The sequence below is a fragment of the Streptomyces paromomycinus genome (assembly GCF_003865155.1).
In the GTDB taxonomy this organism is placed as follows: Bacteria; Actinomycetota; Actinomycetes; order Streptomycetales; family Streptomycetaceae; genus Streptomyces; species Streptomyces chrestomyceticus.
This window is the reverse complement of sequence record NZ_BHZD01000001.1, coordinates 9,303,004-9,359,947: the sequence shown is the minus strand read 5'-3', so window position 1 is coordinate 9,359,947 and position 56,944 is coordinate 9,303,004. Positions and strand designations below refer to the sequence as shown.

Annotated in this window: 50 protein-coding genes (1 of these 50 cut by a window edge); 23 read left to right on the top strand and 27 right to left on the bottom strand. The window is 71.0% G+C overall.

Annotation, left to right across the window (positions count from 1 at the left end; translation table 11 throughout):
* Positions 1-23 precede the first annotated feature (23 nt).
* Complete coding sequence (locus tag OEIGOIKO_RS39740) at positions 24-515, top strand: Gmad2 immunoglobulin-like domain-containing protein (RefSeq protein ID WP_125058127.1); 492 nt, start codon at positions 24-26, stop codon at positions 513-515.
* 165 nt (positions 516-680) lie between these two features.
* On the opposite strand, the gene OEIGOIKO_RS39735 is transcribed toward OEIGOIKO_RS39740, so the two are convergent.
* Positions 681-1,403 (bottom strand): dienelactone hydrolase family protein, encoded by a 723-nt coding sequence (locus OEIGOIKO_RS39735; RefSeq protein WP_125058126.1) that lies wholly within the window; start codon positions 1,401-1,403, stop codon positions 681-683.
* 379 nt (positions 1,404-1,782) lie between these two features.
* On the opposite strand from OEIGOIKO_RS39735, the gene OEIGOIKO_RS39730 reads away from it, so the two are divergent.
* Positions 1,783-2,253, top strand: coding sequence for a hypothetical protein (locus tag OEIGOIKO_RS39730; RefSeq protein WP_246177891.1), 471 nt, complete (start codon positions 1,783-1,785; stop codon positions 2,251-2,253).
* A gap of 386 nt (positions 2,254-2,639) precedes the next feature.
* Here OEIGOIKO_RS39730 and OEIGOIKO_RS39720 read toward each other — a convergent pair whose 3' ends face one another.
* Positions 2,640-3,014 carry a cupin domain-containing protein gene (locus tag OEIGOIKO_RS39720; protein ID WP_125058124.1) on the bottom strand — a complete coding sequence of 125 codons (375 nt, stop codon included), beginning with the start codon at positions 3,012-3,014 and terminating at the stop codon, positions 2,640-2,642.
* A gap of 70 nt (positions 3,015-3,084) precedes the next feature.
* On the opposite strand from OEIGOIKO_RS39720, the gene OEIGOIKO_RS39715 reads away from it, so the two are divergent.
* Positions 3,085-3,525, top strand: coding sequence for a MarR family winged helix-turn-helix transcriptional regulator (locus tag OEIGOIKO_RS39715; RefSeq protein WP_125058123.1), 441 nt, complete (start codon positions 3,085-3,087; stop codon positions 3,523-3,525).
* Positions 3,526-3,755: 230 nt separating this feature from the next.
* On the opposite strand, the gene OEIGOIKO_RS39710 is transcribed toward OEIGOIKO_RS39715, so the two are convergent.
* Complete coding sequence (locus OEIGOIKO_RS39710) at positions 3,756-4,079, bottom strand: hypothetical protein (protein WP_125058122.1); 324 nt, start codon at positions 4,077-4,079, stop codon at positions 3,756-3,758.
* A 544-nt stretch (positions 4,080-4,623) separates the two neighbouring features.
* Between OEIGOIKO_RS39710 and OEIGOIKO_RS39705 the strand changes: the two genes are divergently transcribed.
* Positions 4,624-5,865 (top strand): cation:proton antiporter, encoded by a 1,242-nt coding sequence (locus OEIGOIKO_RS39705; RefSeq protein ID WP_170251991.1) that lies wholly within the window; start codon positions 4,624-4,626, stop codon positions 5,863-5,865.
* Positions 5,866-5,994: 129 nt separating this feature from the next.
* Here OEIGOIKO_RS39705 and OEIGOIKO_RS39700 read toward each other — a convergent pair whose 3' ends face one another.
* The 13 genes from OEIGOIKO_RS39700 to OEIGOIKO_RS39640 all read right to left on the bottom strand — a co-directional run bounded on the left by OEIGOIKO_RS39700 (position 5,995) and on the right by OEIGOIKO_RS39640 (position 20,837).
* A complete protein-coding gene (locus tag OEIGOIKO_RS39700; RefSeq protein ID WP_125058120.1) occupies positions 5,995-7,419 on the bottom strand; it encodes a sulfatase-like hydrolase/transferase in 1,425 nt (474 codons plus the stop codon).
* A gap of 202 nt (positions 7,420-7,621) precedes the next feature.
* Positions 7,622-8,311 carry an HAD family hydrolase gene (locus OEIGOIKO_RS41985; protein ID WP_170251990.1) on the bottom strand — a complete coding sequence of 230 codons (690 nt, stop codon included), beginning with the start codon at positions 8,309-8,311 and terminating at the stop codon, positions 7,622-7,624.
* On the bottom strand, positions 8,308-9,657 hold the full coding sequence (locus tag OEIGOIKO_RS39690; protein ID WP_125058119.1) for a B12-binding domain-containing radical SAM protein: 1,350 nt from the start codon (positions 9,655-9,657) through the stop codon (positions 8,308-8,310). The genes OEIGOIKO_RS41985 and OEIGOIKO_RS39690 overlap by 4 nt, the downstream gene beginning before the upstream one ends.
* A 318-nt stretch (positions 9,658-9,975) precedes the next feature.
* Positions 9,976-10,824, bottom strand: a complete 849-nt coding sequence (locus OEIGOIKO_RS39685; RefSeq protein WP_125058118.1) for an aminoglycoside phosphotransferase family protein — start codon at positions 10,822-10,824, stop codon at positions 9,976-9,978.
* 206 nt (positions 10,825-11,030) lie between these two features.
* Positions 11,031-12,002: a sulfate adenylyltransferase subunit CysD gene (gene cysD, locus OEIGOIKO_RS39680; RefSeq protein ID WP_125058117.1), complete on the bottom strand. Its 972-nt coding sequence runs from the start codon at positions 12,000-12,002 to the stop codon at positions 11,031-11,033.
* Positions 12,003-12,013: 11 nt separating this feature from the next.
* Positions 12,014-12,553 carry an adenine phosphoribosyltransferase gene (locus tag OEIGOIKO_RS39675; protein WP_125059578.1) on the bottom strand — a complete coding sequence of 180 codons (540 nt, stop codon included), beginning with the start codon at positions 12,551-12,553 and terminating at the stop codon, positions 12,014-12,016.
* Entirely contained in the window at positions 12,550-13,884 is a 1,335-nt protein-coding gene (locus OEIGOIKO_RS39670; protein WP_246177888.1) for a sulfotransferase, read from the bottom strand. Before OEIGOIKO_RS39670 ends, OEIGOIKO_RS39675 begins: the two co-directional genes overlap by 4 nt.
* 22 nt (positions 13,885-13,906) lie before the next feature.
* Positions 13,907-15,877: a methyltransferase domain-containing protein gene (locus tag OEIGOIKO_RS39665; RefSeq protein ID WP_125058115.1), complete on the bottom strand. Its 1,971-nt coding sequence runs from the start codon at positions 15,875-15,877 to the stop codon at positions 13,907-13,909.
* Complete coding sequence (locus OEIGOIKO_RS39660; RefSeq protein ID WP_125058114.1) at positions 15,867-16,340, bottom strand: ferritin family protein; 474 nt, start codon at positions 16,338-16,340, stop codon at positions 15,867-15,869. The genes OEIGOIKO_RS39665 and OEIGOIKO_RS39660 overlap by 11 nt, the downstream gene beginning before the upstream one ends.
* Positions 16,324-17,118, bottom strand: coding sequence for a class I SAM-dependent methyltransferase (locus tag OEIGOIKO_RS39655; protein ID WP_246177886.1), 795 nt, complete (start codon positions 17,116-17,118; stop codon positions 16,324-16,326). The genes OEIGOIKO_RS39660 and OEIGOIKO_RS39655 overlap by 17 nt, the downstream gene beginning before the upstream one ends.
* Positions 17,119-17,198: 80 nt before the next feature.
* Entirely contained in the window at positions 17,199-18,278 is a 1,080-nt protein-coding gene (locus OEIGOIKO_RS39650) for a sulfotransferase family protein (RefSeq protein WP_125058113.1), read from the bottom strand.
* On the bottom strand, positions 18,275-19,951 hold the full coding sequence (locus tag OEIGOIKO_RS39645) for a B12-binding domain-containing radical SAM protein (protein ID WP_125058112.1): 1,677 nt from the start codon (positions 19,949-19,951) through the stop codon (positions 18,275-18,277). The genes OEIGOIKO_RS39650 and OEIGOIKO_RS39645 overlap by 4 nt, the downstream gene beginning before the upstream one ends.
* Positions 19,952-19,982: 31 nt before the next feature.
* Positions 19,983-20,837 carry a streptomycin biosynthesis protein gene (locus tag OEIGOIKO_RS39640; RefSeq protein WP_246177884.1) on the bottom strand — a complete coding sequence of 285 codons (855 nt, stop codon included), beginning with the start codon at positions 20,835-20,837 and terminating at the stop codon, positions 19,983-19,985.
* Positions 20,838-21,118: 281 nt separating this feature from the next.
* On the opposite strand from OEIGOIKO_RS39640, the gene OEIGOIKO_RS39635 reads away from it, so the two are divergent.
* Positions 21,119-22,300, top strand: coding sequence for a sulfatase (locus tag OEIGOIKO_RS39635; RefSeq protein ID WP_125058111.1), 1,182 nt, complete (start codon positions 21,119-21,121; stop codon positions 22,298-22,300).
* On the opposite strand, the gene OEIGOIKO_RS39630 is transcribed toward OEIGOIKO_RS39635, so the two are convergent.
* The 3 genes from OEIGOIKO_RS39630 to OEIGOIKO_RS39620 form a co-directional block, all read right to left on the bottom strand.
* On the bottom strand, positions 22,270-23,694 hold the full coding sequence (locus OEIGOIKO_RS39630) for an FAD/NAD(P)-binding protein (protein ID WP_170251989.1): 1,425 nt from the start codon (positions 23,692-23,694) through the stop codon (positions 22,270-22,272). The genes OEIGOIKO_RS39635 and OEIGOIKO_RS39630 overlap by 31 nt on opposite strands.
* A complete protein-coding gene (locus tag OEIGOIKO_RS39625) occupies positions 23,691-24,716 on the bottom strand; it encodes a dimethylarginine dimethylaminohydrolase family protein (protein ID WP_246177882.1) in 1,026 nt (341 codons plus the stop codon). The genes OEIGOIKO_RS39630 and OEIGOIKO_RS39625 overlap by 4 nt, the downstream gene beginning before the upstream one ends.
* A 75-nt stretch (positions 24,717-24,791) precedes the next feature.
* Positions 24,792-25,214, bottom strand: coding sequence for a DUF6027 family protein (locus OEIGOIKO_RS39620; protein WP_246177881.1), 423 nt, complete (start codon positions 25,212-25,214; stop codon positions 24,792-24,794).
* A 247-nt stretch (positions 25,215-25,461) separates the two neighbouring features.
* On the opposite strand from OEIGOIKO_RS39620, the gene OEIGOIKO_RS39615 reads away from it, so the two are divergent.
* Positions 25,462-26,766: an MFS transporter gene (locus tag OEIGOIKO_RS39615; RefSeq protein ID WP_170251988.1), complete on the top strand. Its 1,305-nt coding sequence runs from the start codon at positions 25,462-25,464 to the stop codon at positions 26,764-26,766.
* 92 nt (positions 26,767-26,858) lie between these two features.
* Here the strand turns inward: OEIGOIKO_RS39615 and OEIGOIKO_RS39610 are convergent, their stop codons facing one another.
* The 5 genes from OEIGOIKO_RS39610 to OEIGOIKO_RS39590 form a co-directional block, all read right to left on the bottom strand.
* Positions 26,859-29,417: an AfsR/SARP family transcriptional regulator gene (locus tag OEIGOIKO_RS39610; RefSeq protein ID WP_170251987.1), complete on the bottom strand. Its 2,559-nt coding sequence runs from the start codon at positions 29,415-29,417 to the stop codon at positions 26,859-26,861.
* Positions 29,418-29,872: 455 nt separating this feature from the next.
* Positions 29,873-31,018: an oxygenase MpaB family protein gene (locus OEIGOIKO_RS39605; RefSeq protein WP_246178271.1), complete on the bottom strand. Its 1,146-nt coding sequence runs from the start codon at positions 31,016-31,018 to the stop codon at positions 29,873-29,875.
* Between the two features lie 181 nt (positions 31,019-31,199).
* Complete coding sequence (locus tag OEIGOIKO_RS39600; protein WP_125058107.1) at positions 31,200-32,276, bottom strand: polyprenyl synthetase family protein; 1,077 nt, start codon at positions 32,274-32,276, stop codon at positions 31,200-31,202.
* Positions 32,269-32,640 carry a hypothetical protein gene (locus tag OEIGOIKO_RS39595; RefSeq protein WP_218040040.1) on the bottom strand — a complete coding sequence of 124 codons (372 nt, stop codon included), beginning with the start codon at positions 32,638-32,640 and terminating at the stop codon, positions 32,269-32,271. The genes OEIGOIKO_RS39600 and OEIGOIKO_RS39595 overlap by 8 nt, the downstream gene beginning before the upstream one ends.
* Positions 32,641-32,968: 328 nt before the next feature.
* On the bottom strand, positions 32,969-36,313 hold the full coding sequence (locus OEIGOIKO_RS39590; protein ID WP_125058106.1) for a BTAD domain-containing putative transcriptional regulator: 3,345 nt from the start codon (positions 36,311-36,313) through the stop codon (positions 32,969-32,971).
* 765 nt (positions 36,314-37,078) lie between these two features.
* On the opposite strand from OEIGOIKO_RS39590, the gene OEIGOIKO_RS39585 reads away from it, so the two are divergent.
* A complete protein-coding gene (locus OEIGOIKO_RS39585) occupies positions 37,079-37,810 on the top strand; it encodes a helix-turn-helix transcriptional regulator (RefSeq protein WP_125058105.1) in 732 nt (243 codons plus the stop codon).
* A 16-nt stretch (positions 37,811-37,826) separates the two neighbouring features.
* On the top strand, positions 37,827-38,372 hold the full coding sequence (locus tag OEIGOIKO_RS39580; RefSeq protein WP_246177880.1) for an NUDIX hydrolase: 546 nt from the start codon (positions 37,827-37,829) through the stop codon (positions 38,370-38,372).
* A 58-nt stretch (positions 38,373-38,430) separates the two neighbouring features.
* On the opposite strand, the gene OEIGOIKO_RS39575 is transcribed toward OEIGOIKO_RS39580, so the two are convergent.
* The gene (locus OEIGOIKO_RS39575) at positions 38,431-39,681 is read right to left on the bottom strand and encodes an ATP-grasp domain-containing protein (RefSeq protein ID WP_125058104.1); all 1,251 of its coding nucleotides are present in this window, start codon (positions 39,679-39,681) and stop codon (positions 38,431-38,433) included.
* Between the two features lie 587 nt (positions 39,682-40,268).
* Here OEIGOIKO_RS39575 and OEIGOIKO_RS39570 point away from each other — a divergent pair.
* The 13 genes from OEIGOIKO_RS39570 to OEIGOIKO_RS39510 all read left to right on the top strand — a co-directional run bounded on the left by OEIGOIKO_RS39570 (position 40,269) and on the right by OEIGOIKO_RS39510 (position 54,213).
* Positions 40,269-41,063, top strand: coding sequence for a YqcI/YcgG family protein (locus OEIGOIKO_RS39570; RefSeq protein ID WP_218040038.1), 795 nt, complete (start codon positions 40,269-40,271; stop codon positions 41,061-41,063).
* A complete protein-coding gene (locus OEIGOIKO_RS39565) occupies positions 41,060-41,935 on the top strand; it encodes a nucleoside-diphosphate kinase (RefSeq protein WP_125058102.1) in 876 nt (291 codons plus the stop codon). Before OEIGOIKO_RS39570 ends, OEIGOIKO_RS39565 begins: the two co-directional genes overlap by 4 nt.
* A complete protein-coding gene (locus OEIGOIKO_RS39560) occupies positions 41,932-42,960 on the top strand; it encodes a GNAT family N-acetyltransferase (protein WP_125058101.1) in 1,029 nt (342 codons plus the stop codon). Before OEIGOIKO_RS39565 ends, OEIGOIKO_RS39560 begins: the two co-directional genes overlap by 4 nt.
* Positions 42,961-43,044: 84 nt before the next feature.
* Entirely contained in the window at positions 43,045-44,412 is a 1,368-nt protein-coding gene (locus OEIGOIKO_RS39555) for a helix-turn-helix domain-containing protein (RefSeq protein WP_125058100.1), read from the top strand.
* A 1-nt stretch (position 44,413) separates the two neighbouring features.
* Positions 44,414-45,286 carry an isocitrate lyase/phosphoenolpyruvate mutase family protein gene (locus OEIGOIKO_RS39550; RefSeq protein ID WP_125058099.1) on the top strand — a complete coding sequence of 291 codons (873 nt, stop codon included), beginning with the start codon at positions 44,414-44,416 and terminating at the stop codon, positions 45,284-45,286.
* Positions 45,283-46,422: a phosphonopyruvate decarboxylase gene (gene aepY, locus OEIGOIKO_RS39545; protein ID WP_125058098.1), complete on the top strand. Its 1,140-nt coding sequence runs from the start codon at positions 45,283-45,285 to the stop codon at positions 46,420-46,422. Before OEIGOIKO_RS39550 ends, aepY begins: the two co-directional genes overlap by 4 nt.
* Positions 46,419-47,627: an iron-containing alcohol dehydrogenase gene (locus OEIGOIKO_RS39540; protein ID WP_125058097.1), complete on the top strand. Its 1,209-nt coding sequence runs from the start codon at positions 46,419-46,421 to the stop codon at positions 47,625-47,627. The genes aepY and OEIGOIKO_RS39540 overlap by 4 nt, the downstream gene beginning before the upstream one ends.
* On the top strand, positions 47,624-48,670 hold the full coding sequence (locus OEIGOIKO_RS39535) for a C-terminal binding protein (protein WP_125058096.1): 1,047 nt from the start codon (positions 47,624-47,626) through the stop codon (positions 48,668-48,670). Before OEIGOIKO_RS39540 ends, OEIGOIKO_RS39535 begins: the two co-directional genes overlap by 4 nt.
* Entirely contained in the window at positions 48,667-49,791 is a 1,125-nt protein-coding gene (locus tag OEIGOIKO_RS39530; RefSeq protein WP_125058095.1) for a pyridoxal phosphate-dependent aminotransferase, read from the top strand. The genes OEIGOIKO_RS39535 and OEIGOIKO_RS39530 overlap by 4 nt, the downstream gene beginning before the upstream one ends.
* A gap of 26 nt (positions 49,792-49,817) precedes the next feature.
* Entirely contained in the window at positions 49,818-50,693 is an 876-nt protein-coding gene (locus tag OEIGOIKO_RS39525) for a nucleotidyltransferase domain-containing protein (RefSeq protein WP_125058094.1), read from the top strand.
* Positions 50,694-50,740: 47 nt separating this feature from the next.
* Positions 50,741-52,057, top strand: a complete 1,317-nt coding sequence (locus OEIGOIKO_RS39520) for an MFS transporter (RefSeq protein ID WP_125058093.1) — start codon at positions 50,741-50,743, stop codon at positions 52,055-52,057.
* A 43-nt stretch (positions 52,058-52,100) separates the two neighbouring features.
* Positions 52,101-53,171: a GNAT family N-acetyltransferase gene (locus OEIGOIKO_RS39515; RefSeq protein WP_125058092.1), complete on the top strand. Its 1,071-nt coding sequence runs from the start codon at positions 52,101-52,103 to the stop codon at positions 53,169-53,171.
* 232 nt (positions 53,172-53,403) lie between these two features.
* Entirely contained in the window at positions 53,404-54,213 is an 810-nt protein-coding gene (locus tag OEIGOIKO_RS39510; protein ID WP_125058091.1) for a bestrophin-like domain, read from the top strand.
* 36 nt (positions 54,214-54,249) lie between these two features.
* On the opposite strand, the gene OEIGOIKO_RS39505 is transcribed toward OEIGOIKO_RS39510, so the two are convergent.
* Positions 54,250-54,831 carry a hypothetical protein gene (locus OEIGOIKO_RS39505; RefSeq protein ID WP_125058090.1) on the bottom strand — a complete coding sequence of 194 codons (582 nt, stop codon included), beginning with the start codon at positions 54,829-54,831 and terminating at the stop codon, positions 54,250-54,252.
* A gap of 284 nt (positions 54,832-55,115) precedes the next feature.
* Here OEIGOIKO_RS39505 and OEIGOIKO_RS39500 point away from each other — a divergent pair, with 284 nt between their 5' ends.
* Both OEIGOIKO_RS39500 and OEIGOIKO_RS43385 read left to right on the top strand, forming a co-directional pair.
* Positions 55,116-55,772 (top strand): helix-turn-helix transcriptional regulator, encoded by a 657-nt coding sequence (locus OEIGOIKO_RS39500; RefSeq protein ID WP_125058089.1) that lies wholly within the window; start codon positions 55,116-55,118, stop codon positions 55,770-55,772.
* A gap of 193 nt (positions 55,773-55,965) precedes the next feature.
* Positions 55,966-56,763, top strand: coding sequence for a Pvc16 family protein (locus OEIGOIKO_RS43385; RefSeq protein ID WP_246177879.1), 798 nt, complete (start codon positions 55,966-55,968; stop codon positions 56,761-56,763).
* Positions 56,764-56,799: 36 nt separating this feature from the next.
* Here the strand turns inward: OEIGOIKO_RS43385 and OEIGOIKO_RS39490 are convergent, their stop codons facing one another.
* Positions 56,800-56,944, bottom strand: partial view of an ATP-binding protein gene (locus OEIGOIKO_RS39490; protein ID WP_170251985.1) — the 3' end only. 2,540 nt of this gene lie beyond the right edge of the window; the window shows 145 of its 2,685 coding nt (coding positions 2,541-2,685); the start codon falls outside the window, past its right edge; it ends in the stop codon at positions 56,800-56,802.

The following is a 56,944-nucleotide window of genomic DNA, read 5'->3' as shown; positions in this document are numbered from 1 at the left end:
CAGCCTTCGGCCGAGGAGGTTCCATGACGAACCGCATCGATCAACCACGCAAGCTCGACCTGGTCGGCAACCCGGTACTGATCAGCGGTATCGGCACCGGCTTCGAGGCCACGCTGCAGTACCGCGTCGGCGACGGGCACGACGAGGTCAGCGGCCACTTCGATGTCGGGGGCGGCTCCGGGGAGCACGGGCAGTTCCAGGTCCAGGCCGATGTCGGGCAGGCCGCTTTCCGGCTCGACCGCCTGATCGTCCAGGTCTTCGAGGTCAGCCCGAAGGACGGCAGCGAGATCAACCTCGTGTCCGTGCCGGTGATTTACGGGCCGCGTATCGTCCGCGGCTATTACGGGTACCGCGAGCACAAGGTGGTGAAAGGTGACACCTTGTCGTCCATCTCCAAGGCGTTCTACGGAGACCCGTCCCAGTACCAGCGCATCGTCCGGGCGAACCCGGATCAGGTCACGGACCCCGACGTGATCGTGCCGGGCCAGGTGCTCCGCATTCCGATCAGCGCCTGACAACGGTACGCCGTGAGACGTCCGTTCGCGGACCGGCGACTCACGACAGCCCGGGCTCCTGCCGGGTCGGCAGGAGCCCGGGACGGTGAAAGCCAGGACCCGGCCTCGACGGACAGCCCCCGACCCGCACCGCTTACCGTCTGCTGTCGGTCTGACAGCCCGGCCTCACTTCAGGTGCCGGCCGAAGAACCGCCCCCCGTCCTCCACCTCGAACCACGGCGTGCCGGTGTGCCCGCCCATATTGGCGTGCAGCGTCTTCTCCTTGCTGCCGAAAGCGTCGAACAGATCCAGGGCCCGCTGCCGGGGGTTCCCTTCGTCGTCCCACTGCAGCAGGAACAGCAGCGGAATGGTGACCTGCCGGGCCTCCTCGCGCTGGGCGCGGGGCACGTAACCCCCGGCGAAGAAACCGGCGGCCGCGATGCGCGGCTCGACCGCCGCCAGCCGAATGCCGACGGCGGTCCACCCCGAGTACCCGACCGGGCCACCGATCTCCGGCAGCGCAAGCAGGGCGTCCAGGGTGGCCCGCCATTCCGGAACCGCCCTTTCCACCAGCGGGCCGATGAAGGACTCGAAGATGTCGTCAACCGGCTCTCCTGCCTGCATCGCCCGGCGCAGGTCGGCGCGAACCTGCTCGTCAGCGGCGGAACGGGGCCGGTCACCGCACCCGGGTGCGTCGACGGCGGCCACCGCGTAGCCGTACGCCGCGGTGTGCCGGGCCCGGGCCACCAGCCGGGCTGCCGCCCTGGGCAGGCCGTTGTTGTGGGCCATCAGGATCAGCGGAGCCGGTGCGGCGGACTCCGGCGTCCACAGGGTGCCGGGAATCTCGCCGAGGGTGAATTCGCGTTCGAGGACACCGTCGTCGAGACGCTGTGCGGAAGTGAAGTGCATGGCCGTACCTTTCGGGAGGGCTCGTGAACGGCGCTCCCGGACGACCTATCGCCCGACCGTGACCCCGGAGGGGAGCACCCATGTCGATACTGCGTTCACGGGTACCACCTCCTCGTTCTCTCGCACGGTCGACGGAAACGTAGCAGTGGCCGGGGTGGTCCGCCCAACGGTTTTTGCGGAGGCTCCGTGACCGGACACCACGGAGGCGGGGCGCTATGCCGAGTTACTAGAGTTACTCGGGGCTTCATCGTGGCTCTCCGAGGCGAAGTCCCCTCTGTATCCATGCGTTCATGGCCCGGCTGAGGGCCGCCGCTGAGCGGATCTCTCCTGATGTGCGAGGTGCTTGATGGGTAGGTTGCTGGATTCCTGCAATACGACGGTGACAGCGAGCTACCGACTGTTCGGGCTGGTCGACACGACCATGGGTGCGGAGACGTTCGATGACGAAGCGGACAGAGCGAAGTGGCTGCTTCCGGGGCCGGGCCTGGTGTATCTGCAGGTGCCCTCGGAGGTGGTCACGACGGTGATACGGCTGGAGTCGTGGACCACCGCACCGGCGCTGCCGCCCGGTCCGTGGGCGGGGTGTGAGGAGGTCGAGGTGGACCTTCCCGAGGGCGAGCTCGGGCTGCAGACCGTCGACGGCGGGCTGACGGAGATTCCGCTGGTGTTGCCGTCGCCGGGAACGTACCGGATGCGGTGGCAGTGGGTCTTCAACCCCGACGCGGGCCCTTTCACCTCTCCCCTGCGGGGGTGTTCCGACGTGCTGGCCACGCCGACCGGCCAGGAAGCCGCGCTGAGCGGGCAGGATCAGTTTTGCCTGGTACAGATCTGGCGCACCGCCACCGCCTGAACCGCGTCCAAGGGATCGCAGGGCAGCGCCTTCGACGGAAGGTCAGAAGGGATACGCGTCGCGATCCTTGCCCGCCGCCCGGGACACTGGGGAGTTGCCCTCCCGGGTAACCACGCCGTGCTTACGCGACGGCGAAGGACGGTGAGACGGCGGCACGGACGACGTCCAGCAGCATCCGGGCCCGGATTCCGAGCGGTCCGCCCCCCGTCCCCCGCAATGGCCGACGACCTCACGACGGTCGTCGTCACCTGTGCGCGCTTCGCGCCCGACCACCCGGCGATGTTCCGCGTGATGCTCGCGGAGCCGTGCGATCCGGGCAACGAGGAATGGGTTGCCGCTACCGCCGCCACCCAACAACCCGGCGAACCTACGCGGTCACGAGCACACTAGTGAGCCCAGGGCGGTGTGATGGTGTTGCCGTCAGCCAGCTTGGCGGTGAGCCCGACACGTGTGGTGACCCACATGTGAGCGGGCTGGTCGGTGGTGTTGGCGACCGCCAGTTCGGAACCTGCAGGTGCCACTGCCGCGTCACCTGCGCGGAGTTCGGCGCTCTCACCGTTGATGGTGAGTCGGAGGCGACCGGTGAGAACGTAGAAGGTCTCCTCATCGCTGATCGTGTGAGCCGGCCCCGCCATTGCGGCCGGGATCTCGACGCGCCAGGCGGCGAGGTCCCGGCTGCCGGTGTCCGGACGGACGTAGGAAACGAAACGGCCACCGTGGATCTCGTGTACGACGGCCTCGTCACTGCGGATGAACGGCATGCTCCGGCCTTCCTCTAGACAAGTTACTTGTCTAAGTAGACAAGCGTCTTGACGAGTTATAGTCAAGTCCATGGACGACGCTCTGGCCTTCTCCGCACTCGTGCTGGCACTCTCCGGACAGCTGGTGCAGGAGATCCACGCCAGCGTGTCCCAGCAGGGATTCGAGGACCTACGACCCGCACACGGCTTCGCCTTCGCCCGCATCTCTGTGGGCGGCGCCACCACGGCCGACCTGGCCGAGCATCTGGGGGTGACCAAGCAGGCCGCCGCCCAACTGGTCGAGGAGCTGGTCCGAAAGGGGTACGTGGAGCGGCATCCACACCCGCGCGATGCCCGCGCCCGCCTCCTGGGGCTGACCGATACCGGCTGGGCCGCTACGCGCGCCGCCGACCAGGCAGCCCGGGCTGCCGTCGCACCGTGGCGAGAAGTACTGGGCCAGGCGCGCTTCAGCGAACTCGTCGCCGACCTGACACTCCTTGCGCCGCCGGGACCGATCCGCCCTGCCCGGTGAGCCGATGGCCCACCGCCCTGGAGACCGCCGGCCGTGATCGAACCGTCCGCCAGGGCAACTGGTCCGGTGGAAGACGACACGCGGGTTGCCGTACGGAGCCCTCAGCGGACCGGTGAACCTTGCCGGTCAGAGCACTACCGGGCAGAAGAGGGGCTGAGTGGGCCGCGCGGCCGATGGGCGAGTGGGGCGGAGGGCAGAAGGCGGAGGCTGTCCATGTTGCGGGGAGACCCTCAGGCGCCCGCCACGAGCAGGGGCACCAGCGTAGCGCCGGGCCGTGCGATCCAGTACGCCTCGCGCCGTGCGGCGTGCACCGCGCGGCGGAGTGAGCACCGCTCGCCCGCCGGGACATGGCAGGTCGGACACTGCACGGAGTAGACGCCGTGGCGGAACCGGCGATGCGTCTCGTGCGCCGCCTCGTAGGCGGCGTCCGAAGCCGGGGAGGGAATGGTGGAGGTCAGCGTGGACGGCACACGGCGGCTTCCCCCGGCGGTCGCGGGGAGAAACGGTGCGGCGGCCTGCGCGGTGGCCGCGGGTACGGTGAAAGTGGCGCTCATGGAGGGGCGTCTCCTGGGTACGTGGGCGAAGGCCGAAGCCCTCACCGTCTCTTACGTCTGCTCGCCGAATCCGTTACACCTCTCCGTTTGCCCAGGTCAGGCAGGAAGATGTGCGGGGAACTCCACCTTGGCTGGGGGCCGGCGGGCGGCAACAATCAGATGAGGGGAAAGGGCGGGGCGTGCCCTGTCCGATTCGGGTCGGGTTCAGGCCGGTTTCGCGTCGGGGTGCTCCCGCCGACGACTCTGGCGTATATCCAGCGATGACCGTATAACGGTTCAAGAGCTCCTACGAAGCGTCACGCCTCTCATGAGGTGCGGTCGGTGGAGTGTGCGCGCAGCGCGCTGATGACCAATCGCCGGGCATCGTGAGCGTTCAGGTCGCGCCTCGCACCCTCGTCCGTCCATGGCTTCCGATGTTCCCTTTTCCTCGTGCCGGAGCCCCGGAGTCCCGGAGTGCCGGAGTCCCGGAGTATCGGACCGATCGCGCCGCACGGCCCTTTTCGCACTCTGCGCAAGCGCCCGTCACGGACCTGGAGTCGCTTATATGAGCGGAACCACCCTCTCGCAGTTCTTTCTGGCCCTGGCACTCGTTCTCGGCTGTGCGAAGCTTTTCGGTTGGCTGGCGCGTCTGGTCGGACAGCCGCGGGTGGTCGGGGAGATCTGCGCGGGCCTCTTGGCCAGTCCCATGGTCCTCTCTCCCGACCTGGTCGCGGTCGTGCTGCCCGGCGAAGTGAAGCCGCTGCTCAGTGCGGTGGCCGACATAGGCCTGGCGGCTTTCATGTTCGCCGCCGGTTACGAACTGGACCTGTCGATGCTGTACCGCCGGGCGACCGGGTCACTGGGGCTGCTCATCGGGTCGATCCTGTGTCCGCTCGCTCTGGGCGCGGCGGTGGCGCTTTTGCTCGCCGACCAGTACGCCCCTGCGAACCGTACGGCATTCGTCCTCTTCGTCGCCCTCGCCATGTCCGTGACGGCACTCCCCGTACTCGTCAGGATTCTTTCGGACCGCGGGCTGAACGGCCGGCCCGTCGGCAATCTCGCCCTGGGCGCGGCCGCCGTCGGCGATCTGACCGCCTGGGTATGCCTCGCGGGAGTGGTGGCTTACGCGGGGGGATCGGGTCAGGTACGGGTATTGCTGCTGCCGCTCTATCTCGTTCTGCTGGTCGTGGCCCGGCCGTTGCTGAGGTCGGCGGTACGTGCGAGCCTGCGGCGGGACCGGGCGGGTGCCGGACTCGTCTCCGCCGTGTTTCTGGGGCTCATGCTGTCGTGCGCGGTCACGGAGTGGCTGGGCATTCACTTCATCTTCGGCGCCTTGGCGTTCGGCGCCGTCATGCCGCGCAAGGAGATGGAGGAACTGCGGGGGTCGGTGCCCCGCAGCATGCGGCAGATCGGCCGGCTCATGCTGCCGCCGTACTTCGTCCTGGCCGGCATGAATGTCGACCTTTCGGCGGTCGGAGTGTCGGCCGTGGCCGTCATCGCGCTGGTCATCTGCACGGCGATGGTGTCCAAGATCGGCGGGGCGTATGCGGGCGCCCGGATCTCCGGAATCGGGCATGCGGAGGCGCTGCCCACGGCACTGCTGATGAATACGCGGGGACTCACCGAGATCGTGATCGTGGCTGTCGCTCTGGACGCCGGCATCATCGACCGGTCCTTCTATTCCGTGATGGTCATCATGGCGATCGCGACGACGGCCATGACCGGACCGCTGTTGACGTTGTGCACCAAGGCTCCGGAGGACAGTGCCCCGGCCCCGGTGGTCGGCGAGCGCGCGAAGAAGCATTGAGTACGAAGTGCGGAAAAGCCTTTGAGGGAATCAGGTGTCCCGGTCGACGGCAGGCGGCGTGCCGTCGTCGACCGGGAGGAGATTTCCGTCGATGGGGACCGCTCGTCGGTGGTGGACGTCGCGCGGGTGTCAGAGCGGATAACCGAGACTGCGCAGGCCCTCCCGTACCGATTCGGGCGGGGCGTTGTTCCGGGCCGGGCCCAGGGAACGGTTGTAGTCGTCCAGGACGGCGAGCAGTTTGGGATCGGGGGCGCCTGCCTGGACGTGCGGGATGGTGTTTTCGTCGAAACGTTCCGTCCGCACCCGCTCGTCGGGAGCCAGGCGGCTCATCTGGTCGGTGTAGCGGTAGTTCAGTCGGACCAGCCTGGTGCGGTCCAGGTAGGCACTCTCGCCCAGAAGTACGTGCGGCAGCGCGCCGGGGTCCTCGCCGGCGCGCTGGCGTTTTTGGTAATGCACGAATTGCCGGGCGTCAGAGGTGTACGCCTGGGCCAGTGCCGGTGCGTCCTCGGTGAGCGCGGTCGCGCCCCGTACCACGCCGGCGCGGGATTCCCCGTCGAAGAGCCCGCGCCAGGGAACGTCGATCCCGGCCAGTTCCATGACCGTGGGCGCTATGTCGGCGGAGCGAATGCGCCGGAGGTGCCGGCCCTGGGCGACACCGTCGCCCGCGATGATCAGCGGTATCCGGAGGACGCCTTCCTCCAGCGAGTTGAAGTTGCCGTACGAGTCGTCCTCGAACTGCTGGCCGTGGTCTCCGAACAGGACCAGCAGCAGCGTCTTGCCCGCTTGGCGTACCCGGTCGACGAGCTGGGTGAGGAACGGCTCGAAGCGGCTCTTGAGGAAGAACTCGATTCCGTCCAGGTACATCTGGAAGAGGGTGTCGTACTGTCCTGCGGCGTAGAGGTAGTTGACGGCCCGCTTGTACCGCAGGAACAGCGCCATGTCCGCCGGCGTGCGATAGGTCTCGTTCAGTTCGTCGACCTGGTGGGGAACCTCCTCGGGCAGCAGACTCTCCATCCAGGCGATCTTCTCCTGGTAGGCCGAGCCGCCGAAGCGGAGGTTGTGGAAGCCGTACGGCATGTGCATTCCGGCGAAGTGCGCCAGCGACAGGGACGTCTCCGTGGCGAGCACCGCGTCGATGAACTTCTGGTCCTCCTCGACGAGATAGGTGTCGATGTCCGCGGTGAATCCCAGCTGGTCGCCGAGAATGACGGGGAAGTCGACCTTCATGAGGGTCTGCCGGCCGGCGCGGCGGGCGTGGGTGAACACCGACGGGCTGCGCAGGAACCCTTCGTAGAAGGCGTGCAGGCCGTGGCGGGCCGGATATTGTCCGGTGAATACCGTGGCGTGGGCGGCGGAGGTGTACGGCGCGGAGGCGATGACGTTGGTGAAGAAGGCGCCGGAATGCGCCAGGTCGTCCAGTACGGGTGTGGCGGGGGCCCGCAGGCCGGGATAGCGCAGTGGCCAGAGTTTGTGCGGGTTGGCTCCGACGCCGTCGCTCCGCAGGCAGTCCAGGGATATGAACACGACATGGTCGTACGGCTGGGAAACGCTCATGGGCGTGATTCCTCTCGCTCAGGCGTGGTCGGACCACTCGTCACGACGCTGTCGGTGATACGGAGCCTCCCGCCCCCGGGGCGGGGGCGGGAGGGGTGGCGGGCGACGCGCTCCGGCCGCGGCGGCGGTGCTGCCGTCAGGCGCCGGCCGCAGGCCGTGCCATGTCAGCGGTCCGCGCACCGTGCACTGCCAGCGGCGGCCGTCACACGGGGCCCGGGCGGGCCGAGATCGCCCGCAGCCCCAGTTCGGCCGCGGCACTGAGGCCGGCGGCGACGGGTACGGCGGAGGCCGCCGCCTTCTCCGGGTCGTACGAGCCGTCGGCGAGCAGCACGCAGGAGGCGCCGACCGCGACGGCCGCTTCGTTGTCGTCCAGCGTGTCACCGATGAGCAGCACCCGGTCCACGCTCAGCTCGGCCGGGTGCCGCTCCCGTACGGCGTCCAGGTGCCGTGCCAGTACGGCCTGTTTGCTCTCGGTGCGCTGCTGCCGGGCCATTCCCTCGGCGACCAGGAAGCGGGACATCAGGCCCTCTCGTTCGAGCAGGGCGACCACCTCGTCGTGCTCCCCCATCGACAGCAGGGAATGGGTGACGCCGGTGCCCGCCAGGGCGTCCAGGATTTCGGCGACGCCTTCCCGCAGCCGGGCCCGGTCCAGCAGATCCCGGTACGTCCGGTGATAGCACTCGGCGATGGCTTTCCACTGGAGGTCGGTGAAGGGCCGTTCCAGCAGGCTCGCGTAGAAACTGCGCACCGGGCGGGTGAATGCCCGGCGGTACGCCTCGTGCGTGATGTCCCCGCCGCCGACGGTCCGGCAGGCGGCGCTGGCCGCGGCGACGCTGATGTCGATGTCGTCGAAGAGCGTGCCGTTCCAGTCCCAGACGATATGGGCCGTCACGCCCGTACTTTGCCGGAGGTCAGCAGGTGAATGCGCTTCTCCGGCGGCACCGGCGGAACCGGGCGGTGGCTCAGCCACATCGTCTCCTGCCGGTCCAGGATGTCCAGGTACTCGGCCCGGACCTCCTGGTAACGCTGAGCCGTCTCCGGAAACACCGACTCGTAGATCATGTCGCACAGGTGGAGATTCCTTTTCCAGTGATCTTCGTCTTGGGCCGTCACCGGCATCACGCCCCAGAAGCGGAACGGTATGTCCAGCAGCCGGTCGCGCGCGTCCGGGATGTACGGCGTGTAGATGTTCGACTGAATGTGGTAATTGGGGACGAGCCCCCGGCTGATGATGCTGCGGATGTAGTCGATCTGGCCGAGGTCGGCCTCGTAATCGATGTCGAGCAGACCGGAGATGAAGCTGGGCTTGATGGAGATGCCGCGCGCGGCGGCGTACTGGAGACGGTCCTCGAAACTCTCCACCTCCACCGGCTTGTCGATCTCCTTGCTGGTGAAGTTCTCGATTCCGACCAGGACGGAGTGGCAGCCCGTCTCGGCCATCCGGTCCAGGTTCTCGTCGGTGAGCGTCACCAGACACGTCTGCTGCGACCAGGCGATACCGGCCTCCGACAGCACGTCCATCATTTCGTCGGCGTGCTGCTGCCGCATGAAGAAGAACGGGTCGGCCACGGACACCGCGTCGGCGCCGTACTCCGTCTGGAGATAGCGGACCTCGTCCCGCAGGATCTCCGGATCCTTGTAATTGATCTTGTAGACCATGGGGTTCAGACAGAAGGTGCACTTGTACGTGCAGCCGATGCTGGTGACGACCGTGTAGCGGATCTTGTCCCGTACCTCGGGCGCGTAGGTGTCGCCGATCCAGGAGTTGTCCGGCCGGAACGTACGGAACTTCAGGTCGTCCGCCCGGCCGAACACCTGCTTCGCCCACGCGAAGATGTCGCGGTTGGTCACCACGAACTCGCAGTCGGCTTCCAGCTTGAGCAGGTCCGGCCGGAGGAAGTGGTTGGAGCTGACCGCCGGCCCGCCGACGAAGAGTTTCGCGGGCGAGCGCCGGGACATGTCGAGGGCGATCTGGCGCGTGCTGTCGTACGAGTTGACCGTCGAGGAAATCAGGACCGCGTCCGGACGGTGGTCCAGGACCCGCTGCATGTTCTCCTCGTACGTACCGAAGTTGAAGTCGACGACCCAGGCGTCCGGTGTGTAGTGCCGCGCGATGCTGTAGAGGTACGTCAGCGCCTGCGCGATGTGATAGGTCGAACCGTTCTTGACTTCCGTCGCCAAGTGCGGGCGCCATCCCGTGCAGTAGCCGACGTGCGGAAAGATGATGACAACCCGCATGGTTACCCTCTCTGTCGTCACCGCACCGATCACGCCCGGCCGGACGCGGGTCCGGCCGGAATCGGCGGCAGCGGTGCTGAAGAACAGAATTCGCCGGATCGACGGGCGAGCAGACGGGCAGGCCCTCCGACCGTCGTGCGACGGGAATGGCCGCGCGCTTCCCGCGCGTGCACCGAAGGTGGTCCCTGCTCGATTTCCCAGCAGGCTAACGACGCGCCTCTCGGAGCGTCAAGCGTCATACACACCGGCCGTCAGCACCTATTCCGCCGAGGGGCCGCACGGGAAATCCCGGGCCCCTCGGCGGTGGCGGTCGTTCATTCAGGCCGGCGCGGGCAGTCCCAGCGCCCGGGCCGCCCAGGGCAGCGCCACTTCGAGCTGGCGTCGCTGAATGTCACGCACCATCGGCGCTTGCGGAATCACCGGCAGGCCGGCCCGCGCGGCGAAGAAGCCGGCCACCAGCGCGGCCAGTTCCGGCGGTACGTCGGCCACCTCTTCCGGTTCCGGCCCGCCCTCCAGGCGGAGGCTCGGCAGCCAGAAGGCGACGTCGAACTGCGCGTTGCCGACCGCGGCGTGATTCCAGTCGAAGAGGAACGCCCGTCCCGCGCGGAAGCACAGGTTGTCGCTGCGGACATCCAGGTGCAGCAGGCTGTCACCGTCCAGCCGCTCCGGGCGCGCCGCTTCGAGCAGAACGGGGAGCGCGCGGTCCAGCCAGTCGGCGGAACACAGCCCCAGGGAGAGGAACAGCTTCGGATCGGCCGCCACCTCGGGCCAGTTGTCCTCGCCCATGTGCGTGGAGCGGGCCGTCGGCAGCCCGGGAGGCGCCGCGTGTCCGGCCACCGCCCGCAGGGTCGCGAGCACCGCGTCGATCTTCCCCCTCGACCAGGGGGGGCTCCAGTCGCCGTCGGAGAGGTCTTCCAGGACGAGCACCGGCAGTTCCCCGTCGTCGTGCCAGCCGAGCACGCGTGGCACCACGTCGAGACGGAGCGCGTCGTAGACTTCGTACTCCCTGCGCAGCCACTCGGCGGTGACGGCGTCGTCGGCGTGTTTGACGAACGCGGTCCGGTCGTGGGCCAGGCGGACGATCCAGCGGCGATTGTTCGTGTAGCCCCGCCCCTGGATTCGCTCCGCCGATTTCACTGCCTGCCCCAGCGCCCGTTCGATGCGCATGGTCTCATCTTCGTGCAAATACATCGGCACACATTAGCATTTCCGGTTCTGCCGCATTCCCTGCATCGCCGGGTACGGTGAATTCTCGCCACCCCGCTGTCCGGCGATCGACGATGCGTCACCGAAGCTCCTTTTGCCGGACACTCCGGCGATACCCCTCAGCACCTCCGATTCCGCCGGCGAAGGGCGGCCGGCGTGGCGTCACCTCAGAAGTAGCCCTCGCGCTTGCGGTCCTCCATCGCGGCCTCGGACATCCGGTCGTCGGCCCGGGTGGCGCCCCGCTCGGTCAGGCGTGACGCCGCGATCTCGGCGATGACCTGCTCGACCGTCCGGGCGTCGGAGTCCACCGCCCCGGTGCACGACATGTCGCCGACGGTCCGGAAGCGCACCGTGCGCCGCTCCATCGCCTCTCCGTCCTTCGGCCCGCCCCACTCCCCCGGTGACAGCCACATGCCGTCGCGGCGGAACACCGTGCGGTCGTGGGCGAAATAGATGTCCGGAAGCTCGACCTTCTCCCGGGCGATGTAGTGCCACACGTCCAGTTCGGTCCAGTTGGACAGCGGGAAGACGCGCACATGTTCGCCGGGGGCGTGCCGCCCGTTGTACAGCTGCCAGAGTTCCGGCCGTTGCCGGCGGGGGTCCCACGCACCGAAGTCGTCCCGCAGCGAGAACACCCGCTCTTTGGCGCGCGCCTTCTCCTCGTCCCGCCGGGCGCCGCCGAGCACCGCGTCGTGCCGGCCGGCCGCGATGGCGTCCAGCAGCGGCACCGTCTGCAGCGGATTGCGGGTACCGTCCGGGCGCTCGCGCAGCAGCCCCTCGTCGAGGTACCGCTGTACGGAGGCGACCCGCAACCGGAGTCTGTGCACGGCCACGGTACGGTCCCGGTGCTCCATGACTTCCGGGAAATTGTGGCCGGTGTCCACGTGCAACAGCACGAAAGGCAAAGGAGCCGGCGCAAAAGCCTTCAGCGCGAGGTGCAGCACGACGATCGAGTCTTTGCCTCCGGAAAAGAGGATGACCGGTCGCTCGAATTCTCCGGCCACCTCGCGAAGAATGTGCACCGACTCGGATTCCAGCACGTCGAGGTAGGCCGGAGAAGGGACCGAAGGGCTGCCGCTGCCGTCCGGGCCGGCTGCCCCGGTGGCCGTGGCGGCCCTTTCTTCGCCCGCTGCCCGCATCGGTCCGCCCCTCACGCGTTGATCACGGCGTCCACGGGCACCCCGTCGAGGTCGCGTGCCAGCCGGCGGCGCCCCGAGAGTGCCACCAGTTCCAGCATGAAGGCCACGCCGACGACGTCCGCCCCCGCCTCCGACACCAAGGACGCGGCCGCCAGGGCGGTGCCTCCCGTCGCCAGCACGTCGTCGACCACGACCACCCGGTCCTTCGGCCTCAGAGCGTCACACTGGAGCTCGAACTCGTCGGTCCCGTATTCCAGTTCGTAAACACGGCGGAACGCCCTGCCCGGCAGTTTGCCGCTCTTGCGGATGACCGCGAGTCCCAGTCCGGACCGTACGGCCACCGGCGCGCCCAGCAGGAATCCGCGGGCCTCAAGACCGACGACCATGGTGGCTTCGCGGTGGCGGCACACGTCGGCCAGTGCGTCCACGAGTGCGGTGAACGCTCTCGGATCGGCCAGTAAAGAGGCGTAGTCCTTGAACAGCACACCGGGATACGGGTGGTCCGGCACATCGCGGATATAGCCTGCCAGCCACGTGGCCAGCGGCATCATCGCCATTTCGACCGGTCCCCGTAGCCGAGGCGCTCGGCCGTGTCGGCGGTTTTCCGGTCGATGGCCGGCTCGATCAACTCCGCACGCTCCTTCCAGCGCCACTCCCGCGGCCGCGCGGTCGCCACGACCGGCCGGATGCCGTGGTGCACCGCCCGCCGGAAGTCACCGGTCAGGGAAATGCCGAGCCATTCGCTCAGCTTCTCGAAGGAGGCGATCCGACCGGCCGGGCTCGCGGTCAGGTCCTCGAACCGGACGGTCATGCGGTCGACCGACGCGTCGGTGAGATGACCGAGCACCGCCTCGTGGGTACTGCGCCATTGGAACGCGCAGACTTCGGCCAGCGGCGCACCGGTGTACTCCTCCCAGCCGGGCGGGAGGTCGAACTTCCACCACCACTGGTTGTCCTCGTGCTGCTCGACGTACCCGTCAATGCCCAGAGGTTTCTCCATCCGGTGCGCGTGGAAACCGTGATGGCGCCACCCGTCGTAGAGGCCGTTGACGGCCGCGGCCGGATTGCGGGTCAGGTGCAGCACCCGGAAGCGCGCCTGCGGAAAGAGCGAGCGCAGGAAATGCAGGCGGTACGCATTGCTCGGTGTCTTGACGACCAGGGGCTTGTCGTGCAGGTCGGCGAGGTCCGCGCGACGCCAGGCGCGTGCCACGACGAACGGTGGCTCCTCCACGAGAAAGTCCCCCGGCGCCCGCAATCCGTTGGCCGGGGACGGGTATCCGCGCCGGGCTTCTCTCGGCAAGTCGTAGTACCGCGGATCGACCGGCAGGCCGCGCCCGGACAATTCCTCCAGTACGGCCAGCAGGCACCAGGCCTCGTCGGACTCCCCCGGCGCGCCCGTGGGCCGGCGGTGCATCCGTGTGCGCCACGCGCGGCGGACCGTCTCGACGAGTTCCAGGGGCTCCAGCGGCAGTTCCGGCCATTGCACGATCAGCCGCCAGGCCATGTCGGCGCAGAGCTGGTTCTCGTCGCACTCCTGGGCCGCGCTTCCCGCGTCCCGCGCCATTTCCTCGGCCAGTACCGAGCGGGCCCAGGGCTCCAACGCGGCCGCGTGCTCGGAGCCCAGCGCATCGGAGCCGGTACGGCTTTCGGGGTGGCCGAGCCCGGCCAGGCGGAGAAAGGGATTGGTCTCCGCCTGGAAATGCAGCAGTTCGCGGGAGTACCGCAGCAGCTCGGCCACCATGCTGGAGCCGCCGCGGGAACTGCACGCGAGCACCACGACCTCGCCGACCCCGCCGAGGAAGTCCGGCACGGCAGGGCCGCGCAGGTGCCGCAGCACGTCCAGGCGCCGGTGCAGCGTGCCGAGCCCCTGCGGTGCACTCACTGGATGCGTGGTCATCCGGCCATCACCGCGGTTTCCGCAGCGAATAGACACACCAGCGCCACTGGTCGTTGATGGAGCCGTCGGCCAGCACCTCGAACGGGTGGGCTTCCCGCACTTCACGCGGCGCTTCGTAGAACAGCCGCTGGATCTCCCGGCGGTGCGCCGGAGTGGTTTCGTGGGTGTCGATCCACTGATCGATGGACTCCCACAGCAGGTATTCGGTCATCCGGACGTCCTGGAATCCGGCGCCGAGGAGCAGGGAACGGAAATCCTGCTCGCGGAACATCTGGTGCAGCAGCGGCTGTTTCTTCTTGAAGACGCGGTACATCCAGAAGGCGTCCTCGTCCGCGTACGGGACGATCTGCCCCACGATGAACTGTCCGCCGGGCCGCAGCACCCGGAAGATCTCCGACACCGGGCGCTCGGGCTGCGGCAGCAGATGCAGCACCTCCCGTGTGACGACCAGGTCGAAGGAGTCGTCCGGATAGGGCAGGTCGTAGACCGTGCCCTGGTCCACGCGGTCGAGCCGGGTGGAGGCCAGGGCGACCATCTCGGGGGTGATGTCCAGTCCGACCGTCTCCCCGACCCGGTCCTTGAAGGAGGCGCCCACCACACCGCTGCCGCAGCACACGTCGAGCATCCGGGCGTCGGCGGGCACCTCGCACAGTGCGGCGTGCCGGGCGAGCAGGTCGCCGTCGGTCAGCCAGGCGCAGGAGTCGTGCCAGTTGCGGGAACGGATGCCGAACTGCCGCTGGTAGACGGTGTAGTCGATGGCGAGGTCGCGGCGCTGCACACGGGCGGTACGGCCGGCCAGCCGGGCGGCGAGCCGGGCGCGGGTGGCGTCCAGTACCCGGGCCACGATCCGCCGGCCCAGCTCCTCGTCCTTCTCCATCCGGCGGCTGAACTCGCTGTCGACGGCCTCCTGGACGACCTGGCCCACTTCGGGGTTCTGCAGCCGCTTCTTGGTCTGCCCGTCGAAGCGCGGGTCGTCCATGCGCAAGGAGACGACGGCGGTGAGCCCTTCGAGGACGTCGACGGTGGTGATGCGCTCCCCGAGATGCGCGTCCAGCATGCCGCGCGCGGTGGCGTACCGGTTGATGGCCTGGGCCAGCGCCGAGCGGACCGCGTCGACGTGGGCGCCGCCCTGGTCGGTGCGGACGCCGTTGACGAAGCTGCGGATCTCCTCCGTGTACCCCTCCGTCCACTGGAAGGCCAGTTCCAGGGTGCTGTGGTCCCCGGTGGCGTCGACCACGATCGGCTCGGGGTGGACCACCGAGGCCCCCCGGTTGAGGTGGGCGAGGAAGCCGCGCACCCCCTCCGCGAACGAGAAGCGGGCCCGGGTGCCGGTGTTCCGGTCCGTCAGCCCGACCGTGAGTCCGGGGTGCAGGAAGGCGATCTCCTGCAACCGCTCGGTCAGGGTCCGTACGGAGAAGGCGCGGGTGTCGAAGATCCGCGCGTCCGGCCGGAACGTGACGCGGGTACCGCTGCCGTCCGCCGCTCCGGCCGTCGTCAGCTCCATCAGCGGTTCGCCGCAGGAGTACTCCTGGTAGTGGTGGACCCCGTCCCGCCGGATGTCCACCCGGAGCCACTCGGCCAGGGCGTTGACGCAGGAGACGCCGACGCCGTGCAGCCCGGCGGAACGGCTGTAGGCCGAGCCGCCGAACTTGCCGCCCGCGTGGAGGGTGGTGAGGACGACCTCGCAGGCCGGGCGGCCGGTGTCCTGGTGGACGTCGACCGGGATGCCCCGCCCGTCGTCCTCCACCGTGCAGGAGCCGTCCGTGTGCAGGGTGACCGTCAGCTCGCGGGCATGACCCGCCTCGTGCTCGTCGACGGCGTTGTCGAGCAGTTCGAAGACCAGGTGGTGCAGGCCGTCGGGGCCGGTGGAGCCGATGTACATCGACGGGTTGCGGCGTACCGCTTCGAGCCCGGAGAAGACCATGATCGCCGATGCGTCGTAGGTGGCGGCCGCGGCCGCCCGCGGATCATCGGTCATCGCGGACTCCCGTGAGTGCGGGGTCACCGGCGGGTTCGTCCGAGTGACGGGCCATCTCCTGCAGTGCGGCGTCGAGCCGGGCGGTGTGCTTCTTCTTCAGCGCCATGAGCGTGGTGAGCCAGCTGGCCAGGTCCGCGCCGCCCTCGTCGAGTGCGGCGGCGGTCAGCCGCGGGTAGGTCTCACCGGACTGCTCCAGGGCGGCCGTCACGGACGAGGCCAGGTTCAGCGGTGTGTCCCCCACGTCCCGGAAGCCCGTGGCGGGGGTGGCGTCGCGCAGTACGTCCAGGTGGCCGTGCGCGGCACAGGTGATGCTGTCGGCCAGGTCGGTGAACAGCTCCGCGACCTGGGTGTGGCCTTCCGTCTCGGCTATATGCGCGAAGTACGCGTAGCGCAGCGCGGTGGTGGCCTCAGCGGCGAACACCGCGCGCAGTTCGGCCGCCAGGCTCTCACTTGGCTGTGGCATGGGGCTCCTCACCGGCTCCGCCGCCCGACGCGGCCGGCTTGGTCCCCGCCGCCACGACGAACAGCATGTGGTCGACGATCCGGCCGGCCGCCTCCCGGACCGCGTGCAGGGACCTGAATTCCTCGGTGGCGCCCCGGTAGGCGGCCCGGATCGCCTCGCGCCGCTCCTGGCCGATGGCGCCGTTGTCGGACCAGACGTCCACGTCCTCGGCGGAGACGTGGCGGCGGGTGCGCACGGGGTCGCAGCCCGCCGCACGGAGGAGTTCCGCCGGCTCCTCCGGGAGGAAGAAGTGGCGGCGTACGGGATTGCGCAGCCGGAGGATCTCGAAGTACGTGTCGCGGTCGTGCGGCCCGTACGCGCACAGGTTCACCAGGACCACCCGGCCGCCGGGCCGCACGACCCGCACCATCTCCTCGACGGCGTCGGGCAGGTCCATGAACTGCATGCCCTGCCGGCACACCACGAGGTCGAACTCGCCGTCGTCGAAGGGCAGTTTCTCGGCCGGTGCCACCACCAGCCGGTCCAGGAACGGCGCGGCCTGCTCCGCCATCTCCGCCGTAAGGTCCAGGCCGACCACCTCGGCCACCCGCCCGGAGAAGAGGCGGGAGACCAGGCCGGTACCGCAGGCGACGTCCAGGACCCGGGCGTCGGGTGCCGGGGCGCCCAGGTCGAGGACGATCTCGCCGAGGCCCTGGTCGGTGCACCAGGAACTGGACCGGTCGTAGGTGGCGGCACGCATTCTGAAGTGCTCGGTCACGTCGTCTCGCGTGATCGGCAAGGAAGGACCTCCCTTTCGTGTTCTCCGGTTCCGTCACCACCCGCGGGCGCCGCCCGCACTCGGGACCGGCCGGGTGGGTGTCAGGCGGCGCTGCGCCGGGCGGCGACCGGTGGGGTGCCGGCGTGCCCGCGCCGGAGGTGGACCCGGGCGTGCGCCCTGATCCGCAGCCACCGCACATAGACGTCCCTGCCGAGCCGCAGGGCGTAGTTCCGGTCCTGCTGGAGTGACCGGAACTCCACCCGCAGCCGCAGCACCGCCGACCGCACGGCCAGCTCCACCGGGGAGGGGGTGGGGCACGCGTGCGCGTCGGGATGGACCGGGTAGCCGAGGCCGCTCTTCAGCGGCCCCGTCACCTTGTCCACCAGCAGGCGCTCGCCCGGGGTGAGGCCGGCCTGGTGGGCGCCGATCCGGTCGGTGGTGACCGGTGTCCCGGCGTTCCGCCAGGCCTCGGCCCACCCGGCCGTGTGGCGGGCGGCCGGCGACCGGTGGTGTTCCAGCATGGCCGGGTGGGGTTCCTCGGCCAGGAAGGAGCAGAGCCGTTCGATCTCCTCCCCCGGGCGCGAGACCAGGTCCTCGTAGCGCAGCAGATGGACCGAGTCCGGCCCCCACCTGGACAGCGCGGCCCGGGCCTGCTCCTGCTGCCGCCGCCACAGGTGGGCCATGCGGTAGGGGTGGCTGTAGCCGAAGATGGACCGCTTGGCCGAGGACCCGACGTCGCAGGGGTCTCTGACCAGCCATATGAAGCGTGCCTCGGGGAAGTGGGCCAGCGCCTCGTCCACGTGGTCGACCATGAAGGTGCTCTTGCACCCCCAGCGCGCGGCGCCCTCGGCCTGCCGGTACTGGTCGTACACGGCGGCCACCACTCCGAACAGGGTGGGGGCCGCCTCCTCCACCACGCGCTGCGGGTCGATCGTGTGCTGCCAAGGGTGGATGTGCCGTCGCAGCAGCCCTACGGCGTCCTCGGCGGCCTTCCGCCGGTTGGCCTCGACGCTCAGGTCGCCGTAGGAGCCGGCGGGCGTCGCGAGGTAGCGCATGAAGTGCGGCGGGTGCGGGACGCAGATCCGTGGATGCGCGTCCAGGATCAGGCGCAGCAGGTTCGACCCGGACCGTTCGGTGCCGATGATGAAGATCGGGCTCTGCGGCCCCGGCGTCGCGCTCATGCGCCACCGAGGGCCGCGGCGCGGCGCATCATCTCGGCCCCGCTCGGCACCAGGCGGCTGCCGAGCGCGGCGACCTCGGGGGAGGCGCACTGGTCGAGGGTGAAGCGCCCGGAGCCGGGGGCGAGCCCGCCGGCCGCCGAGCTCCACTTCTCGCGCCAGCCGGTTCCGGCGTAGGACGTCGAGCGGTCCAGGCCGTCGTGCGGCTGCGGGTGGAAGTACCAGAAGTTCTCCGGGTAGTGCTTGAAGTCCATGACCGGGCCGGGCTGGTAGGCGTCGTAGATGCGCTGGTAGGCGTCCCGGCAGGCGCCTTCGGACAGGCCGCTGATGTTGAGGAACTCGTCCTCGTGCAGGGCCTGTTCGATGGAGAGCCAGTTGAGGTGGTCGATCTCGGAGCGGATCAGCCCGGAGGCGATGGCCTGTTTGTAGACCGTGGTTCCCGGCATGGCCGACAGGTACTTGACACGGGTCACGTGGTTGTACGTCTCGGCGAACTGGACCATGTGGTTCAGGGACTCGTTGCTCTCGTTCGGCAGGCCGACGATGAGCAGGGAGCCGAACCGCACGTCGTTCTCGAAGGTGGTCCGCATCGCCCGTACGGTGAGGTTCTCGCTGCTGCCCTTGCGGGCCTCCCGGAGGACTTCGGTGCCCAGCGACTCCACTCCGTAGAGGATGATGTCGCAGCCGGAGTCCCGCATGGCGGTGACGCGCGGGACGTCCATGTCGGCGCACCGGGTCAGGCAGGTCCAGCGGATGTCGTGGTCCTTGATGGCGTCACAGATCTCTATCGTCTGCCGCCGGTGGGAGCTGAAGGTCAGGTCGACGAAGAAGCAGAAGTCGACGCCGTACTGCTCCTTCAGCCAGGCCATGTCCCGGTCCATCTTCTCCTGGGACTTGGCCCTGACCTGGGGCGTCGTGCGGTAGCAGAAGGAGCAGTCCATCTTGCAGCCGCGGCTGTACGAGGAGATGATCTGCGGTTGCATCCCCATGGGGCTGTGGTACTGGGGCCACAGGTCGAGCCGCATCCTGGGCAGCGAGTCCAGGTCCATCATCTGGCCGCGGGCCCGGGTGCGCTTGGGCTCCCCCGCGGGGGAGCGGTAGCAGATGCCCCGGACGTTGGGCAGGTCCTGCTCCCACTTGCCGGCGGCGAAGCTCTCCATGAGTTCGAGGATCGTGATCTCGCCCTCGCTGATCACGGCGACGTCGCACGCCGTGCTCTCCATGAACACATGGGGCACCGAGGTGACCAGCGATCCGCCGCAGATGATGGGGACGTCCGGTTCCGCGTCGCGGACCATCTGCATCAGTTCCCGGCAGAACGGGAAGTTGTCCTCGAAGGTGCACACGCCCAGGACGTCGGTCTGGCCGACGATCTGGTCGAAGGCGGTCTTGAGCGGGTTCAGCGCGTACCGCACGTCGACGATCCGGACCGGGAAGCCGGCGTTGTGGAGCACGGTCGAGATGTAGGAGGCGCCCTCGTACGGAGAGGTCAGGAAGAATTCCCAGCCGCGCGGCATGCTGAACGGTGAGGGGCCGACTACCAGGGTGAAGCTGGGGAGGGAGGGATCCGTGGGCACGGGCTCGTCGTCCTGCTCACGCATCTGCCGCATATAGCGCTGGTCGACGGCCTCGTCGGCATTCGAGTACAACTCCAGCGCCAGCGATTTCTGTGCCATGAGTCCTCCCTAGTTGCCAGGTGATGTGTTCTTATCCGCTGGCCTGCCGGTCGTCCGGCACCACGATCCGGCGCACCTGGTCGGCGAATTCACGCCATGAATCCGCACAGCCGTCGGCGAGTTCGGCCACCATTTCCGCCCAGTGCGGTGGAACACCGTCCACGAGGTGGCCACCTGCCGCCATGAGCAGCTCTTGCGCGTCGAACAGCCGTAAGAGCGTCCGACCCATTTCGGTGAAACGGATCGAAGGGTCTTTCTTGAGGGTGCGGTGCAGCTCCGAAATATCCGGTACGGGCTGTCCGCCGGTGGTCTTCCCCGCCGGCTTCCGGTCTCCCGGCTGCGGCGTGGGGCGCCCGGCCGCGTTCTTGCGCTTGCTCGCCGGAGCGGAGACTTCACGATAGCGCACCGGCACCGGATCCCGGCCCGAACGCAGCCGTTCACGCACATCGTGTGCCGTCCCCAGGGAAATACCGACGGTGGTGGCCACTTCTCGCAGCGGCATGCCAGGGTGGTCCGTCATCACCCGGGCCGCCGACTTCCGTAACTCCGCCATGTCCAGCGGCCGGGTCCGGCCGTCATTGCCTACGCGCGTGTTCGAGTGGGGAATTTCCTCACTCGAACGCCGCCGGACGGCCGCCACGGTCTTGGGGGACAGACCGCTCACCCGGGCCACGGACCGGTCGGAAAGATGGGGGTGGGACCGTACTATGCGTGTCGCCGCGGCAGTGCGTTCCTCCAGGGAAAGCGGCAGCCCGTGCCGCACATTGCTCTCCACCGCCAGGACGAAGGCATCCGCCTCGGAACCGTCGAAGAACGTGCAGCGGATGGTCCGGTCGCCGCGCTGGACCGCTACTTGGAGCCGGTGCATTCCGTCCAGCACCCGCATGGTGGGACGGTGTACGAGAATGGGCGGAAGGCTCGCTCCGGAGGCGAGCAGCAGTTCCACATGCTCACGGTTGAGTCCGCCGGAACGGGGAGAATCGGTCGAGCTGCGCAGTTCCTTCAAGGACACCAGGTGCAGGGAGTCTTCGGCCGGTCCGGGTTCACACACATTGCCGGGGTCTTGCAACAGCGACCTCCTCAGAAGTACTCCTCCAAGGTCGCCCACCAGTCTAGGCACGTTCAGTCAATAGCCGATCAACAGCGGATCTACGCGTAAGCGGAAGGATGCCGACCGTGACGAGTCTCGTGCTCATCTCCCTCGACACCGTTCGGGCGGACGTGGCCTACTCCGGGAAGATGCCCGGGATCGAAGCACTGCGCCGACGGGGTACGACCTTCCGGCAGGCCATCTCGTCCGCCCCCTTGACCCCGATCAGCCACGCCAGTGTGTTCACCGGCCTCCAGCCGGCCCGGCACGGCATCCGCCATCTGCTGCGCGAGCAACTGCGGCCGGACACGACGACGTTGGCGGAACGGCTGCAAGCGGCGGGGTACGCGACCGGCGCGGTGGTGTCCTGCCCGGGGCTGAACCGGTGGTACGGCATGGACCGCGGCTTCGGCCACTACGACGACGAGATCCCCCGGCTGCCCGACGGCAGTGACCCCCTCACCGTCAACGACGTCAAACTGCGCGGCCTGGCGCTCAAGCGCGCCCCGTTGGTGGCGGACCGCGCGGCGGCCTGGGCGGAACGCCAGGAGGGCCCCTTCTTCCTGTTCGCGCACTTCTTCGACGCCCACTGGCCGTACGAGCCGCCGGAGGACTTCTGCCCCGGTGCCGCCAACCCCTACGAGGGCGAGGTCGCGTACAGCGACCACTACCTCCAACTGCTCCTGCGCAGACTGGAGGAGGCCGGGCACCCGCTCGACGACCTGCTGGTCGTGTGCTTCTCCGACCACGGCGAGGACCTGGCCGGCTGGTATCCCAACGACCACTCCGGCGATCTCGGTCACCCCTACGAGGAGGGACACGGGTGCCTGCTGTTCGACACGACGCAGCACGTTCCGCTGATCGTCGGCGGGCCGGGCGTACCCCGGGGCCGTGAGATCACCGAGCAGGTCCGGCTGGTGGACATCGCTCCCACCGTCCTGGAGCTGCTGGGCCTGGACCCGTACAAGGACGGTCCCGACGGCCGCTCGCTCACCGAGTTCTTCGGTGAGCAGACGCCTGCGGCCCGGCCCGCCTACTCCGAGACGTACCACCCGGAGGAGCGGCGGTCGGACGGGCGCTTCCCCGGCCTGCTGCCTCTGGCGTCGGTCCGGCTGTGCGAGGGGGACAGCCGCCAGAAGGTCATCTGGCAGATCGGCGGCGACCGGGTCGAGCAGTACGATCTGGCCGCCGACCCCGACGAGCTGCACGGCAGCACCGTCTCCTCCCGTCAGGACGACGAGACCGGTCCTCCTTGGTGAAGGAGTTCCGCCGGCCCGGTGGCCGGTGAGCCGAGGATGTCGTCCGCGAGCTGAGCGGCCTGCGCGCGGATCTCCGGGATGGCGGTGGTCTCCCACTGCGAGCCGCGCCGCAGCGGCCCGATGGCCAACAAGGCCGGATCGGGCCGCCCGTCGCGGTCGAGCAGGCGGCCGCGGCGGTCCGTGGCCATACCCAGCCGCAGGGAGTCGGGTACGGCCAGTCCGTCCCGCAGCAACCAGGACAGCAGCGGATCGGCGGAACCGGTGATGTCCCGTCCGAACCCGGTGCAGTTGATCACCCAGTCGTAGCGCACGGGCACCGGCCCGGCGCCGACGTCGAGCCCGGCGACGACCCCGCGCGGGCAGGCGCGCAGATAGGCCGCCCGCCCCTTACGGGCCTTCAGCCGTCCCGAGCCCAACGCGCGGCCGAGCCGATGGGCGGTGGTGGGAGGCAGCCGGTGGCGATGCACATCCCAGTACGTACCGAAGCGCCCCAGGAAGTCCCGCTGGTCGTCGGCGTCGAGCCGGCCCCACAACTCGCCGGTGCAGGGCCGCAGCGCGTCGATGATCTCCCGCCAGCATTCCGGGCTCCGCCGCATCTCGGAGCGGACCGTGCTCACGAGCCGCGCCAAGGTGAGCCGGTCGTCCGCCAGCAGGGCGCCCACCACGTTCGGATGCCCGCCGTGCGAGCATCCGGCGCCGTGCGGCCGGGGCAGCAGCCCGTGCCGGGACACGGCGTCGACGCGTACGCCCACCGAGCCGCCGAGCAGGCTGAGCCCGATGTCCACCGCGGTGAGTCCGTTGCCCAGCAGCAGCACGGAGGAGTGGTCTGCCACCGCCGGGAGGCCGCTGTGCCAGGGAGAGCGTACGTACCGCGGTCCCGCCTGCGCCGAAGGGAACGGGTCGCGCCAGGTGGCCGCGTTCCCCATGGCGAACACGACCCGGTCCGCCGCCACACACCGGCCGTCGGACAGCGCCACCACCGGCCGCGGAAGGCCGGGAAGCACCCGGCGCGCGCGGCGGCGCACGTGCCACAACTGCCCGGTCCCCGCCGTGCGCTCCCGGGTCTCGCGCAGTGTGTCGGCCAGGTAGGCGCCGTACGTACCGCGAGGCGGGTAGTGGCCGGAGGGCGTGTCCGGGTCCCGGCGCCGCAGCCAGGCGACGAGGTGTCCGGGGTCGTGGGCCCAGGCGCCGGAGCGTTCCATCGGGGTGTTCATCAGGTGCCGGGGATCGGGCGACGCGTAGGCCGTGCCGCGGCCCAGCTCGTCGGACGGCTCGATCAGCGAGATCCGTACCGGGCGGCGCGACGCCGCGCTCGCCTCCAGCAGGTGGACGCAGGCCAGGGTTCCGCTGGCCCCGCCGCCGATGACGGCCACCGAGACCGCGTCCCGGTTCACGGTTTCCTCCCGGCCGGCGCGCCGGCGTCGTCCCGCAGCAGGATGCCGGTGAGACAGCCGAGCGCCCCCGCGGCCTTCACGTACTCCCCCACCTCCACGGTGTCCACGTGCAGGCCGGCCGCCTCCAGGCGCCGCCGGGTGTCCGGACAGCCGGCGGGCATCAGCACGACGCCCGGCGCGAGCGTGACCAGGTTCATCGCCCGCCTGTGCACCACCTCGTCCGCCGCCGGGAGTTCGATCACCTCGTATCCGTGCTCGTGCAGCAGGGCGCGCAGCTCGGCGGTGGCCGCCGCCGCGCGCAGCAGTACGCGGCGGCGGTCGACGAAGACCAGGGAACCGAGGAGGTGCTGCACCCCGGGGCCGAGCGGTACGACGACGGTCCGCACGCCTTGGCGTGCCAGTTCGTCGCCGACGACCGCCGCGCCCTCCGGGTTGGTGCGGAAGCCGCAGCCCACCACGACCGTGTCCTCCCCCAGCCACAGGGCGTCCGCGCCCTCGAAGGTGGCGGTGCCGGCCGGGGTTCTCAGCAGGGGGACGCCCAGGGCGGCCAGGGCGACGGCCGCGAACCGCTCCTCGCCCGCCCGCTGCGCGGAGGCGGGACGGCCCAGCACCACGCCCTGCGGTGTCGCGAGGAAGAGGTCCCGCATGAAGATCAGGTTGGGCCCCGCGTGCGCGGGCGGCCGGACGAGGTGGACGGTCACGCCGTGCCGGAGGTACGCCTCGGCCACCGCGTCCGCCTGCGCCCGTATCCGTCCCAGGTCCACCCTGGCGGACATCAGGTGGCCGCCGGGCGCGTCACCGGCCCGCGCCAGGCTGTCCGGCGGACGGGCGAGCACCACCTCCCGCAGCGGGGCCACCTCCGACCGGTAACCGCACCGGTGCCACAGCGTTCCCGCCGCCACTTCCTCGTGATGCGCCGCGGTGCGCGGCACCCAGCCGGCACCGCCCAAGTCGCTCGGCGCGGCATGGCGCATGGCCTGGCGCAGCGCGGTCGTGCCACCGTGTCGACCGGTCCGTTCCACTCAGCCCTCCAACCTTCGTCGGCCCTGAAAACGCGGGGGTGGTACGGCGCTCGGGCCCCTCCGGGGCTGCCGCTGTCAGTCGCGTTGCGGCGGATACACCGTGGGGTCGTCCAGCGGGAGCTTCAACCACGAGATCATCTGGCGGAGTTGGTGGTACGCCTGGAGGCGTGCCTCGTCGTCGTCCTTCTCCTCCGCCGCCGCGATCGGCTCCCACAGCCGGGGCACCATCACCGGTCCGATCTCCAGCAGGCCGCCGCTGCCTCCCGTGGCCCACCGGGCGAGCACGTACCGCACGATGGCGCCGACGGGGATGTCCAGGTTGCGGGACATGCCGCGCACCGTCTCCAGCGGGTCGAGCAGTCCGTAGGCGACGACGTCCGACTTGAAGTTCGCATGCCGGTCGTCCGGGTCCCAGGTGCCTTTCCAACGACGCAGACATATTACTTCCGAACCGTCGTCCACAGTCCAGATGTCAGGCGTTTCCGGATCAGCGTTCATGCAACTCTCCCTGGCCCGTGGACATTTCCTGGATTAAGCCACGGCCGGCCGGTCGTCGGCAAGGGTGCCCGGGGCTCTCTGGACAACCGTCCGGAAACCGGGGTAAAACCGGTAGCACGCGCCGCAACAGCTCCACCATCCGAATGAACAGGCAAGCCCCGACAGCTGGTCCCGGATTTTCCCCGGGCCCCGGCTTTCCGGCCGGCGACCGCGCCCGCACGCCGTATTGTTCCCGGAAGGAGTTTCCTTGAATGCTTCGCCGGCCACCACCGAGCCGAAGTCCGCAGTAGCCCGGAGAAGCGGCTCCACGACCCGGCGGGTCCTCCTGGCGAGCACTGTCGGAAGCGCCATCGAATGGTACGACTTCTACCTCTACTCGACGGCCTCCGTACTGATCATCGGGCCGTTGTTCTTCCCCGGGAGTTCCCCGACGGCGACCGTGCTGGCCACCTTCGCGACCTACGCGGCCGGGTTCGTGGCCCGGCCACTGGGCGGCGTGATCATCGGCCACTTCGGGGACCGCGTCGGCCGCAAGAACATGCTGGCGCTCACCCTTCTCGTGATGGGCCTCGCCACGTTCCTGGTCGGCGTTCTGCCGACGTACGAGCAGGCCGGAATCCTGGCGCCCGCGTTACTGGTCACCCTGCGGATTCTGCAAGGCATCGGCATCGGCGGGGAGTGGGGCGGCGCCGTACTCATGAGCGCGGAGTACGCTCCGCCGGGACGCAAAGGCCTGTGGACCGCCTTTCCCGCGGCCGGTTTTCCGCTGGGGCTGCTGGGCAGCACCGCCGTGATCGAGCTGGTGCTCCGGATGCCGGAGCCACAGCTCCGCGCCTGGGGCTGGCGCCTGCCGTTCCTCGCCTCGATCGCCCTGGTGGCCCTGGGTGTGGTCGTACGGCGGAAGGTGGCGGAGTCCCCGGAATACGTGCGGGCGAAAAGGACGACGGCCGTGTCGGCGCTGCCGGTACGGGACGTACTGCGGCACACCCCCGGAAAGGTGGTGCGCGGCGCCCTGGCCGCACTCGGTCTCGCCGTGATCGTCAGTACCTTCACCGTCCAGCTCTTCACCGCCGCCTCCGCCGGACAGCAGCACACCGCCCGCTCGGTACTGCTGCTGGGACTCGCGGCCGGCGCGTTGGCCGAAGCGCTGATGCTGCCGGCGTTCGGGGCACTGTCCGACCGGTGGGGCCGCCGCCCGGTCATTCTGTCCGGATACGCAATCTGCGCACTCCTGGCGGTTCCCGCGCCTTACTGGCTGGCTTCGGGAGAGCCGTGGCTGGTCATCATGACCTTCGTCCTCGCGATGGGGGCCGGCCATGCCGCGGTGTACGGTGCCTTCGCCTCCTTCCTGGTCGAGATGTTCCCCGTCCAGCAGCGCTATTCGGCGCTGGCCGTGACTTATCAGCTCGGCGCGACGATTGCCAGCTTCAGTCCGCTGGTGGCCACCGCCGTCGCCGGATCGGAAAGGGCCACTCTTCCCGGAATACTCATCATGATCGGCTGTTTGGCTCTCGCGTCCGCGGCGGTGGCCAGTTCCCGGCCGGAAACCTGAGCCGGAACACCGGGACCGGAACGGGGAGTGGCGCTGGGACTGGGACTGGGACTGCCCCAGTAGTACGGCGTCGGAACCTTCCGTTCCATGGCTCAGCACAAACCGCAGGCGTGCCCGGGAACATTCTCCACGGCGTGCCATCGCTCCGGCGCCTCGTCCTGGTCGGGCGGCGCCTCGTCCGCCCATCCGGCCAAGGCCCGGCACAGCGCCGCATTGATGGCGGAGGTCGCCTCCCCGGAAAGGTGCCCCCACCGCTTGGCCATGGCCGCGGCTTTCTCGTAGTGCGTCACGGCCTCGTCGAAACGCCGCTGAGCGCGTGCCAGCATGCCGAGTCCGTGCAGCGCCTGCCGCACGATGAACGGGTCCTGTCCCTGACGGGCGGAGCTGATCGCCAGGCCCGCGTACTTCCGCGCCTCGGCCGGCCACCCCGTCTGGAATGCGGTGACCGCGTACAGGAACTGGGCCCGCCCCAGCGTGCGCGGCTCATTGCGTTTCGCGGCGGCGCGCACCAGCGGAGGTACCGCGGCCCGCAGCCGCTCGTCCCCCACGGCCCCGGCGAACGGCGACACGGCGATCAGCAGATCCACGGCACGCGGCAGCAGGTCCTCCGCCGCCCCCGCCGGGCGGCGTGCCGCCTGCAGAGCCGCGCCGGATATCGTGGGAACCTCGCTGCGGACCCACTCCCGTGCCTGCCGGAAGTCGGGAAAGGACATCCCCACGGTGGCCCTCAGACGAAAGGCGTCCTGCACGGGATCGCCGGGCGCCGCCAGGGCGAACGCGTTGCACGCCGTGGCCAGCAGGTGTTCCAGCAGCCCCCGGAGGGCACGGTCCGACTCGGCCTGGTCGTACCGGCCGAGCCGCGCGGTGGCCACGGAGCGGGCCACGTACCGTACCCGGTACCGTCCGGGCCCGGACGAACCCAGCAGCGAGTCCGCTCTGAGGGCCTCCAGGACGCGCTCCGCCGTGGGTTCGTCCACCATCAGCACGGCCGCGGCGCTGCGCACCGTGAAGTCCGGGACGCCCGTGGCCGTCAGCCTGCCCAGCGGCGCGAGCTGATCGGGCATCAGGTGCCGGGGGCCTTGGCCGGCCGGCCCGTCCAGCGCAGCGGTGCCCATGCCGGTGCCTGTATCGATGCCAGCGCCAGCGCCTGTGCCTGTGCCTGTGCCGTCGATACGGCCGCGATCCTGTGTCAGCGAAGTGAGCAGTACCTTGACGCTCCACTCGGGGTGGGCGGCGAGCCGCCCGGCCGCGACGCGCAGGGGAAAGGGGAGCCGGTCGCACGCCTCGGCCAGGCGCCGCGCGTCCCCTGGTTCCGCGGCCGTCCGGGCACGGCCCAGCGCCTTCTCCAGCAGCGCGACGGCCTCGTCAAGGGTGAGCCTTCCCAGACACACCTGGGCCGACAAGGGGAGGCCGGGCAAGCTCGACCTCGCACTGACGATGACACCGCACCGGGCGCTCCCCGGCATCAGGTCCCGTAGCTGCTCCGTGTCCCGCGCGTCGTCCAGCACCAGCAGGACCCGCCGCTCGTCCAGCATCGAACGGAAGAGGTCGCGGCGTTCGTCCCGGGAGTCGGGTACGACCTGCGGCGGCACTCCCATGGACAGCAGGAACCCGGCCAGGACGGCGGACGGATCGGCGGGCACCTTGGCGACGCCGCGGAGGTCGGCGTACAGCTGCCCGTCCGGAAAGGCGTACTTCACCTGGTGGGCCGCGTGCAGGGCCAGCGCGGTCTTGCCGACGCCCGCCACTCCCGCAATGCCCACGGTGGCGGGTGCGGTCCGCGCCGGGTCCGTCAGTGCCGCACACAGGTGGGACACCTCCGCCTCCCTGCCGACGAACCCGACGTCGTCCGAAGGGAGTTGGGCGGGCGGCGGCACCCGGAATCTCCTCGACCCGACCGGGACCAGGAGATCCGCCCGACGGTCCTGCTTGCCGTCCGGGCCACCGTGCAGCAGCTCCGTAGGAGGCGTACCGCTGAGAATGTGCTGCTGCAATGACGTGAGTTCGGAACCGGGATCGATCCCCTGCTCTTCCAGCAGAAGTTTCCGCACGTCATGGTAGACGTCCAGGGCCTCGGTCTGCCGCCCCACTCCGTACAAAGCTCGCATGAGCAAACATCGGAACCGTTCGTTCAGCGGATAGGCCCCCACCAGATCGGTCAGCTCCGGTACGACGAGCCGGTCCCGCCCGGACTCCAGCGCCAGGTCGTAGTGCTCCTCCAGCGCAGCGATCCGCAGCTCTTCGAGCCGGGCCCGCTGCCGCGCGGCGAACGGGCCCGGCACACCGCTCAGCGGCTCACCCCGCCACAGGTCCAGGCACGCCGACAGCAACCGTCCGGCCTCCTGCGCACGGCCCGCCCTGCGCTGCTCGACGGCCCGCTTCATCAGGGACTGGGCGCTTCCGGCGTCCACCGCGGAAGGGGCCGTGGGCAGCCGGTAGCCGTCGCCGGCCGATTGCAGCACGGACGAGTCCGCCGCCTCCAGCGGATCAAGGAGCTTGCGGAGCCGCCAGACATAGGTACGGATCGTCGTCACGGCCCGCTTCGGTGGCTGAAAACCCCACACGGCTTCGATCAGCCCGCTCATCGGCACGGCCTTACCGCCGCTCAGCAACAGGCCCACCAGCACCGCCTGTTGCTGAGGTGGTCCCACCGGCACCCCGACACCGTCCCGGTAGGCACAGAGAGGCCCGAGAACTTTGAACCGTAACTCATCCGCCATGGTTCGTCCTGTGGTGTCGGTACCGGAGGGGGAGCACAGCGTCACCGCAACAAGAAGAGTTAAAGGTAATGCGAAAGTGTTTGCCCGACCAGAACGAAAGCTTCAAACCTCACAGATCCAGCCGTGTCCGCACCCGCCGGCCCCGCCTCCTCCCTGGCCGCAGAACGCTCACGGCCAGCACCGTAACGCCCCCGTCCCGCCCGTTCCCGGGTCCTGCCGGGCGGTTCACCGACACTCCTCGGCCACCCCGGACGGCCGCCGTCACCGCGACACGCCGGGAGCCTCCCCGCTCCCGACGTCCGGTTGCGATCGTCAGGTGTGTCGGCGAGCGGGGCGGCGGGAACGCTTTCAGGTCAGGGCTTCAAAGGCTTCTCACCGTGCGCTTCTCAGTTCGCGCCCACCGAGGTCGGAGCGGGCGGCACCCAGCGCTGGTTACGCGCCTGCTGCGACCGCAGCCCGTAGTCGGGCTTGAGCTCCTCGGGAATGGCGTACTGCATCACCCGGCCGCGGGTCAGCGAGGCGAGTTCGAAGCCGGAGAGCAGGCTGCCCGCCTTGTCCAGGGCCCACTCCCCCAGCGGGCTGCTGTCCTCGACGGCCTCCAGCATGCCGAGGATCACGGGCACGGCCTTGGCCGCCGTGTCCCACGGGCTGCGGGGGATCTGGAGCCAGCCGGCGATGGTGTCGCCCACGAGGAAGCGGACCGTGGCCGGGACGATCGGGTCGAACAGGGTGCCGGGGACCACGTCCTCGTACATCCGCATCAGCTGGTTGTTCAGCCGTACGCCCTCCTCCGAGGGCCCCAGGTTGCGCAGGAGGTAGAGATCGGCGTAGGCCCGCGCCTCGGTGAGGTTGTCCGGCGCCGCCATGTCGCAGCCCAGGATGGAGCCGACGACGCGCCAGGCGTAGTAGTACGCCTCCGCGCCCTCCTGGCTCATGTGGATGCCGAGGCGGTGCATCGCGTCCAGGACGAGGATCGAGAAGCAGATCTGTCCGCCGATCATGTCTTCCTGGCAGAGCGGCATCCCGTCCCGCTCGCTGTCCCAGCGCCCGGACCTGGTCAGATGGTGACGCACCGCGGCGTGCAGCAGGCGCACTTTCTGGGCGGCCGGGATGAACTTGCTGCCCTCCTCGAAGGCGTTGGTCTGCATCAGGTACGTGACGAACTGCCCGGTGTTCGCCATCCGGCGCGACGGGTAGTCCATGGAGTGCGTGGAGGCCAGCAGCTTGGCCACGCGCGGGACGGCGTACGTGGTCGGCATGGCGGCGAAGGACAGGCCGGTGTTGATGTGCGCGGCGTTGTCCATGAAGAACAGCCGTGCCCGCTCCATGATGTCCCAGTCGATCCATGCCGGGGGCATGCCGGTCGCTTCCAGGTAGGACGCCGCCGACTGCGGCAGGCCGTCCGGCAGTTTGTGTCCGGTGGTGGTGAAGAAGCGCATGAGGGTGTTGAAGTCCGACACCTCTCCCCGCTCGAACATGGCCGCCACGGTCTCGTCGGCGAGCGGGTCGCCTTGGGTACGCAGCTGGTCCAGCGTCGCTTCGGTGTAGCGCGGGGTGGCCTCGGAGGTCCCGGTGGTCTCGGTAGCACCGGTGGGCCCGGTGGTTTTAGCGGTCCCGGTGGTCTTTGCAGTCCCGGCTGTCCCAACGATCCCGGAGATCCCAGAGATGCCCTTGCTCTCAGCGGTCACTATTTCCTCATCTCTCTCGTTGCCCTCACAGGGACCGGTCTGCCGCCGAAGCCGCCAAGGCGCTGAGCACCGAGCGCGCGTCCGCCGGCAGCGCCACGGAGTCCAGCGCGGCGCGGGCCCGCGCGATCCGTTCCTCGATCATGTCCTCGACGCGCTGCCGCGCACCGCAGTGCTCCATCAGCTCCCGTACGAGCGCCGCACCGGCCTCGTCCAGGCTCGGGCCGGCCGCCAAGGTCTCGGCCAGCAGCTTCCCGTCATCCGGGGAGAGCAGCGAGCCGGTCAGCGCGAGCAGCGCGGTGGGCTTCCTGTCCCGCAGGTCGTCCAGGCGGGACTTCCCCGTCCGGCCCGGGTCGCCGAAGGTGCCCAGCAGGTCGTCGCGGAGCTGGAACGCTTCGCCCAGCGGCAGCCCGTAGCCGGTGAAAGCGGCGAGTACGTCCCGCGAGGCGCCGCCGAGCGTGGCGCCCATGTGCAGCGGCCGCTCCACGGTGTACTTGGCCGTCTTGTACCGGGCGATCTCCAAGGATTCGGCGACACCGGACGGGCCGCCGCCGGTACGCAGGACTTCCAGGCACTCCCCTGCGACGGTCTCCCGCAGCAGCGTGGACCACAGGGGCACCGTCCGTGCCACATAGGCGCCGGGGAGGCCGCAGGTCGCGAAGACCTTGCCCGCATACCCCATCAGCAGGTCGCCCAGCATCATCGCGAGCGCGGCGGAACGGTCCTGACGGTGCCCGCCGGGCTGCTCGTGCGCGTCCCCCCAGGTACGGACACCACCGGCGGCGAAGGCGACGTGCGCCGTCGGCAGGCCGTGGCGCAGCCGGCTGTCGTCGATGATGTCGTCGTGGGTGCACGCGGCCGCGTGCACCAGCTCCATGGCGGCCGCGGCCCTGATCACGCCGTCGCAGTCCGGCTGTCCGGAGGCCCGCCAGCCCCAGTAGAGGAAGGCGGCGCGCAGTCGCTTCCCGCTCGTCAGCGCGCTGCGCAGCTGCGCGCAGAGCGGAGCGAGTTCGCCCGACAGGCGCAGCAGCTCGGCTTCTTCCTCGTCGGCCAGCCGGCACAGGTGCGCGTCGATGCGCTGCTTGAACCCCGCCGCGTCATGCATGGGCGGCCGGCCCGGACGCCTCGGCCTCCCCGGCCCGCTTCACCGCCCGGCTCGCCATCACCTCCAGGTAGTTCTCGGTGTCCGGCGCGGCACGACGGGACGCCAGTTCACCGCGGGTACGCAGGTCGTCCACCCCGTCGGCGATGAGCTCCCGCAGATCGGAACGGCGCAGCAGCTGCTGCCCCTGGTCCGCGGCGTGCCGCAGCCGTTCGAGCACGACATCCGCGAGGCCCACGGCGAGGAGGGCCACGTTCTCCAGTCCGGCGGTGGGCCGCAGGCCGAACGGGCCGGCGCCCGCGGGATCGTCGGTACTGACGGACTCGGTGCCCGCGGGATCGTCGGTACCGACGGACTCGGTACCCACGGACTCTGCACCTGCGGAATCGGTTCCCTTTTCCTGCTCCGGCATCTCCGGTACTCCCTTGCTCCCGTTCCGATGTGATCTTCCGATCACTCAGGAGCTTCCAGTGAACCGATCCGCCCGGCCGAAGACCGCCGTTCCCGCTCCCCACCCCTCGCCCGTGGTCCACAATTCCTACGATGGAGTGACGATCACCCCATCATGGGGACAATGACGGCCTTGATCCCGTACAGCACGTCCGGTGCCACCCCGCACTCGAAGGCTCCGTGCCCCGACGCAGCAGGGTCAGGAGAAGCCGAGCACCAGCCGTCCCCGCGAGGCGCCCGCCCCCTCACCCACCCGAAACCGCCTCCGCCGCCGTACGCCCCAGCAACGTGTGCAGGAGCCTGGTGGCCGGCAGGGAGGAGTGGAGGTAGACGTGTTCGTTGCGGTGTTCCACGGCGGTCAGGAGGGCTCGGAAGGTGGCTTCTGCTTCCTCGGTGCGGCCGGCGTGTTGTTGGGCCTGGCCCAGCAGGCCCAGGTGGAGCGGGTGGCGCAAGTAGGTTTTGCTGGTGCGCAGTTCGGTGAGGGAAGTGTGCATGAGGGTGAGGCCGTCGTCCTCCTGGCCCGAGTGGGTCAGGCCCCAGCCCTTCAGTACGCCCAGCTGTGCTTTCCAGTAGAGCAGTCCGTGTTCGCCTGCCAGCCGTACGCCTTCCGCGCCCGAGGAGCGGGCCGTCGCCGCGTCGCCTTCCCAGGCGGCCACCACCGCGTCCACGTACAGCGCGAAGCACCGGTCCGAGGGGCGGCTCTCGAACTTGGTCAGGCGCAGCAGCTCCCGTCGGCGTGTTCCGGCGGTGCGGCGGTTGCCCAGCAGCCAGTGGGTGAAGGCGTTGTAGGAGCGGCAGGAGATGCGCGGATCGTGCTGGAAGGTGCGGGCCAGGGCGTGGCCCTCCCTGGCGAAACGATCCGCCATGGCGACCGCGTACTCCAGCTCGCTCAGCGCCTCGGACAGCCGGCCCCGTACGTGCAGCACGATCCCCTCGCCGTACGCCGCGCCCAGGCAGCCCACCGGCGCACCGGTGGTCTCCCGCATTTCCCGTAGCAGGCCGGAGAACTGCCGCGAGTCCTCGTAGCGGCCGGTGACCAGGTACGCCGCGCACAGCGCCCACAGGACCGAGGGGTCCTCCGGGGCGTGGGTGACCGCGCTCAGCGCCCGGCCGTGGGTCAGTTCCGACTCGGCCTCCGGATGGCCGTAGCCGCGTGTGGTCGCCAGTACCTGGCCGAGCTGGATACGCAGTTGCTGCTCCAGACGCACTGCCGACGGGTCGTCGGGGCAGAGCATTCCCACCAGGTGCAGTGCCCGGCGCAGCCACATCTCCACCTGCTCGTAGGCCCATTGCTGTTCGGCCTGTTCGGCGGCGCGCAGCAGTCTGGGGAGGGCACGTTCGACGGGGACGGCGTCCTTGGCCTGCCACGAGTGGTCGGCGACCCGTTCGATCTCTTCCCGCCCGGCCCGTCCCCGCGCGCACAGCGCCTCGGCGACCCGGGCGTGCAGCCGCTGCCGGTCCTCGGAGGGAAGCTCCTCGATGAGGGCTTCCCGTACCAGGGCGTGGGCGAAGTGCAGCCGGCCCGGGTGGTGCGGGTCCTCGGCGAGGAGGCCCGCGCGGATCGCCGTCTCCAGCGCGGCGGGGACCGGTTCGTCGGCCGGTACGGAGCGTCTGAGCAGGTCGGTGTCGACCTCGGTGCCGATGACGGCGCACCCCCGCAGGACGCGCAGCACCGGTTCGGGCAGGGCGTCGAACCGCTGGTGCAGCGCGTCCCGCACACCGGTCGGTACGCGGGCGAGGAGCACGGCGACCGCGTCGGACCGGTGCAGGCTGCGCGCGTCCCCGAGGAGCGAGAGGAGTTGCATGACGAAGTACGGGTTGCCCTCGCTCCGCCGGTGCAGCACCTCCACGACCTCCGGGTCCACGCCGGGACCGGCCTGGGCGTCCACCAGCGCGGCGACGGCCCGCCGGGACAGTCCGCCCAGCCGCAGGGTCTCCGTCCGCGGCCCGCGCAGGACTTCGGACAGGGTGCGGCGGAGCGCGTCGTCCGACTCGGCCTCGAACTCGCGGGCGGTCAGCACGATGCCGAGCGGCTGGCCCGGCCGGCGGGTGCTCAGCAGTCTGAGCAGTTCCAGCGAGGCGGTGTCCGCCCACTGCAGGTCTTCCAGGAACAGGACGAACGGGCGCTGCCGGGCCAGCGTGAGCAGGACCTCGGACACCGCGTCGTGGGTGAGAAAACGTGCCTGGCCCCAGTCGGATTCCGCACCGGGCCGGTCCGGGTCGGTGCCCGCCGGGCGTTCGGGCAGGAGCGGGGTGAGCAGGGCGCCGAAGGGCTGGGCGACCCGGGAGAACGCGTCGGCGCGGGTGAGGGCGAGCCGCCGCAGGACCTGGGTCCACAGCCAGTAGGGCGGGACCCCCTCGCCGGGGAAGCAGTGGCCCCACACCACTTCGGGGCCGCCGTCCGCTTCGAAGCGCGCGGCGAGTTCGAGGAGCAGCCGGGTCTTGCCGACGCCGGCCGGGCCGAGGACGGCGGCCACCGGGCCGTGACCGACCAATGCGCTCGACGCGGCGGTCGTGAGGCGGTGCAGTTCCTGGCTGCGTCCGGTGAACGGGGACGGGGCCGCGGCGGCGCCGACGGGTTCCTCGCGCCGTTCGGGCGCCTGGGGTGTGCCGGTGCGGCCGTCGGCCGTCGCGCCGTGCCCGCGTTCCTCGGTCTCCGTGTGTCCGGCCGGATGAGCCGGCCGGTCCGCCTCCGCGGGCTCCGCCCCGGGGCCGCGGAGCGTACTGGCCGTCTCGGGGCCGCGAAGCGTGCTTCCCGTCTCCGGGCTGCCGGGCGTACCCGCCGCCTCGTGCGGCGGCGGTGCCTTTCCCACCCAGTCCGGGCGATGGGCAGGCGGGCCCTCCAGGCCGGCGCCGTGCGCCTCCGGGTCCTGGCGGAGGATCGCCGTCCGCACCCGGCGGAGTTCGGAGGTGGTGCCGACCCCGAAGTCCTCGGCGAGGTGGTGGCGGGTCCGTTCGTACACCTCCAGCGCCTCCGCCTGGCGGCCCAGCCGCGACAGCGCCGTCATCAGATGGCCGACCAGGCGCTCCCGCGCGGGGTGCCGGCGGGCCTCGGCTTCGAGGCCCGCCGCCACCTCCTCGGCCGCCCCCAGGGCCAACTGGGCCTCCGCGGAGGACTCCACCGCGGTGAGCCGGAGCTGTTCCAGCCGGTTCGTCTCGTCGTTCAGCGAGGGATGCGCGTCGAACTCCGCGTACGGCGAGCCGTGCCACAGGCCGAGTGCGGTGGTGAGCCGGTCGCGGGCGCCGCCCGGGTCACCGGCTTCGAGCAGGCGCCGCCCGTCGGTGACCAGGTGCTCGAAGCGGAAGACGTCGATCTCCTGCGGGTCCAGCTCCAGTACGTACCCCGGCGAGCGGTGGCGCAGGAGCGGTACGCGCTCGGGAGCGGCCGCGGGGTCGAGGGCGCGGCGCAGGTGCGAGACATAGCTCTGCAGCGTGGCGACCGCGTGGCGCGGCGGCTCCTGGCCCCACAGCTCCTCGACGAGCAGTTCGGTGGGCACCACCCGGCCCAGGCGGACGAGTAACAGCGCGAGAAGTGCCCGCTGGCGCGGCGGTCCGAGCGGCCGGTCGCGCCCCTCGTGCCGTACGGACATGGTGCCCAGAACGCTCAGCCGGGGAACGTCGGCACCATCGCTCCGTAAAGGACTCGCTATGGGTGGTTCGGGCATCTCGTTCTCAATCGTTCGCGCACCGGGCGGCGCTTGAAAAGAGGGCCGGCACCTCGCGGCCGGCCTCAAATCGGATCTTGGCACAGAAAAAGACATCCTCCAAGATCGACGACGGGTCTCCGGCAAGTGAATGACAAGCGAACAGCAAGGAACACACAGGGATTCCGGCAGCGGCACGGCGCCCGTCTCAAGATGCCGACAAGGAACCGCCAACATCCCGACCAGTCTGTCGCAAGGAACGTGCCGCACGATGACCGGCGCAGAAACCGTGGGTGAGCAAGCGGAGGAGTGCCTTCCTCCGGCCGGCTCCTGACGGAACTTCCACGGACCGCAGTCGGCACGAGGGGAAGGCGAGCAATGCAGCCAACAACAGCCGGGGCAGCCCCGACGTGAGAGCGCTCACGCGGCGGGCCCACCGGCCTTCGCGTACGCCACGCCGCGGGTCGCCGCGCCGCATTCCTCCCGGGACACGACGTCCCGCCCATGAGCAGCTCGACAAGGAACGGAGCCCGTCCGGGGTGTCACCACACCGTCCGGACGACCCTCACCAGGGCCCGCCCACGGCGCGGCCGTGCAAGGTACGGAAGGCAAGACACGATGCAACAAACGCTCCCCTCGGGCTCGCCGGCACCGTCGCGCAGCGGTGCCCGGCCAGACCCGGAATCGCCCGCACGCCGGCCGGCCCGCCCGATGGCCGTCCCGCCGCCCGACGGCCGGCCGCCCCGGGTCGCCGGTGCGCCCCACCTCACGGCGCTGCGGCCCCCCACCGACCGGGGCGGCCGGCCCGCCGGCACGGAGCGGAGCACGGACCCGGTGAGCGTGGTCGTGCTGGCGGACGACCCGATCACCCTCGACGGCACGGTCGCCTTCCTGCGGAGCAATCCGCTGATCTCGGTCGTCGGCGACGACCGGCTGACGGAGGCGGACGTCGTCCTGATCCTGGTGTCGCCCGAAGGGACCGACGAGGCGCTCGCCCGGCTGGGGCGGCGGGACGCCTGGCAACGGCCGTCCCAGCGGCTGATCCTGGTCGCGGACTCCGTGTCGGAGTACCAGCTGATGCGGGCCGTGGCCCACGGTCTGACGGACGTACTGCCGCGCGCCCAGAGTGATCTGGGCGCGATCGCGGACGCCGTCTGCGACCGCCGGCAGCGCACCGGGGTGGCCGATTCGCTGGTCACGCTGCTGCACCACCTCCAGCGCGACATATTGGAGCCGCACCGGCTGAACGCGGCCGGCTTCGACGCCCGGGAGATGAGCATCCTGCGGATGCTGGCCGACGGCTGGAGCACCGGCGAGGTGGCCAAGGAACTCGGGTACTCCGAGCGCACCATCAAGAACGCGATCCATACGATGCTGGCCAGGCTGGGACTGCGCAACCGCACACACGCCGTTGCCCATGCCATCCGTTCCGGCACGGTCTGAGAGGAAGCTGAACCGAGTGGTGGAAGAAATCGTGGCCCTCTACGCCGAGGGTGATCTGAGCGGACGGGTCGTCGGCTCGGCACCCCGGAGCAAGATGCGCGCCGAGAACCTGCCGCACTGCGCGACGCAGGTGCTGCTGCGCGACCCGGAGGGCCGGGTGTACGTGCATCGCCGTACCGACACCAAGGACGTCTACCCGGGCATGCACGACGCCTGGGCGGGGGGTGTGGTGGCCGCCGGGGAGGACCCGGACGAGACCGCCGAGCGGGAGGTGACGGAGGAACTCGGCGTCCGCGGCTGCCCGGTGCGCCCCTGCTTCCGTTACTGGTTCGCGGACGCGCACGCCAACTATCTGGCCTGCGTGTATGTGGCCGAGTACGACCCGGACCTGCACGGCCCGGTGGTGCACCAGGCGAGCGAGGTCGCCGAGGGCTGGTGGATGACCTGGGAGGAGCTGACGGCGCGCCTGGCCGACCCGGAGTGGCCGTTCGTGCCGGACGGCCGGGCCGGGCTGGAGCGGTACGCCCGGTATCTGGAGGAGCAGCCGGCGGCGCACGGCTGACGGGAACCGACCGGCCCGGCGCGGTGCCACTGCGGCACCGCGCCGGGCCGTGCGGCCCCTACGCCGGTTCGGGGGCCGTGGGAATGCTGATGCGCTCGGCCAGTGCCGCGAGTCTGGACATGACCTGTGCCTCGGTGTCGCCGCGCACCGAGACGATGGCCGCCGCGTCGCTGTACCTGGTCGGCGGGGCGAGCAGGTCGCCCTCCCCCACCAGGATCTGCGCTTCGGTGATCCAGGGTTCGTCGGGCACCACCGGGGTGCGCAGGACCCGGCCGGGCTCGGCGTACAGCGCCGTGAAGCCGGTCAGGTGGGAGTCGGGGGCCGGTACGTGCGGCACGCTGCCGTCCAGCTGGGCCCGCAGCATGACCTCGTCGAGGTTGGCCCCGGTACGTGACCGGAAGCCGGCGAGGATGCCTCCTCCCCCGGCCCGCGCCGCGATCTCGCAGAACACGGGGCCCGAGGGGGACATGAAGACCTCGTGGTGCGCCACTCCGGTGAAGCCCGGGTACGCGGCGAGCACGGCCCGGTCGAACGCGAGCAGCGCGTCGAGCAGCGGGCCGTCGGGCACGGCGACGTCGCGGCAGGGCTCCAGCCGCCGGTACGACATGGTGCTGTCCACGTACCGGCCGGCCACCGCCGCCGTGACCTGCGAGTCCTGCACCACGCTGTCGACGTGGTACAGCTGCCCGTCGATGAACTCCTCGACCTCGAACTCCGCCAGCCGGCCGGCGTGTTCCCGTACGAACCGGTCGAGCCCGGCGATGTCGTCCAGCAGGTGGATCTCGCTGGAACCGGCGCCGAGCCGCGGCTTGACGACCACGCGGTGGTACTTGTCCAGCAGCGTCAGCGCGGCCTCCCGGGAGAACGGGGCGAAGTCCGGTACCGCGATGCCGTGGTCGCGCAGGTGCTCCTTCATCAGCACCTTGTCGCGGAAGAGCAGCGCCTGCTCGACGCGCTGACCGGGGATGCCCAGCTCTTCGCGCAGTTCGGCGGCGGGCAGCAGGAAGCGTTCGGTGACCGCCACCAGGCGGGCCGCCGGCCGGCCGCCCCAGCGGTGCTGGAAGCGGACCGCTTCGGCGAACGGCGCGGGCTCGGCACCGGGCACCCCGACGACGGACGCCAGCTCGTCACCCACCGCCTCACCGGTCCGCTCCAGTGCGGTGACCAGCCGTACCTCCCAGCGGTCCGTGGGCAGGAAGGGGCGGCCGTCCGGGCCTCGGTACGAGGAATAGCCGAGGCGGTCGAGCAGAATGACCGGCTGCTTTTCCTGATGCGACGCCGGCGCATTCCCGATGATTTGCGATGTCATTGCACAACCTTTTCGGCTCGCTGCCCTGTCGTGTTGACCGGTTGCCCAAAAGCCGTGTGCCCGTGCCGGGAACAACGTTGTCGGAGCAACGCGGTCCGGGACCTGTCCCGGGGGCTCGGCGGACTCTCGTCGATATCCGGTACCGGCGTCGGCCGGGGGGTCGTCGGCTGCTGTGCGGATGAGCCAAAACCCTAGTCACCTTGGCGCTGGTGAAAAGGGCCGGCGGCCGATCCGGGACCAACGGGAAGCGTGCGTTGCCCTTGTGTACCCGAGCCCTGAGCGGCTCGCCGCGGCCCGGCGCCGCTGGTCACGGCCGTAGCGACGATCAGTACCGTACGCGGGCGCGCGAGGGGCGGGATATTCGCGGTGGTGGCAGCTTTTCCTAACAGGCCACAGGTCTTCCCTCCAGCAAATCCTTTGGGGCAGCAGAGTCTTGACAGTGCCGAGTGAGCGCTGTTGTGATTGTTCTGCGCGGCGAGCCCCGCCCCAGCACATCTCTTCCGGTCTTCGGGCGGCGCGGCTCGCAGTATTCTCCAACGACCCTTTCGGAGCGTTCTTTGGAAAGCTATCTATGGAGGGACTCCGAGGTGTCGCGCTCCGGTTCCGGCGACGAGCCTTTCGGCTGGGTCCCGGAAGCGCACAGCGTCTTCACCGAGCGGATTCTCGCCGAAGAGCCGTCCTATCCCTGTTACTTCGGGACGCAGGGCCAGCAGCGCGGCAACAACTCCTTCAGCGCCGTCGACACCCGCTACCCGGACACGCACGGCCCGGCCGCGCTCGCCCGGTCTCTGCGGGCCTACCGGCAGCGGGCCTGGCAGGGACCGAAGCGGCAGACCCTGATCGTCTTCGTGGGCCCGGCCGTGCCCGGGGCGGAACTCGCGGACGACCACCGGCGGTTCTGGACGCTGCTGGACGAACTGCGGGCGTACGACACCGAGCCCTGGCCGGCCGATGTGCCCACCGACCCCGCCGACCCCCGCTGGCAGTGGTGCTTCGACGGCGAGCCGTGGTTCATCTTCGCCGCGAGCCCCGCCTACCGGGACCGCCGCAGCCGTGACCTCGGGCCGTGCCTGACCCTGGTCTTCCAGGTCCGGCGGGTCTTCGAGGGCATCGGCGGCAGCACGGTGGCCGGCAAGGCCGCCAAGCGCCGGGTCCGGGAGGGCCTGGCGCGCTACGACCGGATCGGTCCGCACCCCACCCTCGGCGACGGCGACACCTCCACCGACTTCAAGTGGCGGCAGTACACGCTGCCGGACGACGACAGCGTCGCCGCCCCCGACGCCTGTCCGGTGCGGCACCACGCCGCCGTCCCTGTCCCGCCGGAGCGGGCCGCCGTCGACGGCTCCGCCTTACCGCAACCACACGAAAGGCAGCGTCCGTGACTGCTGAAGACTTCTGGTCCCGACACGTGTTCGTCCTGCTGAGCTCCGACATCGTCTACCGGGGCCGGCACGGCGATCTGGTGCGGCGGCTGCGGGACGAGGGCTTCCCCCCGGTGGCCGCGCGGGCCCTGCAGGCCGACCCGGAGCTGATCGACGACCTGTACTCGGATCTCATCGCGGGCCAGTGGCAGACCTGGCGTTACCGTCTGGTGGACGCCGTCCTCGGGCTCGGCCCCACCGTCGCCCTGATCTGCCGCTGCGACGGCCGGCACGCCGAACTCGCCAAGCTCAAGGGCTACCAGCACCCGACCGACGCCGACCTGGGCACGCTGCGGCGGGACTTCGACGCCATCAACAGCGCCATGAGCGTGATGCACAGCTCCGACGGTCCGGAGGACTCCGAGCGGGAGGCCGCGGTCTTCGGGCTGACTCCGGAGCACGCGGGCGACCCCGAGCAGGTCGCCGCCGAGATCGACCAGCTGTGCCGGCTGAACACGCCCGGCAACCCGGAGACCCGCGACTTCGAGCAGGTCCTGGCCTCGGTGCGCACCCGGCTGGTGGGCGCGCTGTGGGAAGAACTGCCCGCCGCCGTACGGCAGCGGTTCACCGCCGAGTTCGCCGACACGTCCCAGTTGGGCCTGCCCGGCTCCGGCGACCGGCTGGCCGCCCTCCTCGGCGACCGGCTCACCGGCGACCTGGCCGACGTGGTGCGCTGCGACTTCACCCCGAAGTGGCGCGACGAGCTGCGGATGGCCTGGGCGGAGGAGCGGCTGCGCCGGGCGGGCGTGGTGCTGGACGAGTGGGAGCGTGTGGTGCTCGGCTCGTCGTTGCACTTCCCGCCCCTGCGGGCGAGCGTGGAAGCGGCCAGGTGATCGGCACCCGTACCGCCTCCTGCACCGTGTCGGTCGCCGACTCGGTGCAGGAGGTGGGCCGCCGAGCCTGGACCTCGCTGGTGGAGGCGTGCGGGGCGCCCGTCTTCTACAGCTACGACTTCCTGTGCAGCGTGGAGAAGCTGCCGCTCACCTCGCCGTCCCGCGCCCGCTACCTGGTGGCGCGGGAGGAGCCGGCCGGGGAACCGGTCGCCGTCCTGCCGGTCTACCTCCAGCACACCCGTGACCCGTTCGCCACGGGCCCGGGGGCGGACGCCCTGCTCACGGTGCTGATGGGACATGTCTGGCACTGCTACGACACCGTGCTGCCCAGTCGTGTACCGCTGACCGCTCCCTTGGTGGAGACGTTCTGGAACGCGCTGGGTGAGCTGGCCGACAGCTCCGACGTGGATCTCTGGGGACTGGCCAATGTGGCCGCCGACGGCGAACTCGCCCGTCTGCTCACCGAGATCGGCGTGGCGACCGAGTCCACCGTGCCGCGTTACCGCCTGCCCCTCACCGGCGGTCCCACCACCCTGGACGAGCACCTCACCACCGTGAGCCGCCCCTCCCGGCGCACCCTGCGCCAGTTCGCGCGGCGGGCCCGCGACGCCGGCGCCGAGATCACCCTGCGCCAGGGGTCCGAAGCGCTCGACCAGGACGTCCTGGACCTGTGCGAGGCCACCGCGGACAAGCACGCCCCCGGCTACTACCCGCCGGACCGGCTCGCCGCCCTGGTGAACGCCCTCGGCCCCGACTGCGGCATCCTGCGCGTGGATCTGGACGGCGTGCTGCTCGCCGTCTCCCTGTGCCTCTACGACCGCACCCGGATGCACGCCTGGGCAGGCGGCTGTCTCTACCCGCAGGAACTCAACTGGAGCCCGCAGTACGTGCTGTTCGCGGCCGAACTGGAGGCCGGCATGGCCTCCGGGCGGCAGGTCCTCGAATGCGGCCGCCGCAACGACGAGTTCAAGACCCGTTACGGCCTGCACGCCCAGCCGCTGGTCCGTGCCGCCGTGCGCCGCTGAGCCGGCGCACCGTACGGCCCCGCCCCGGGGCTCCCCCTCCCCCGCGTTCCCCCGCGCACGCAAACGTCAGAGGAAAGGCCCACCATGTCCGTACCGGACCCTGCCTTCGACCGGCGGGCGGCAGCGCTGCTGCGCGCCGCCGCCAACGATCTCAAGCGCGACGACACCACCGCCGAGGCCGATCTCGGCCTCGCCCCCGGCACCTTCGCCGGTCTGACCAGCGGCGAACAGCCCGTGGACCTGGCCCTGCTGGGCCGGGCCGCCGAAGTGTGGCCGCTCAACGAGCGCGATCTGCTGCCCGGCCACGACGACACCTCCCGGCGGGTCCGCATCATGCGGGCCAAGGAGTCGGAGGCGTCCTCGCGGGTGCTGGCCCGCGGCGGTGACGACTACTACGAGTACCGCGACACCGCGATGTCCCGCGTGGCGTCGTACCGCCCCGAGTGGATCCGCATGCTCCAGCCGGTGGACGACAACGATGCCGACAACCCGGCCGTCCGCTGGAACCGCGGTCATCTGCTCTACCAGTTCACCTACTTCGTCGGCCCGGTCAACTACTACTACCGGTGGCAGGACCGCAGCGTCTGCGTCCCGATGGAGACCGGGGACTCGGTGTGGGGGCTGCCGTTCGCCCCGCACTCCTTCACCGCGCGCTCCACCGACGAACCGGCGTACATCCTGGCCCTGACCTACGGCGGTGACCTGGTCGGGGACGCCCAGCGCGAGCTGGCCATCCTGGGCAACGCCGCCGCCCACCAGGCCAAGCTGACCCCCGAAGGCGGGCCGGCCGCCCTGCTGCGCTCGTTCCTCCAGGCCAGGGCGGTCACCGTCGAGGAGCTGGCCCGCCGCACCGGGCTGTCCGCCGAGCACCTGGCGGTACTCGTCGACGGGGACCGGCAGCCGACCGGCACCGAGCGGGCCCAGCTCGCCGAGGCGCTCGGCATCTCCGAGCGCGACCTGCTGCCGCCCAGCACCGGCACGGACGGCGGCGTGGTCGTCCAGCGGTCCGCGACCGCCCACCGCTGGCACTACCCGGCGGACTCCCCCGCCTACCGCTTCACCCAGCTCGCCGGTGACGCCTCGCACCCGCACACCACCGCGCTGGAGACCGAGGTGCTGGCCCGCTCCGCCGAGGACACCGCCTGGCTCTCCACCTACCAGCACAGCTACCTCTACGTGCTCGGTGACCAGCCCGTACGGCTGCTCTGGGAGGCCGACGGGGAGCGGCACGAGGAGGAGTTGCAGCCCGGCGACTCCGCCTACCTCATGCCCGAGGTCCCGCTCTCCTTCGTCCGCACGGACCCCGAGGCGCCCCCCGCCCAGGTACTGCTGCTGCGCATCGCGGGTGCGGTGCTGCCCGAGGTGCGGCACGCCCTCGGCGCCATGCCTGAGGGCGGGATCGAGCGCTATGTCAACGAAGACCGGCTCTGGTACAGCAAGGAAGGTAACTGACATGTCTGAGAACACCACCACGAACAAGTCCGCACGGCTGCGTGAGCTGCTCGCCGGTCCCCGGCCGGTGGCCGCGGTCGGCGCCCACGACGGTCTCAGCGCCAAGCTGGTGGAGCAGGCAGGCTTCGACGCCGTCTGGTGCTCCAGCTTCGAGGTGTCGGCCAGTTACGGTCTGCCGGACGCCAGCCTGGTGACGATGACGCAGTTCCTGGCGGCCGCCGAGGCGATGGACGCGATCATCGACATCCCGGTGATCGCCGACTGCGACACCGGGTTCGGCGGGCCGCTCAACGTGGCGTTCGCCGTGGAGCGGTACGAGCGGGCCGGCATCGCCGCGATGTGCATCGAGGACAAGCTGTTCCCGAAGATCAACAGCTTCGCGGACGCCGGCCAGGACCTGCTGCCCACCAAGGAGTTCGCCCTCAAGATCGAGGCCGGCAAGCAGACGCAGAAGGACGAGCGCTTCCTGCTGATCGCCCGTACCGAGGCGCTCATCTCCGGCCAGGGCGTACCCGAGGCGCTGGAGCGCGCCCACGCCTACGCGGACGCCGGGGCGGACGCCGTGCTGATCCACAGCAAGAGCCGCCGCCCGGACGACATCCTGGAGCTCGGCGACGCCTGGGACCGCGACGTACCGCTGGTGGCGGTGCCCACCACCTACGCCTCGGTGGAGGAGAAGGCGCTGTTCGACGCCGGTTACCGCCTGGTCATCTACGCGAACCAGGGCATGCGGGCGGCCGTGAAGAACGTGCGCGAGGTGCTCGGCAAGCTGCGCGCCGAGGGCCGCGCCGAGTCTGTCGACGCCGACATCGCCACCATGCCGGAGATCTTCGCGCTGCAGGGCATGACCGCGGCCTTCCGGACCGCGCCGTGAGCACGACCTCCAAGGCGTTCGTCGCCGCGCTCGACAACCACGGCATCGGTCTGGTCTCCGGAGTGCCCTGCTCGTACTTCGGCGGCCCCATCAGCGAGCTGGCCCACTGGCCGGACATCCCCTACGTACCGGCCGCCAACGAGGGCACCGCGCTGGCCACCGCGGCCGGCAGCCGGCTGGCCGGCCGGCCGGCCGCGGTCATCGCCCAGAACTCCGGCTTCGGCAACCTCATCAACCCGCTGACCTCGCTGGTCCTGCCCTATCAGATCCCGGTGCTGGTGTTCGTCAGCATGCGCGGCTGGCCCAAGGCGTCCAGCGGTGAGCCCCAGCATCACTGGATGGGCCGTGTCGTGCCGGACTGGCTCGACTCCCTCGACGTACCGCACCGGATGCTCCTGCCGGACGGGCCGGGCCTCGACGAGGTCCTGGAGGAGACCCGGCCGGTGCTCGCCTCCGGACGGCCGGCGTTCGTCCTGGTGGCCAAGGGCGCGGTGCAGGACGAGAAGGCGGTCGGTACGCCGGACGCCGGGACGCGGCCGGCCGACGGCGGTCTGCCCGACCGCGACGACCTGGTGAAGGCCGTGCTCGCCGAGGTCGGCCCGGAGTTCGTCTTCTCCACCACCGGCTATCTGTCCCGCTCGCTGTTCAACCAGGGCGACCGGCCGCGCAACTTCTACATGCAGGGCTCGATGGGCCACGTGGCCTCCCTGGCCCTGGGGTCCGCCCTGGCCCGCCCGTCGGAACGGTTCGTGGTGCTCGACGGTGACGGCTCGGTGCTGATGCACATGGGAGCGCTCACCACGGTGGGGCACTTCGCGCCGCCGAACCTGGTGCACGTGCTGTTCGACAACCAGGTCTACGACTCCACCGGCGGGCAGGCCACCACCGCGAGCACCACGGAGTTCGACACCATCGCCCGGGGCAGCGGCTACCGGCGGGTGCAGTACGTGGCCTCCACCGCGGCGGTGCGGCCCGCGATCCAGGACGCCTTCCGCGCCGAAGGGCCCACGCTCCTGGTGGTCCGCGGCCGGGCGGGCGGCGCGGCGGGCGAACGGGCCTCCGGGGCCGTCACCGTCCCCGAGATCGCGCGCCGCTTCAGCGCGGAACTGACCGCAGGGCAGGTGCCGTTGTCGTGACCGGTACGGTTTCCCCCGCGGCCGTCGCCGGGCTGCGACGACTGCCAGGGCACCCCGCCGCGTTCTTCGGGACCGGCGCCGCCGCACGGCTCAACGCCGTGCTGGCGGGCGCCGGCGCCCGGCGCGTGCTGCTGGTGCACGGGCCGTCGTACGCCACCGGCGCGGCGGCCCGCCTCACCCGCGCCGGCCGGGCCGGGTACGAGGTGCACCACTTCGGCGACGTACGGCCCAACCCGGAGCTCGGCCACATCGAGGAGGCGGTACGGGTCATCCGCCGGCTGCGCCCCGACGCCGTCGTCGGCATCGGCGGCGGCAGCAGCATGGACGTGGCCAAGGCCGCCTCCGTGCTCGCCGCCCAGGACGCGGACCCGGCGGACTGTCTCGGCACGCCGGACCTGGTCTTCAAGAAGCGCCCGGGGCGGCTGGTCCTGGTGCCCACCACCGCCGGTTCGGGCAGCGAACTCACCCGGTTCGCCACCCTGTACCGGGACGGCCGCAAAGTGTCCCTGGACACGGACGGGGCCCGGGCCGACGTGGTCCTGGTCGATCCCGAACTGACCGCGACCGTGCCGGTGCCGACGACGGTGGCCGGCGCGCTCGACGCCTTCAGCCAGGCCGTGGAGTCCTCCTGGGCCCGCACCGCCACCCCGCAGTCCCTGGAGTGGGCCGAGGAGGCGCTGCACGCCCTCCTCCCCGCGCTGCGGCAGCTCGCCGACACGGGACGGCCGGCCGAGGTTCGGCACGATCTGTCCCTGGGCGCGGCCCTCGCCGGGGCGGCCATCGACGTCACCCGTACGACCGCGGCCCACGCCCTGTCGTACGCGCTGACCAGCCGGCTCGGCCTGCCGCACGGCGTGGCCGTGGCCCTGCACCTGCGCTGGCTCATCGGCCGGCACGCCGCGGCGACCTCCCGGGAGTGCCCGCCGCCCGGTGTCCGCGTCCTGCACGGGCGGGTCGCCGAGATCCGCCGGACGGTACGGGCGCACACCGGCCGGGAGCCGGAAGAACTGCTCGCCGACCTCCTGGAGGCCGGCGGCTACCCCGCCGACCTCGCCGACCTCGCCCTGCCGGCCGGCGAGTGGGCCGATGTGGTGGCCGAGGCGCTGCACTCCGGCCGGGCCATGAACAACCCCTGCACGCTCACCCCCGAAGACGTCCTCGGCCGGTTCGTCCGGCCCTCACTGACGGAAGGCGCCACGCGATGAACGCACAGCGTGTCCTGTACACCGACCCCGCCTGGCTGGTCGCCGACGGCCGGCAGGACCTCTCCCTGGCCACCGTCGAGCGCGACGTCCTGGGTGACGGCGTCGAACTGCTCACCGCTCCGCACGAGGACGGCCGCTACGTCCTGACCGACGACCGGCTGCTGGAACGCGCCGCCGGCGCCGACGCCCTGGTGGTCTACCGCTGCCAGGTCACCGACGCCCTGCTGGACGCGGCGGGCGACGGGCTGCGGGTCGTCGTCCGGCAGGGCGTGGGCGTGGACAACCTCAACGCCGGCCTGCTCGCGGAGCGTGGCCTGCCCGGCTTCAACGTGCCGGACTACTGCGTGGACGAGGTCGCCGTGCACACGTCGGCGCTCGCCCTCGCCCTGGAACGGCACGTGGTGCCGCAGCACGTGACCCTGACCGGCGGCACCTTCGACATCTACGCCGGTGGCGCGCCGCGCCGCGTCAGCCGCCGCACCCTGGGCATCGTCGGCTTCGGCCGGATCGGCCGGGCCGTCGCCCGCAAGCTCGGCACCTTCTACGGCCAGGTGCTCGTGTACGACCCCTACATCGGCCGGGACCTCGCCGAGGGCTACGGCGCCCGCACCGTCGACACGCTGGAAGAACTCCTCGCCGAGTCCGACCTGGTGACGCTGCACTGCCCGCTCACCCCCGGCACCGAAGGCCTGATCGGGGAGGCCGAGCTGCGGACCATGAAGTCCGACGCCTTCCTGGTCAACGCGGCCCGCGGCAAGCTCATCGACCCGGAGGCGCTCGGCAAGGCGCTGGACGAGGGCACGATCGCGGGAGCCGGCCTGGACGTCTTCGCTCCGGAGAACCCGAACCAGGACCCGCGCTGGAAGCCGGTGCTCGACCACCCGCACTCCGTGTTCACCAGCCACCGGGCCTTCCTGTCCGAGGAGGCGGAGGCCAGCAGCCGCCGGCGGGTCGCCGAACTCGTCCGGGACGCCCTCGCCGGTGACCCGGCCCTGCTCGCCGGCCGGGTGGGCCGCGTACTGCCCGACGGAGCCGCCCGATGACCACGCTCGCTCCCACCGCCGTCACCGACCAGAGCGGCGACGTGGTGGTCCTCTCCACCGGCGACATCCGCGTCGCCCAGCACGACCCGGGCGCCGTCCCCGCCGCCCGCCGCGCGGACCAGCCCTACCGCTCCCCCGCCGGCGACCGGGCGCTCCGCGAGGCCATCACCGCCTACGCGGCGGACGGCGGCACCGCGACGTTCACCCCGGATCAGGTGGTGGTCACCCCCGGCGCCCGGCAGGCGATCTTCACCGCCCTGCTGTCCGTCCTGCGCGGCGACCGCCGGGAGGTGCTGCTCCCGACGCCGTACTGGGCCAGCTTCCCCCGGCTCGTCGAGATGGCCGGCGGCACGCCGGTGCCCGTCCCCACGGAGCCCGGCCAGGGCGCGCCGTCCCTGGAGGCGCTGGCGCGGCTGACGACCGAGCGCACCGCCATGCTGATCCTCAACTCCCCCCGCAATCCTGACGGCGCGGTGGTCTCCGCCGAGGACCTGCGCGGCATCACCGAGTGGACGGCGGAGCGCGGGCTGACCCTGCTGTTCGACCAGGTGTACCGGGGTGTCGCGCTGTACGAGGAGCCGGCGCCCTCCGTGACCCAGCTCTACCCGGAGCTGCCCGGCCACGTGGTGCTCACCGACGGGGTCACCAAGAGCCACGCGCTGGCGGGCCTGCGGCTCGGCTGGGCCGTGGCCGGGCCCGGCACCGCCGCCCGGATCACGGCCACCGCCTCCCACCTCATCGGCGGCGCCAGCGGAGTGGTCCAGGACATCGCGCAGCAGGTGCTGACCACCGGGGAGTCCGGGCGCCGGGAGCTCGGCGCCCGGCTCGCGACCCACCTCGACCTGGCCCTCGACGCCTTCGCCGGCATCCCCGGAGTGCACTGCGCCCGTCCGGCGGGAGGCATCTTCCTCTTCCCCGACCTGCGCGGCTGGCTGGCCGACAGCGCTCCGCCGCAGGCGCGGGAGGACCTCGTCGGCTGGCTGCGTACCCGGCACGAGGTGGCGGTGGTCGACGGCGCGGCCTTCGGCGCCCCCGGCCACCTGCGGCTCTCCTTCGCGCTGCCCGCCGACCAGCTCAAGGACGGCCTGCACCGGCTGCGTACGGCCCTCACTCGCCCCTGACCTCCGAGCAGAAGAGAGCCACCACCATGGACCCTGCCCTTCTGGATGCCCTCCCCCACGCGGTACAGGCCGCACTCGCCCGGCAAGGCGCCACCCCCGAGCGCATCGCCGCTCTGGTGGACGACCGGCCCGGCGACGTGGTCATGCTGGCCGGTTCCTACGCGACCGGCGAGGCCAACCCGACCTCGGACCTGGACATCCTCGTCCTGATGCCCGGACCGGGCGCGCGCGGGGTACCCGGCACCACCAACCATCCCTCGATCTTCGGGGACAGCTTCGACGGCATGGCGGGCGACTTGATGGTCAACATCGAGTACGTCAGCGAGGAGGCGATCGCCCAGGTGCAGCAGGCCGTACGGCCGGCCACCGGCGACGGACCGCCCGACCTGGCCAACCTCCAGGGCCTGGAACTGCGGCTCGTCCAGCGGGTCAGCACGGGCTGGCCGCTGTCCAACGCCGGCCGCCTGGACGAGATCAAGAAGGGCATCGACGCGGACGCCGTCCGCGCCTCGGCGGCGGCGCTGTCCTTCGTCGACACGATGAGCCTCCTGGCCGACACCACGGTGCTCGGCTCCCCCGCCCGGGAACTGATGTGCCGCGGCGCCGCCGAAGCGCTCCTCACCTCCGGCCTCAACGCCTTCGGCCGGATCACCTACGGCACCAAGCACCTGCTGTCCAGGTCGGCCGCCGCCGCTCGACTCCCGGGCGCACCCGCTCTGTTCGCCCAGTGCGACAAGGTGCTCTTCGCCGACCGGCTGCCGCAGGAAGAGGCGCTGCCCTGGCTGCTCGACCTGACGGAGGAGCTGTTCCGCGCGTTCGCCGACGAGCGGTGCGCGCCCGGCATCCAGGCGCTCCTCGAACCGTTCCGGCCCCAGTGGGCCTGGTCGGGTCGGACCTTCTAGTGCCGGTCGGCCTTCTGTCCCGTTCCACTTCTACCTAGGGAGTCCCCGTGAGCTCCGCTCCCCAGTCACACCGGGGAATCATGGCCCAGCCGGCGTTCCGCCGCTTCTGGGCGGCCCGCACGCTGTCCCTGGTCGGCGACTACGCCTTCCGCATCGCCTTCGCCACCCACCTCATCACCGTGACCGGATCGGCGTCGGTGCTCGCCGCCGCCACCGCCGCGCTGCTGGTGCCCTCGCTGCTGTTCTACCTGGTCGGTGGGGCGGTGGGAGACCGGACCAAGGCGCGGCGGCGGGTCCTGGTGGTGTGCGACGTGGCGCGGGTGGTCGTCCTGCTGCTGATCGCCGCCGCCACCTACTGGACGACCAGCGCGCTGCTCCTGGTGGCGCTCTCGTTGCTCATCGGGATCGCGGACGGCTTCTTCATGCCGGTCTCGTTCTCGTACATGCTGGAGATCACGTCGCGGGACAAGCTGGTCTCCGCGAACTCCGCGCTGTCGGTCAGCATGCAGTTCGGGCTGATCGGCGGTCCCCTGATCGGCGGTCTGCTGGTGGGGTTCATCGGGGCGCCGGCCACGTTCGCCTTCGACGCGCTGACCTTCCTGCTCTCCGGAATCCTGCTGATGGTCCGGCCGAAGGACGTGGTGGGCGCCCGGCCGGTGACCACCGGCGAAGCGGCCGACGAACCGCGTCAGCCGATGGGCGAGCAACTGCGCCGCTTCGGCAAGGACATCGTGGAGGCGCTGCACTACGTGCGGGGCGTGCCCTGGCTGCTGATCTTCCTGGGCGTCGGCGCGCTGGTGAACGCCGTCTTCGCCGGTGTGCTCGACGTACCGATTCCGCTGATCATGTCCCCGGAGGGCACCAGCCAGGCCCAGTCGCTCGGCGTCTTCTACGCGCTGGAGGGGGTCGGCGCGCTGATCGGTGCCGTGATCCTGATGCGGCTCACGGTCAAGCGGCTGGGCACCAGCATGTTCGCGATGCTGCTGATGATGGCCGCGGCGCTGACCGCCGTCGGATTCTTCGGCGGGGGCATACCGGCGCTGGCCCTCGCCCTGCTGTACGGCATCGGGCTGCACGTCTTCAACTCCCTCTACCCGAGCCTGCTCCAGGACCGGGTGCCGGAGAACCTGACCAGCAGGGTGGGCAGCCTGTCGTTCCTCGGGTTCGACGGCCTGATCCCGCTGGGCACCCTGCTGATGGGCCCGTTGGTGGTCTCCCTGGACGCACGGGGCGCGGCCGTCGTGGCCGGCGCGGCGGCCGTCCTGCTCAGCCTCGCGGCGCTGCTCGCCCCCAGCATCCGGGGCCTGAAGGCCGAGCCGCCGGCCGACGTCCCCGCGGCCGAGCCCGACCTGGCCCCCCGCTGACCCGTCCCCCGAGGACCGGCCCACGACAGAACGAAGGAGAGGAATGCCCCGCACCGAGATCTCCGCGCACTTCGACGCCGCACGCTGGGGCCGGCTGCACCCCGGCTCCGCGGTGCAGAGCGCCTGCTGGATCGACATCATGCTCAGTCGGCTGCCCGGAAAGCCCCTGATGGTGCTGCACGAGGACGACGACGGTGCCGCGCTCGGCTTCGTGGGCGCGGTGGTCGGGGAGCCGGGTGCCTACGAGGCGTACAACCCGTGGACGATCCTGCGCGCCGACCCCGAGGTCTTCCCCGCCGCGCACGCCGACGGGCCGGTGGCCCCCCAGCTCGGCGGCGCGGCGGAGGACATGCTGCCCAGCGTGGTGCTGTCCGCCCCCGGCTACCTCGGTGACCCGGTCGGACCGGCCGGCCGCCGCCCGGACGCGGTACGCGACTGCCTGTCCGCGGTGCTGGACCACGCGCGGGACGCCGGGCTGGCGACGGTGTGCGTGCTCTACTCCACCCCCGAAGGCGCCGCGGTGCTCGACCTGGTGACCACGGAACTCGGCGGCGCGAGCTTCGACCTGACCTCCCGGTCGGTGCTGGAGATCGGCTGGGCGGACTGGGACGGCTACCACTCGGGGCCGCGCAACCGGCGGCGGGCCGAGATCCTGCGCCAGCTGCGCCGGCTGGCCGAAGCCGGCGGCGAGGTGGTCCGCGAGGACCCGCGCCCCCGGTTCGACGAGGTGGTGGCCGCACGCTGCTGCCTGCTGCGCCACTACGGCCAGCCCGCGGACGAGGAGAGCGAACGGCGCAGGCTGCACGCCCTGATCGAGGCGTTCGGCGACGACCTCGTGCTGTACTCGGTCGTCCGCGAAGGCCGTCTCCTGGCCCACGCGCTGTTCGTCGCCCAGGACCGCGTCCTGCAGAACATCTACGCGGGCACCACCGAGGAGGGGCGCGCCACACCGTACGCCCACCTGGCGGCCACGTATTACGCGCCGCTGATGTACGTCACCAGCAAGGAGTTCGACCGGATCGACTACGGCGTGGGCCACGAGACGACCAAGCGCCTGCGCGGCTGCCTGGTCGTGCCCTTGCGCGGGCATCTGCTGCCGGTGGGCGGGCGGTGATCAGGCGGTCCCGGGGCCGGGCGGTCCCGGCCCCGGGACCGCCTGGACTTCGGTCAGTACGCCGTGCCCACGGGCTGCGCCGGGACCGGTACCTCCAGGGAGCCCAGCAGCATTCCTCGTACGGGTGAACGGGTGGGCGGGCCCGTATGCCGGTCTCCGCCGTCCGGCAAAGGCAGTGGGGAAAGAGACCGCCGGCGTCGAGCCCTGACCCCGCTCCCGGAGACCCGCTGACATGACCGTCACCATCGTGGTGGCCGTGATCGCCCTGATCCTCGGCCTGATCGCCCACCATTTCCTGCGCCGCAACGACTCCGAAGCCGACGACGTGGGTCTGTCGGTGAAGGACCTGATCGGCCCGGTGCAGACCCTGACCGTACTGATCCTCGCCTTCGTCCTGGCCACCGCCGCCGGCTCCTACAACCGGGCCGAGGAGGCCGCCCACAACGAGGCCAACGCGGCCGACCACCTCGCGGAGACGGCGGACTACCTCCCCAACGCCGCGCAGCGCCACCGGGTGCAGGCCGACGTCGTCTGCTACACCCGCGCGGTACGCCACTTCGAATGGCCGACCATGGCCCATGGGCAGAACGCCCCGGAGCCCAGCGTCTGGACCGCCGACCTGCGCAGCGCCTTCAAGGACATCGGCCCGGACCAGAGCGCCTTCGGCATGCTCGTGTCGGCGGACGACACCCGGGCCAAGGCCCGCCAGGCACGGCTGACGGAGTCGACCGCGGCGGTCCCCGCGGCGGTCTACTGGTTCATGCTCGTCCTGCTCTCCATCACCGTCATCTCCCTGTGCCTGTGCATCCCCCGCCGCCGCAACCGGCCCCAGCTCGCCACCCTGGCCATGGTCACCGCCCTGCTCACCACCACCCTGCTGCTCGTCCACGACGCCGAACGGCCCTTCGGCGGATCCATCGCGGTCGGCTCCAGCGCCGTCAACGACGTCGAACACCAAGCCGCCCGCGACTTCCGCGCCGACGCCCCCGGCACCGAGCTGCCGTGCGACGCCGACGGGCGCAAGGTGAGCAGGGGCGCCTGAAGCGGAGCTGGTGCGTGTCCTGCATGAGGCTCGGATTCAGCCCCGAGCCCGGCCCCGAGCCCGGTCGAGAAACCAGGCCCCCAGCCCCACCAGCACCGCCGCTCCGGCCGCGTACACCGGCAGCCACAGGGTCGTGGTGGCGGACAGGCAGTCGGCCACGGCGGTCTGACGGTGGACGTCCTGTGCGTGCGCCAGTGCGGCACCGTCGCGGCCGGCCAGGCCGGCCAGTGCCGCCTCCGTGCGGATGCTCTCGTAGGTGCCCAGTCCGGGGCACCGGTCACGGGTGCCCGGCATCGGGAACAGCCAGGCCCAGCGCTGCATCATGGGGGCCAGGGTGATCGCCGTGCACAGGCCGACGACCAGCGAGAACGCCGTCAGATGCGCGAGGTACGCGCATCGGCGGCCGGGTGTCCACGGCGGCAGCCGGTAGAAGGAGAGGATCACCGCGGGCAGCGTCACGCCGACGTACGTGGCGAACCACTGCCACGACCCCTGCGCGAGAGCGGCCGTCAGTACGGCGGCGAGCCCGATGCCGATGACTCCCGACCCGCCGGGGGCGGCACGCGTCGCACCGGCGGGTGCCGGGCTCCGGGCTCCTCGGCGGCTGGGCTCGTCCACGGCTCCTCCTGCCTGGTCCGGGCACCGGACCAGCATCCCGGCGCGCCGCACCGGCACGCCGCCGCCATGCCGGGCGGGTCCGGAAGCCTGGCCCGGATGGCGGCACGCCGCGCCGCGGTCCCGCGGGACGCCCCCGTCCCCGCCCGGCGCAGGATTACGTAAGGGCCCGGCTACGTAGTTCTCGCCGACGCGGCGCTTTCCCTTCCGGCGGCATGGTCGGTACAGCAGTCACGTACCGGCTCCGGGACGGATGGGGCCGCCGGTGAACAGGACAGGGGATTCACGTGCTCAGCTCGCACCCGGCCGCCACGGCTTCCGTACCCACCGCGCGCCGGGTGCGGGTGGCGGTCACCGCGCCCGACCCGATCAGCCGTGAGGGGGTCATCGGCCAGCTGCGCCGCCACCCGGAGGTCGACCTCGGGGAGGACGCCGGTTCCGCCGCCGTGACCGTCCTCGTCGAGGACGTGCTCGACGAGGCGGCGCTCGCCCGGCTGCGGCGGATCGTGCGCAGCGAGGGAGCACGGGTGGTGCTCGTGGTGGGGACCATCCGGGAGAACGAACTGCTGGACGTCATCGAGTGCGGCGCAGGAGCCATCGTCTGGCGCCGCGAGGCCACCGCGCACCGGCTGGTGCAGGCGGTGCTGACCGCGGCCGAGGGCGGCGGCGATCTGCCCGCGGACCTGCTGGGCCGGCTCATCAGCCAGGTGGGGCGCCTGCACCGGGGCGGCGCCGATCAGCCGGGGTCCTTCCTGGGCCTCACCTCCCGCGAGGTGGACGTCGTGCGGCTGGTCGCCGACGGTCTCGACACCTCGGAGATCGCCATCAAACTGTCGTACTCCGAACGCACCGTCAAGAACGTCATGCACGGGCTCACCACCCGCCTGCATCTGCGCAACCGCTCGCACGCGGTGGCCTACGCCCTCCGCGAGGGCTACATCTGACCGGCCGTACGGCGGGGGCGGCCCCTTGGGGCACCAGCGCTGCCCCGCCGCCGACCCCGGCGTGCCTGCACCCCGGACGGCGCAGGGACCACGATCGGCAGCGGGGTCGCGAACAGCCGACGCGACCGGCGGCAGGGCCGCGCAGCGCCGGTGCCGGGGACCGGCGGGGCGGCCGGCAGGTGGGAGCACGTAAGTGATGCATGAGGTGGACGAGGTCCTCAAGGGACTCATCGGCGGCGGTGCACTGGCCGGGTCCGGTATCGACGTGTCCTTCGAGGTGCCCACCCGTGACTGGGCGGCCCGGCGCAACGCGCCCGTGGTCAATGCCTACTTGTACGACGCACGGGAGGACATGGCCCGGCGGCAGCGCGGACGCACGGGGCTGCGCGACGCCCGCGACATCGTCGTACGCCACCGCCGCCCGCCACGCTGGTTCCGGCTCTCCTGCCTGGTGACGGCCTGGACGAAGACGCCGCAGGACGAACACCGGCTGCTGTCCGCGGTGCTGGCCACGCTGCTGCCGCACGAACTGCTCGCCGCCGAGGAACTTCCGGACTCTCTCGGGCACCTCGGCCCGGACCGCCACTTCTGCAACCGCTGCGCGATGCCCCCCGCCGAGAGCGCCACCGCCCCCGCGCCCGGACGCCGCCCCTGGTGGCGCCGCCTCTTCGGTCCCGGCGGCCAGGAGACTCCCTGGGCCGGTGACCGCCCCCGGCTGCGCCGCGCCTTCGACCGCGTCGGCACCTGGATCACCCCGGCCGTCGCCGTGCCGCTGGTGATCTTCGGCGTGCTGCATCTGCCCGACGGCAGGGGTGGCGCAGTCGGGCCAGGGCGAGTGGGTGGAGATGCAGTTCTCCCGTCCGGTGCGGCTGCTCGACGCCGTCATCACGCCGGGGACGTCCACCCGCGCCGATCAGCTCGACCGGTCCGCCCTGCCGCACCGGATCACGGCGACGATCACGGGCCGGGACGGAGGGATCACGACCCGTGAACTCCCGGCGTGGTGACGCGCCGCGGCGCCGGGGCGTCACAGCGACAGCTCGCGGAGCTGGCGGCGCGAGGAAATGCCCAGCTTGCGGTACACGTTGCGCAGGTGCGTGTCGATGGTGCGCGGGCTGAGGAACAGCATCACGCCCACTTCCTTGGACGTCGCCCCGGCGGCGACCTTTCCG

Coding starts and splice junctions, on each gene's coding strand:
- OEIGOIKO_RS39740 (WP_125058127.1), top strand. CDS start 24: ATGACGAACCGCATCGATCAACCACGCAAGCTCGACCTGGTCGGCAAC.
- OEIGOIKO_RS39735 (WP_125058126.1), bottom strand. CDS start 1,403: ATGCACTTCACTTCCGCACAGCGTCTCGACGACGGTGTCCTCGAACGC.
- OEIGOIKO_RS39720 (WP_125058124.1), bottom strand. CDS start 3,014: ATGCCGTTCATCCGCAGTGACGAGGCCGTCGTACACGAGATCCACGGT.
- OEIGOIKO_RS39715 (WP_125058123.1), top strand. CDS start 3,085: ATGGACGACGCTCTGGCCTTCTCCGCACTCGTGCTGGCACTCTCCGGA.
- OEIGOIKO_RS39710 (WP_125058122.1), bottom strand. CDS start 4,079: ATGAGCGCCACTTTCACCGTACCCGCGGCCACCGCGCAGGCCGCCGCA.
- OEIGOIKO_RS39705 (WP_170251991.1), top strand. CDS start 4,624: ATGAGCGGAACCACCCTCTCGCAGTTCTTTCTGGCCCTGGCACTCGTT.
- OEIGOIKO_RS39700 (WP_125058120.1), bottom strand. CDS start 7,419: ATGAGCGTTTCCCAGCCGTACGACCATGTCGTGTTCATATCCCTGGAC.
- OEIGOIKO_RS39690 (WP_125058119.1), bottom strand. CDS start 9,657: ATGCGGGTTGTCATCATCTTTCCGCACGTCGGCTACTGCACGGGATGG.
- OEIGOIKO_RS39685 (WP_125058118.1), bottom strand. CDS start 10,824: ATGCGCATCGAACGGGCGCTGGGGCAGGCAGTGAAATCGGCGGAGCGA.
- cysD (WP_125058117.1), bottom strand. CDS start 12,002: ATGCGGGCAGCGGGCGAAGAAAGGGCCGCCACGGCCACCGGGGCAGCC.
- OEIGOIKO_RS39675 (WP_125059578.1), bottom strand. CDS start 12,553: ATGATGCCGCTGGCCACGTGGCTGGCAGGCTATATCCGCGATGTGCCG.
- OEIGOIKO_RS39665 (WP_125058115.1), bottom strand. CDS start 15,877: ATGACCGATGATCCGCGGGCGGCCGCGGCCGCCACCTACGACGCATCG.
- OEIGOIKO_RS39660 (WP_125058114.1), bottom strand. CDS start 16,340: ATGCCACAGCCAAGTGAGAGCCTGGCGGCCGAACTGCGCGCGGTGTTC.
- OEIGOIKO_RS39650 (WP_125058113.1), bottom strand. CDS start 18,278: ATGAGCGCGACGCCGGGGCCGCAGAGCCCGATCTTCATCATCGGCACC.
- OEIGOIKO_RS39645 (WP_125058112.1), bottom strand. CDS start 19,951: ATGGCACAGAAATCGCTGGCGCTGGAGTTGTACTCGAATGCCGACGAG.
- OEIGOIKO_RS39640 (WP_246177884.1), bottom strand. CDS start 20,837: ATGCGGGTGCTGGACGGAATGCACCGGCTCCAAGTAGCGGTCCAGCGC.
- OEIGOIKO_RS39635 (WP_125058111.1), top strand. CDS start 21,119: ATGCCGACCGTGACGAGTCTCGTGCTCATCTCCCTCGACACCGTTCGG.
- OEIGOIKO_RS39620 (WP_246177881.1), bottom strand. CDS start 25,214: ATGAACGCTGATCCGGAAACGCCTGACATCTGGACTGTGGACGACGGT.
- OEIGOIKO_RS39600 (WP_125058107.1), bottom strand. CDS start 32,276: ATGCATGACGCGGCGGGGTTCAAGCAGCGCATCGACGCGCACCTGTGC.
- OEIGOIKO_RS39590 (WP_125058106.1), bottom strand. CDS start 36,313: ATGTCCGTACGGCACGAGGGGCGCGACCGGCCGCTCGGACCGCCGCGC.
- OEIGOIKO_RS39585 (WP_125058105.1), top strand. CDS start 37,079: ATGGCCGTCCCGCCGCCCGACGGCCGGCCGCCCCGGGTCGCCGGTGCG.
- OEIGOIKO_RS39575 (WP_125058104.1), bottom strand. CDS start 39,681: ATGACATCGCAAATCATCGGGAATGCGCCGGCGTCGCATCAGGAAAAG.
- OEIGOIKO_RS39555 (WP_125058100.1), top strand. CDS start 43,045: ATGTCCGTACCGGACCCTGCCTTCGACCGGCGGGCGGCAGCGCTGCTG.
- OEIGOIKO_RS39550 (WP_125058099.1), top strand. CDS start 44,414: ATGTCTGAGAACACCACCACGAACAAGTCCGCACGGCTGCGTGAGCTG.
- OEIGOIKO_RS39535 (WP_125058096.1), top strand. CDS start 47,624: ATGAACGCACAGCGTGTCCTGTACACCGACCCCGCCTGGCTGGTCGCC.
- OEIGOIKO_RS39530 (WP_125058095.1), top strand. CDS start 48,667: ATGACCACGCTCGCTCCCACCGCCGTCACCGACCAGAGCGGCGACGTG.
- OEIGOIKO_RS39525 (WP_125058094.1), top strand. CDS start 49,818: ATGGACCCTGCCCTTCTGGATGCCCTCCCCCACGCGGTACAGGCCGCA.
- OEIGOIKO_RS39515 (WP_125058092.1), top strand. CDS start 52,101: ATGCCCCGCACCGAGATCTCCGCGCACTTCGACGCCGCACGCTGGGGC.
- OEIGOIKO_RS39510 (WP_125058091.1), top strand. CDS start 53,404: ATGACCGTCACCATCGTGGTGGCCGTGATCGCCCTGATCCTCGGCCTG.